The following is a 44,914-nucleotide window of genomic DNA, read 5'->3' as shown; positions in this document are numbered from 1 at the left end:
GCGCTATACCTAGCTTGCAAGTGCTACAAATCCATAGCTGATTTGCGACCTCCTGCAAAACGAAAGCGACTGATAACTTGCCGACCTGCTTGTCGATTTTGCGACAGGCGTTGGCGCTGGCAAGCCGTTTCGCCTAGGGTGCATGACTACGATCCGACGAGGTGCTGCGACAGGCGGCCAAACGTGTTTCAGGGATGACGGCGATGACAGAAAACCTCGTGACCGATCAGGAAGCGTCGAACGCGCGGCGCGGGCGTGGTGCAAGCGGCGGAGCCGCGGCGCGGCGCGCGGCGCGTTCGGGCAGTGGGCCCGGCACCCAGCTCACCTACATCAAGCGCCAGATCAACGTTTATGAGGTCCTCAACGAGGAGGGGCTGGCGATCATCGAGCAAAACGCCGACACCGTGCTCGAGGAGATCGGCATCGAATTTCGCGACGACGCCGAAGCGCTGCAGCTCTGGAGAGATGCCGGTTGCGACGTCAAGGGCGAGCGCGTGCACTTTCCCAAGGGCCTGTGCCGCTCGCTGCTGAAGACGGCACCGTCCACCTACACGCAGCACGCCCGCAATTCAGAGCGTTCGGTTCAGATCGGCGGCAACGCCACTGTGTTCGCCCCGGTCTATGGCCCGCCCTTCGTGCGTGACCTGGACGGTAACCGCCGTTATGCGACGATCGAGGATTTCCGCAATTTCGTGAAGCTCGCCTATATGGCGCCGTCGATCCACCATTCTGGCGGCACGGTGTGCGAGCCTGTCGACGTGCCGGTCAACAAGCGCCACCTCGACATGATCTATTCCCACATCAAATATTCCGACAAGCCGTTCATGGGCTCGGTGACCGCGCCCGAACGCGCGGAAGACACGATCGCCATGGCCAAGATCGTCTTCGGCGACGATTTCGTCGAAAACAACACGGTGCTGACCAGCCTGATCAATGCCAACTCGCCGATGGTCTTCGACGAGACCATGCTGGGCGCGCTCAAGGTCTATGCCCGCCACAACCAGGCCTGCATCGTCACCCCGTTCATCCTTGCCGGTGCGATGAGCCCGGTGACGGTTGCCGGCACGCTGACCCAGGTTCTGGCCGAGGTTCTGGCCGGCGCTTCCTTCACCCAGCTGATCCGCCCGGGCGCGCCGGTGCTGTTTGGCACCTTCGCCTCGTCGATCTCCATGCAGTCAGGCGCACCGACTTTCGGCACGCCGGAGCCATCGCTGGTTTCTTATGGTGCGGCACAACTTGCCCGCCGCCTTGGCCTGCCGTTCCGCACCGGCGGCTCGCTCTGCGCCTCCAAGGTTCCGGACGCCCAGGCGGCCTATGAAAGCGCCAACACGCTCAACTCGACCATTCTCGCCGGCACCAATTTTGTGCTGCATTCGGCCGGCTGGCTCGAAGGCGGTCTCGCCTCCTGCTACGAAAAATTCATGATGGACATCGACCAGCTCGGCATGACGCAGCGGTTTTCCGAGGGCGTCGACCTGTCGGAAAACGGCCAGGCGATGGATGCCATCCGTCAGGTCGGGCCCGGCAGCCACTATCTCGGCTGCGACCACACCCAGGCGAACTTCCAGACGGCGTTCTACCGCTCCAGCATTGCCGACAACAATTCCTACGAGCAGTGGCTGGCCGAGGGCCAAAAGACAGCACCTCAGCGCGCCAACGAACTCGCCCGCCGCTGGCTCGAAAGCTACGAAGCGCCGTATCTCGACCCGGGCATCGACGACGGGCTCAAGGACTTCATTGCCGCGAAGAAGGCGTCGATGCCCGACGCATTCACGTGAAAGGAGCCCGATTCAGGCGGGGCTAAAGTCGCCAACATCATTCACAAGGAAGTCTGGCGGAGCGCGTTCTCCGATCCGGGCAAGAGGTGATGTATTTGTTTTTACGCGCAGTGCCGCCCCTCATCCCCCTGCCGGGACCTTCTCCCCGTGAACGGGGAGAAGGGGGGTGGCCGCGACGCCTGCGCTCCTCCTTCTCCCCGTCACTGTACGGGGAGAAGGTCCCGGCAGGGGGATGAGGGGCGGTGCATGCCTCTCAACAAGATATTGATGAAATCGCGGCCGCCCTGGCCACCCATGGCCTTATCCTGCGCGGCGGCTTCAATTTCGACGCCTTAGAACCAGCCCCGTTTGGTCTCTCAGGTTTCCCCGCCAAGTCAGTCCTGTTGGTGGGCCAGGCAGGGCCTGCACCTTGGTTGCATTTCTTGCGCTGGCGGCAGAGCCAGTCGGAAGGCTTGAAAAACCCACTCGATACCTGGTCGCAAGAGGTCATCGGCAAGGTGGCAGCCGCGTTCGGGGCGCGGGCGGTTTCCCCTTCGGACAGGCCTTATCTGCCGTTTCAGCAATGGGCCATGCGTGCCGAGGGATTGAGCCCGTCGCCGCTCGGTATCCTCATGCATCCGGAATATGGGTTGTGGCATGCCTATCGCGGGGCACTGCTGTTCGATGTCGAGATCTCGATTCAAGTGCCTGAGAAATCGATTCACCTTTGTGATGCATGTGTCGGAAAACCTTGTATGAAAGCGTGTCCGGTCAACGCATATTCCTCCGCCGGTTTCGCCTATCAGGAATGCCTCGGCCATGTGCGTGGGGCAAATGGCGCGCCATGCCGAACCGGCGGCTGCCTGGACCGCAACGCCTGTCCATTCGGCATGGCCTACCGCTACCCGGCAGAGGTGCAGGCCTTTCACATGGCTAGTTTTGCCGGGCTCGGCTGATCGCACCGAACCGGGCACCCACCGCGCGACTGGTACCGTACACGCCGTTTCTCTGTCCTAATTCGATCCATTGACGGCAGACGGTCACGGGCTTATTGCCAAAGTCATCTGATGACTTGATGAATTGGCCAATGCAACCCGCCATCCGAACCAATCTTGCCGATAGTGCCGCCGACAGCCTGCGTGCCGAAATCGTGAGCGGCCGCTGGGCTGTGGCCGAGCGCATTCCCAACGAAGCGTCACTCAGCGACCTGTTGTCGGTGAGCCGTGGCACTGTGCGCGAAGCGGTAAGGATGCTTGTCTCGCAGGGCCTGCTGGACACACGGCAGGGCTCGGGCACCTATGTGCGCTCCGCCGTCGACCCTTCCGCAGCCCTCGACCGGGTCAAGCGAGCCGGCCTGCGCGACCAGTGGGAAGCACGCGCCGCACTCGACGTCGAAGCGGCTCGGCTTGCCGCCCTGCGACGCACGCCCGCCGATCTCGCACACATGGGTGAACTGCTCGCTGCGCGTGGCACGGTCGCGGATGGCGGCAGCGAGGCTTTCATCCGCCGCGACATCGCTTTCCACAAATCGATCGTCGCAGCGTCCGGCAACCGGGCGATGATGGAGATCTACGACTTCTTCACTGCTGCCATCACTGAGACCATCCACGCCACCCTTGGTGGCGATCTTCCCGAACCGTCCCATCAGGCCCATGCGGCCATCGTCGACGCCATCGCCGCCAGCGATCCCGACGGTGCCGTCTCCGCCGTGCGCGCTTTCATGGCGCCGGTGCTTTTCGAACTCGAACGACTGCTTGCTCAATGAACCAGACTTTTCGCCAGCCAGAGGCACTAACCGGTCTTGATGACCAACTCATCGATGCCGAGGCAGATAGCCTGCCCAAGCCCCAGCCACCGGTGCTGCGCAGCCGTGCTGCCCAGATCGTGCTCGGCGCGAGCCTCGTACTTATCGCCTTCAACCTCAGGCCACTGTTTTCCAGCCTGTCGGTGCTGTTGCCCGAGGTGATGCAGCAAACTGGACTTTCAACGATAGGCGCGAGCCTGCTGACGACGCTGCCCGTCTTGTGCCTGGGGCTGTTTGCGCCTTTCGCTCCGAAGCTCGCGCAGCGCTACGGAGCCGAACGCACGCTGCTTGGCGCGCTCGCATTGCTCGCGCTGGGAACAGGCTTGCGCTGGTTCGGCTCGGTTCCGCTGCTTTTCCTCGCAACCTTCCTTGCCGGAGCCGCCATTGCCATCGGCAATGTGCTGCTGCCGGGACTGGTGAAACGCGATTTCGCCGACAAGGCGGCGATGATGACCGGGCTATACACCATGGCCTTGTGCGCTGGCTCGGCAGCGGCCGCTGGTTTCAYGCTGCCGATTGAGCACCTTCTCACCGGCTCGTGGTCGGGCGCGCTTGCTGCCTGGGCGGTGCCCGCGCTGATCGTGCTGATGATCTGGACGCCGCAGGCGCTCGGTAGTCGGCGGCAGGCAAGCCACAGTGGCTTTCGCGTAGTCGGCCTGTGGCGGGATCGGTTGGCCTGGCAGGTGACGTTGTTCATGGGGCTGCAGTCGGCGCTTGCCTATTGCGTCTTCGGCTGGCTGGCTCCGATCCTGCGGGAGCGCGGGTTCGATGCCGCCACCGCAGGCGCTATCGTTTCGGTGTCGGTCATGGCGCAGGTGGTCACCTGCCTTGCTGTGCCGTCCTTTGCCGTGCGACGCAAGGACCAGCGCGGCGTCAATGTAACGCTCGCTGCGGCGGCGGTGATTGCGTTGCTCGGTATTCTGTTTGCACCGACGTCGACTGTGCTGTTCTGGGCGATCCTGCAAGGCATCGGGCAGGGCGGTTTGATCGCAGCTGCAATGACCTTGATCGTGCTGCGGTCGCCAGACTCGCATGTCGCGGCGCATCTGTCGGGCATGGCGCAAGGCGTCGGCTATGTGCTGGCGGCAACCGGGCCCCTTATGGTGGGCCTGATCCGCAGCTGGACCGGCAGCTTTTCGGCCTCCGCCTTCCTGTTCGTGGCGCTCGGCATTGGCGTGGCCGTCATGGGCATGGGCGCGGGACGCGCGCTGCAGGTGGGCGCCAGGACGGTTAGGGTTCAGGACTGATCTCGCAAGGTGAAGTTGCGAGAGCCGGCAAAGCCACTATGTTCTCCGCAACTGCAACGGAGACAGTTCATGACCACTGCAACCAAGCGCGACATCACCATCACGACTGCTGACGGCTTTGCCAAGGCCGGGCTGTTCCGATCCTCCGACAAGGCGCGTTCGGGCGTCATCCTCTACATGGATGCGTTCGGGCCGCGTGCAGCGCTTGATCGGATGGCCGAGCGGCTTGCGAGTGAGGGTTATGCCGTTCTGGTGCCTGATCTGTTCTACCGCAGCGGCGCTTACAGACCATTCGACGCCAAGACCGCTTTCGTCGTGGAAAAGACCCGCGCGGAACTGCGCGCGCTGATTGGCGCAACGACGCAAGAAATGACCATGCGTGACACCGGTGCTTTCCTCGACGCGCTTAAGGTCGAGGGCGTAACCGGCCCCGTCGGCACCGTCGGTTACTGCATGGGCGGCGGCCGTGCGCTCAATGCGGCGGCGGCCCATCCCGGCCGCATCGTTGCGGCGGCAAGCTTTCATGGCGGCAATCTGGCGAGCGACGCGGCCGACAGCCCGCACCGCCAGGCAGCGAAGCTCAAGGCTCGGGTCTATGTCGGTACGGCAGGTGTCGACGGCAGCTTTCCGCCCGAACAGTCGGCACTTCTGGCCGAAAGTCTACGCGCAGCCGGTGTCGACCACATCCTCGAAAACTATGTCGGTATGGGCCATGGCTGGTGCGTTTCCGATCATAGCGTCTACGACGCGGCAGGCGCCGAACGCCACTGGAAGCGGCTGACGACGTTTTTTGCTGAAACGCTGGCGTAACTTCCAACTTTGCCATCCCAACAGGTTCGGTTATCAGGCACGGGAACAGCCTTGACCGACCAACAGGGGGGCGCGCGCCGACAAGGCGCTGGCGATCCAGCGGGAATTATCTGAAATGCAGTCCTTTGATGTCGTGGTGATCGGCGCCGGTGCCGCTGGCATGATGTGCGCGGTCGAAGCCGGAAAACGTGGCCGCTCGGTGCTAATCATCGATCACGCTGCAGCACCTGGCGAAAAGATCCGCATCTCTGGTGGTGGCCGCTGCAACTTCACCAACATCCATGCCAGCCCGAAGAATTTTCTGTCGCAGAACCCGCATTTCTGCATTTCGGCGCTGAGCCGCTATACCCAGCGCAATTTCATAGCGCTCGTCGAGCGTTACGGCATCGCCTACCATGAGAAGACGCTGGGCCAGCTGTTCTGCGATGGTTCGGCGCGCCAGATCATCGACATGATGGTCGAGGAAATGCAGGCTAACGGTGTCGAACTGAGCCTGTCGACCACTGTCGATGACGTCATCAAGACCGCAGATGGGTTTGAGCTGTTTCTCTCCGGTAGCCGGGTTGCGTGCAAGTCGCTGGTGGTGGCGTGCGGCGGCAAGTCGATCCCCAAGATGGGCGCAACCGGCTTCGGCTATGAGCTAGCAACCCAATTCGGTCTGCCGGTGGTCGAGACCCGCCCGGCACTTGTGCCGCTGAGTTTCGACGCCAATACCTTGCAGAAGCTGGCGCCGCTTTCCGGTATCGCGGTCGATGCGGACGTCGCTTGCGGTAAGACCAAATTCTCCGAGGCCTTGCTTTTCACCCACCGTGGCATCAGCGGCCCGTCGATCCTGCAGATTTCGTCCTATTGGCGAGAGGGCGACGAGATCGCGATCTCGATGCTGCCGGGGACCGACGTGGCAGGTCTTTTGCGCGAAGCCAAGCGTGCCAATGGACGGCAGGCAGTGCAAACGGCACTTGCCGCGCATCTGCCGAAGAAACTGGCGCAGGCGATCGCCGAACGCACCGGATTTGACGGCAATCTCGCCGATATGTCCGATGCGCAGCTCAAGACGGTCGACGCGGCGGTCAATGCCTGGCGCATCAAGCCGGCTGGTTCGGAAGGTTATCGCACGGCTGAAGTGACGCTTGGCGGCGTCGATACCAAGGCGCTCGACCAGAAGTCGATGCAGGTGAAATCGGTGCCCGGGCTGTTCTTCATCGGCGAGGTCGTCGACGTCACCGGCTGGCTTGGCGGCTACAATTTCCAGTGGGCCTGGTCGTCGGGTTGGGTTGCCGGGCAGGCCGTCTAGAAAAAACGTCGCACGACCCCAAGGATTGCCAAAAAGCTTTCGTCCAACGGACAAATGATGGCGATGATGCTGGACGAAAGCGAAGCCTCCGATAGCGAATTGATCGGAAAAGCACGCGACGGCGACAGGACAGCTTTCGGCGAACTCGTCGAAAGGCATTATGGATTCGTCCATCGCGTTGCCTGGCGCTGGTGCGGCAACAAGGTGGACGCCGAAGACATCGCGCAAGAAGTTTGCGCACGGCTCGGCCGCGCCATCCGCGACTACCGTGGCGGATCTGCCTTCACGACCTGGCTCTATGCAATGACGCTGAACGCCGCCCGGGATATGCAGCGCAAATCGGCGCGGGAGACGGCAAAGACTGCCGCTTATGGCGTTCATGCACTGGTTTCGAGCGATGGACCGTTGCTGCCAGAAGACCCAGCCGAACGGCTATGGGCTGCCGTGCGTCAATTGACTGACAAGCAGCGTGACGCTGTCCTGCTCATATACGGCGAGGGGCTGAGCCACGCGGCGGCGGCCGATGCGATGGCCATCGCCGAGGCCACAGTGTCCTGGCACATCCATGAAGCGAAGAAACGGCTGAAGCAGCTCATGCGCTCGGCCGGGGAAGAGTGACCATGGTCGACGACAACGAACTCGACATGCTCCGGAACATGCAGGCGCCCGCGCCGAGCACCGACGCCAAGGCCCGCGCCCTGGCTGCGGCGATGGCTGCCTACGATCTCGAAATAAATCCGGCCGCCACCCAAGGATCGGCGAAAGGCCAACGTCTCACAGGGCGAGCACAAAAGCTCTGGAGAGATATCATGCAAAAGAAGCTGATTGCAGCGCCCGCCCTTGCCGGACTCGTTGCCTTGCCGATTGCCGGCTACGCCACATTTTATCTGATGGAGGGGTCGCCGTTCAATTTTGGTGCCGATCAGGAAATCGCGCAGGCGCCTGCTATGCGCTCGAAGCAAGCGCCGGCCACCGCGCTGAAAAAGACCGATGCGGAAATTGCGCCGGCCAAACCATTGGCTGCTATCTCCCAAGCGGCCAAGGCCGAGTCAAAAGTGGCTGCCGAAGAAGCAGTTGTCATGAACGAGGCAGCGTCCGCGATGCCTGCACCGGCGCCGCTGGCGGATGCGGCATCGCAAATGAGCCGCATGGCTGCGCCAACGCTCACGACCCAGCTGCAGGGCGAGTTCGCGCCATCTGATATGCCTGCGCCGCAGGCTGAAAACCGCGACCGCGTCGAGGATTTCAAAACCAATCCGGTGCGTTCGGCACTTGAAGACCCGGTCTCGACCTTCTCGATCGATGTCGACACGGCGTCTTATTCCTTCGTTCGCCGTTCCCTGAAGGAGGGGGGCCTGCCGCAGGCCGACACGGTGCGGGTCGAGGAGATGGTCAACTACTTCCCCTACGACTGGAAGGGGCCTGAAACTGCCGCGACGCCGTTCAACACCACCGTCAGCGTTATGCCGACACCGTGGAACGAACACACCAAGCTGATGCACGTCGCCATCAAGGGTTACGACGTCAAACCGGCGGAGCAGCCAAAGGCCAATCTTGTCTTCCTGATCGACGTGTCGGGCTCGATGGACGAGCCGGACAAGTTGCCGCTGCTGCGCTCTGCATTCCGGCTGCTGGTCAACAAACTGAGCCCCGATGATACCGTGTCCATCGTCACTTATGCTGGCGATGCCGGCACCGTGCTCGAGCCGACGAAGGCGTCTGATCGCGCCAAGATACTGCAGGCGATCGACACGCTGACGCCGGGGGGGTCGACGGCGGGCGAGGCGGGTATCCGCGAGGCCTATCGCCTGGCACAAAAATCCTTCGTCAAGGACGGCGTCAACCGGGTGATGCTGGCGACCGATGGGGATTTCAATATCGGCCAGACCGATGACGACGACCTCAAGCGGCTGATCGAAGACAAGCGCAAATCGGGCGTATTCCTGTCGGTGTTCGGCTTCGGTCGCGGCAACCTCAACGACCAGATGATGCAGACCATCGCCCAGAACGGCAACGGCACGGCCGCCTATATCGACACGCTGGCCGAGGCCGAGAAGGTGCTGGTCGAAGACGCCTCCTCGACGCTGTTCACCATCGCCAAGGATGTGAAGATCCAGGTCGAATTCAATCCGCAAACGGTCTCGGAGTATCGTCTGATCGGCTATGAGACGCGTGCGCTCAACCGCGAGGACTTCAACAACGACCGGGTCGACGCCGGCGAGATCGGCTCGGGGCATTCGGTGACGGCGATCTACGAGATCACGCCCAAGGGCGCACCCCAGCAGATCGACAAGCTGCGCTACGGCGAGGCAACTGCCGGCAATGGCGGAGTGGCGAATGCCGACGAATATGCCTTCGTGAAGATCCGCTACAAGGCGCCCGACGGCGACACGAGCAAGCTGATCACCACGCCTGTGACCAAGGCCAAYGAGGTCGCGAGCTTCGATGTGGCCAGCACTGACCAGCGCTTTTCGGTTGCGGTCGCGGCATTCGGCCAGAAGCTGCGCGGCGAGGACGCGACGGCGAAATTCGGCTTCGACAAGATCAGCGAGATCGCAACTGCTGCACGAGGCAGCGATCCGTTCGGATACCGGGCCGAGTTCCTGTCGCTGGTGCGGCTGGCATCAGCGCTGCAAGGCAGCAAGCAGTAGAAGCAGGAACTCCGTCCTGCTTGCCAGGCAAGGGCCGCGTGGCCGGTCGGCGGAAAGAGGGCTTTCCGCCGACCGTTCTTCTGTGATCTCTAGGCGTCCACCTGAAGTCGCGAGAGAGGGCATCGGAGAAAAGATATGGCCGACGGACAGCTTGACGAATGGGATATCGCGCATGGCGGGCTTCGCTCGCTGTCATCGCGCGAGATCAAGGCGTTCTGGGACGGCTATCTCAACCGCCGCAACGACCCGCGCATCCGTCATGGCAGTCTCTACTCGCGCTGGCGGCACGTCACTGAGGATCTGGTCATTTCGTTGTACCTGACAAACCGCAGCGTCGGGCTGTTTGTCAGGGGACAGCGCGGCGARGGTCACGCCACCACAGCGAACAAGCTTTCAGCTTGGGAACCCGGACTGGGGCTCGCGCTCGGCGCCAGTCTGAACGGCGAATACCACCTCTGTTACCTGACCCGAAATCCGATTGGCATGATCGATCCGGCCAATTGGCCGGAAGCTCGGGAATGGCTTGAGCGCCAGGAAGAGCTCTACAGCCGCGTGCTCGGTGAAATTGGGTCGACGCCAGCGAGATCGGCTCAGGTCACTCGTTGACGGCGATCGGCAAGGCCGAATCGGCGGCACGCCAGGGCTTCAGGTTTGCGAGATGACAGGTAAATGCGCTCGCCATCTGCCTTCGAACCCAAAAACATAATCTTTTGAATGCATTATCGGGTGTTTCGATCAAATGCCGTCTTTGAGGGGAAGAGGTTGGCAACGCTTCGGAGCTAAGGCTGAGACCGGGTGAAATGCGCGAGGGGAAGTGAATGTTGATTGGCAGTCTGGGCGGGGGCCATAGTCAGGTTGTTCGCCTGAATGACAGGCTTGTACCGTCTGCGGAAGGCGGAGTTCAACCGAAGCCGCAACAGACATCTGTCGCCGCTGCTACCCAGCAGGAACCGATCACGCGCAGCAGCTATGTCCATGTGCAGACGAAGCCGTCGCAGTTCTTTGCSATCTCCAGCGTATCGGACGCCGAGGCCAGTGGAGCGCGCAAGGTCGACAAGGATGTCGAAAATGCCCACCGGACTGCCTTGTCGGCGTTCAACAACGAACGGTTTAGCCATGCGCTCGAACTGCTTTCGGACGTTGGTGCGTCGGACGCGGTGATGATGTTGCAGCGGGCGGAAGGTTCGGGCATGGACTTCAGGTCGGCCCGCGCGATCTACGCGGAAAACAGCGAATAAACGGGGATTTGGGCGGCGAGGCCGCCTCAATCAATCACCATCGACATAAGGCCGGCGAGGGAAACCTCGCCGGCCTTTTCGTATACCCGCAGGAGGCCTGATCGAAAATTTCTTACGTTGTATCTTGCAAAAGATATATCTTTGAATAGATATGGCTGCATGAAGCAACAATCCTGGAGAGGTACTCACATGTTCACCCCTCATTTCAACAATCGCTGCGGTGGTGGCTGGGCCATGTCGGGTCAGTCCGACGACAGCAGCAGAGCAGGCGGTCATCATGGCCGGGGCGGACCGTTCGGGCGGCATCGCGGCGGGCCATTCGGCGGGCGTGGGCCGCGCATGTTCGATCCCGGCGCGCTGCGCCTGGTCGTGCTTGGCCTGATCGCCGAGGAACCGCGCCATGGCTACGACATCATCAAGGCGCTGGAAGCCAAATTCCAGGGCGCCTACAGCCCAAGCCCAGGTGCTATCTATCCGATGCTGCAGATGCTGGAAGAAGCCGATCTCGTCGCCTCGGTCGCCAATGGCAACAAGCGTCTCTACTCGATCACCGAGCAGGGCCAGGCCTATCTGGCCGAGCACGCGGAAGAGCTCGAAAAGATCAACGCGCAGATCGACGAGGCTTCGGCGCAAGTTGGCGGCGCGGCCCTCGGCGAAGAGTTCAGGGCCTTGAAGCTCGCTCTGTTTACCCGCTTGCGTGGCGGGTCGCTGAGTGCGGCACAGGCCGAAAAGGCACGCGAAATCCTCAAGAAGGCGCGCCGAGACCTCGAAGACCTGTAATTCCGGCTGATAATGCCTGAAACAAAAAAAGCTCCCACTGGCTCAGCGGGRGCTTTTTTCGTTGGGTTGCCGCGCGAGATGCGCAAAGCCCGTCTATCAGACCCGGCTGCGGCGGCGTTCGCGACGGCCTTCGCTGGTTTCAGCAGTGTTCGGTGCGGCAAGCTTGTTGCGCATCGGGCCGATGCGTTCGACGATCGCCTCGACGGTCGGGCGAGCGTCCTTCTTGTGAGCGTCGAGCGCCTTGCGCATCGCGGCCAGGTGCTCGAACGAGGTGCCGCAGCACCCGCCGATGATCTTTGCACCGCCGTCGACAGCCAGGCGGACATAGTCGGACATCAGTTCAGGCGTGCCGGAATAATGGATCTCGGTGCCACGGAATTCGGGGATGCCGCAATTGCCTTTGATGATGATGGTCGCCTCAGGCTTTGCCTCGCTCATGTCGAGCAGCGAGGCAAGGATATCAGATGCGCCGACGCCGCAATTGGCGCCAACACCCAGCGGCGTCTCAGCAAGGCCGTCGACGACACCGTGGATGTCCTTGGGCAGCAGGCCCATCATGGTACGGCCGGCCGTGTCGAACGAGCCGGTGTAGGTGTAGGGAAGGCCAACGCGGATGGCGGCCTCTGCCGCGGCACGGATCTCGTCTGGCGCGGACATCGTTTCGATCCAGGCGACTTCGGCACCGCCGGCCTTGAGACCTTCGATCTGTTCGGCGAAGGCATCGACCGCCTCGTTATAGGTCATGGCGCCGAGCGGCACCAGAAGCTCGCCGGTCGGGCCGACGGAGCCGGCGACGATGACGCGGCGGCCGGCCTTGTCGGCGACGGCGCGCGCGATCTCGGCGGCGCGCTTGTTGAGTTCGTGCACGCGGTCCTGGGCGTGGTGCAGCTTGAGCCGGTGACGCGTGCCGCCGAACGAGTTGGTGAGAATGATGTCGGCGCCTGCCTCGACGAAATTCTGGTGCAGCGCCGTGATCTTTTCGGGCGCGCTTTCGTTCCACAACTCAGGCGCTTCGCCGGCCTCGAGGCCCATGGCGAACAGATTGGTGCCGGTTGCGCCATCGGCAAGCAGCACACCCTTTTCGGCCAGCAGGGCATCGATCGGATTGGTCGTCATCACAGCGACTTTCATATCTGGAGAATGGATAACGATATAAAGAAGTCTTTATATCCAGTCAATGATTGCGTTCGAGAAACGGCGCTACCGCGCGGTTGTGACCTCGACCTCGATCTCGGTGCAGACGCCGCCATTAGTGGGGTAGTGGTCGACCGAACATGCGGTGACGACAATCAGCAGGTCGCGCTCGGCGCGCAAGGTGACTTAGCCGCCAGGCGGATTGATCGAGGCAAACACGTCGATGCGGCCGTCCGGCTGCGGCAGCGAATTCTGAAACAGGTCGACCGGATCAGGCGTGAAGGGCAAGGTGATGCCTTCGGCGGCCAGCGCCGCATGCAGATTGTCCTGGCAATTGGGATGATCCTGAAACCCTGCGCGCACATAAAGCGCATGGTTGCAGGCTGGGTAGAGCATGTCGTGCGGGCCTGGCGAGGCATCCTCGACCAGCGTCAGCAACGGCTCTCCTGATGTTCCGTAGAAATGTTCGCCGACCGCCGGGAACAGGCGCTCGCCGATATCGCGGGTATTCGACGTGCTCAGCCAGTCCAGCATGTCGGTCGTGAACGCCCAGAGGTCGGCGACTTGCTGACCCTTGGGATCGATAATGCGAACAAGGTCGCCTGGCGAAACGCGGACGGAACGGCCCGACTGGGCAGGCACCACGATATTCTGGTTCTGCATGGTTTTCCTCGGAATGCGGCCGCAAGCTGCCGCATGGACGGACGAAATTCAACCTGGGCGGCGATCAGGCCCAGCCTGCCGGAAACGAAGCGACCGCCAGCCGTCTCGCGAACGCCGCCGTTTCATGAGCGTTGATGTCGGCGGCACGGATCAGATTGTCGAAATGGCGGGTCAGCGTGCGGATCGGCTCGGTGGCGTAGAGAACGAGATACATGTCGCCGACATAGATCGCGGCGCGGGAATGGCCGAAGATCGTGTAGGGCACGGAGTAGCGCATGCGCCCGTCATAGAGAAACAGGCGGAAGGTCGGGTAGAGGTCGTCGAGCAGGTCGGCCATGTGGCGCAGCTGCTGTTTGCGATCTGTGTCAGGGAAACCCGACCATACACCGAGCCCGCGCGCGAAAATTTCCAGCGTGTGGCGCGGCATGCAGACCTCCATGTCGGTCTCGGGCCTGCGGTTGTAGTCGATGCGGTATTGCGTTTCGCCAGCCTGAACCTCGCGGCTTTTGTTGGAAATGTCAGCCTCGTAGTCGATCAACGCCTCGGTACGTAGAAGGTCCGGGATGCCGGCGGGCACGTAGCGAATCTTGGTACCAGCAGCTTCGGCGTGCCATTTGGCGATCAGCGTGCGTTCGAAACCGCCAGAGGCCTCCTCGATCTCGAGGCTTTCGCGGATCTCGCCGGTCACACCTTCGTCCTGGCTGAGGCCGAGCAGCCAATCGAGCGAAACCTTGTGCGCGGTGGCGATCGTCAGCAGCGTTTCGGCGCGCGGCAGTCGGATCGTGGCACCCGACAGCAATTGCGACAGCGCCGAACGGTCGATGCCGACCGATGCGGCAAAGGCCGACTGGTTGAGGCCGGAGCGTGCCACCAGCGCCTTGAGCCGTTCCCTGAAGACATCAGACAGATCGCGCTTGTCCATGGTTGCTCAACGGTTTTGCGAACATCTGGTTCGCGACCCATCCAAACTAAGTTTGTCTTCCCATTTGTTCACTAAACATAACATCTGCAGCTTGAGTAGCGCAATGTAAACAATCTGTGCGCATTGTCTCGTTGTAGAAACGCAAAGCTACTGACAGCATTATGTCAGGAATCATTGAGTTCCAGGCATCAAAGGACAGCAGGCAGAGCATGGCAAAGAGGGGAAACAAACGCGGCACGACCACGGCGGTCGAATGGCCGACGGTGTTTCTCATTTTGGCCTGCTACGGCACCTGGCTCGTCGCCGGCCTACTGGTCTGGCCGGCCTATCCGGTGGTCGCCCTGGCCGCAATGGCGTTGATGGTGGCACTGCAGTCGTCGCTGGTGCATGAGGTGTTGCACGGTCATCCGACCCGCGACGCTCGCATCAACGAGGCGCTGGTGTCGCTGCCGATTGGTCTCGTCTGGCCGTATCGACGGTTCAAGACCATTCATCTGCGCCACCACGCCGACGAGCGCCTGACCGATCCGTTCGACGATCCCGAAAGCTACTATCGCGCGCTTTGGCAGCACAACGACCTGCCGGAAGCGATGAAGCTGTTGCTTCGGATCAACAACACCATGGCAGGTCGCTTCGTGCTGGGGCCGCTGCTTGCTTGCATCGGCTTCTTTATCGACGACGCCAAGGCTGTTATCGGGGGCGACAAGGCGATCCGCAAGGCGTGGCTGCTCCATGGCGCCGGCCTTTTGGTCATCGTGCCGATTGTCCAGTTGGGCTTCGGTATTCCGCTCTGGCTCTACATTCTGGTTCCGGTGTGGCTCGGCCAGTCGCTGATTTCGATCCGAACCTTTGCCGAGCATCAGTGGTCCGAGCACCCTGAAGGGCGCACGGTGATCGTCGAACGCTCGCCTTTGTCCCTGCTGTTCCTCAACAACAATCTGCACTTTGTGCATCACAAGAGCCCGACGGTTGCCTGGTACAAGCTGCCGGCGCTGTTTCGCGCCCGCCGCGAGGAATGGCTCAGGATGAACAAGGGCTATGCCTATCCGAACTATTTTGCGCTGATCAAGGCCTATGCCTTCCGCGCCAAGGAGCCGGTGTGCCATCCCGCCCTGCGCCGCGCGCCGGATGCGGGCAGGGCGTTCGTGCCGCGAGTCAGGGCGCGCAATGTCAACGGGCTTGGCACAGCACCCGTGCCGGCGGAGCCGCCGAAAGAATAGTTCTCCCTCCGCTTGCCAGTTCCCGCATTCAAGCCTGAAATGACATGATGACCGACTTCGTTGCAGCATTGCCGATGTATGACTGGCCAGAAATGCGCGGCGAGGTCGATGCGCAATGGGCCAAGCTGCGAACAGCGATCCGAAAATCGGGCATTGATGCGCCTGAAACCCTGGCTCGACGCAACGACGATTTGCCGCCGGTTCCTGGAGGTGTTCGCGACGCATCAGGCATGGTCATCGCACCCGATCCAGCGACTCTGCCACCTGACGAGTTCGATCTGCCGACGTTGTGGCGACACCCCAAGCTGTTGTTCGGCCAGACCTGCTGGGGCCCGATGGAAACAACTGGCCTTGCTACTCATGTCAGGGTGATCGGCCAACCAAACTATGACGGCATCGAAGGTGGGCGAGGCGAGTTCTATTCAAGCGCCATTGTCATCCGGCGCGGCGCCGTCACCGCGGACCACGCGCACTCGCCTGATGGCGATGCGCCACTCATCCCCCTCGATCTGATCCGCGACAAGCGCTTTGCCTTCAATAGTCACGATTCGATGTCGGGGTTTTTGGGGATTTCGCGCGATCTTGCGGCTCTGAGCGAGGGATTGCGGCTCTTTTCCGAACGAATCGAAAGCGGCGGCCACCGCGCGTCGATTATCGCAATCGCGGAAGGCCGTGCAGATGTCGCGGCCATCGATTGTCACAGCTGGGCTTTGGCGCGGCGCTTCGAGCCGGCGGCAAAAGATGTCGTGGTGGTCGGCTGGACGGGCAAGCGCAAGGGATTGCCCTATGTCACGGCACTTTCCTCGCCGCTGACGGGCATGCTCGAATAGGCCTGCGACGCCGCCGACTGGGCTTTGCATCGCCGTACAAATCATTGATTTCATGACGTTGCGTCATCGCAAAAAGGTCGAAACGGGCGGTTTTGGGTTGCCAATTCGCTCATTTGGCGGGACAAGCGCGCAACTTTCTGTCGCGCTGCCGACGAGAGTCCTCCCCAGTAAGAATCCTCCCAAGGACCTGTCGTGAAAACCATTGCTGCATTCTCCAATTTCATCGGCCGCAGTTTCGCCATCTGGGTGATCGTGTTTGCCATTCTCGGTTTCGTGCTGCCGTCGACCTTCAGCATCTTCGCACCTTGGATCGTCGTCCTGCTCGGCATCATCATGTTCGGCATGGGCCTGACGATATCGGCCAAGGACTTWGCCGAAGTCGCCCGCCGTCCGTTCGACGTCGCCATTGGCGTGCTCGGCCAGTTCCTGATCATGCCGCTGCTAGCCGTGCTGCTGACGACGATCATCCCGATGCCGCCTGAAGTCGCCGCTGGCGTGATCCTCGTCGGCTGCTGCCCGGGGGGTACCGCCAGCAACGTCATGACCTATCTCGGCAAGGGTGATGTGGCGCTCAGTGTCGCTTGCACCAGCGTGACCACGCTGCTCGCGCCCATCGTCACGCCGTTCCTGGTGTGGATGTTCGCCAGCCAGTACCTGCCGGTCGACGCCATGAGCATGTTCCTGTCGATCGTGAAGGTCATCCTGGTGCCGCTGGCGCTGGGCTTTGTCCTGCAGAAGGTTGCACCCGCGCTGGTGAAGTCGGCCGAGCCGATGCTGCCGCTGGTCAGCGTCGCCGGCATCGTGCTGATCGTGTCGGCGGTGGTCGCCGTCAACAAGGCCAACATCGCCCAGTCGGGACTGATGATCTTCGCAGTCGTCGTGCTGCATAACGGCTTTGGCCTGCTGCTTGGCTACTTCGCCGCGCGTGCTGCCGGCCTGTCACTAGCCAAGCGCAAAGCCATCGCCATCGAAGTCGGCATGCAAAACAGCGGCCTCGGCGCGGCACTTGCCAACGCGCATTTCTCACCTCTGGCGGCTGTGCCGAGTGCGGTGTTCAGCGTCTGGCACAACATCTCTGGTGCGCTTGTGGCCAATTATTTCTCGCGGATGGAAGATCCTGAGCTGAAGGCCAAAACCGTCACGCAGAAGGCGTAAGCCAACTCCAACAAGAAAACGCCGGGTTCGCCCCGGCGTTCTCCTTGAAAGCTGGTTTCGGTTTCGCTTGCTCCAAGGCTACCCCCGCATCTTCTCGCCTGAGGGATCGAATGGCGGTTCGACATTGATGCGGGCAGGGAGCCGGCGGCCAAGAATTTCGATCTCGAACAGGCCTTCCGTCTCGTTCTCGGCGAGTGCCGCCGGCACATAACCCTGGGCCATCGATTTCTCGACATAGTGGGCGTAGCCGCCGGACGTTACCCAACCAACGACGCGCCATTCGCCATCGACGATGCCGCGCACCGCCGATGCGCCATCGGCAGCTGTCGAGCCGCGAACCTCCTTGCCTGTCCCGTCAAAACGCGGTGCGCCATAACCATGCGGCTTTTCGATCGTGCCGAAATCCTCGGCGCCGACTTTTGCCCAGATTGGCTCGTCGCCCATCACGTCGGCATCGTGTGCATCGACATAGAAGGAGACACGGCGCAGTTTTGGCCCTTCCGCATGTTCCTTGGCGGCAGCCTCGCGGCCGATGAAATCGTTCTTCTCGAGCTTGATGAAGCGGTCCATCGCCCCTTCGAACGGGCCATAGATCGGCCGCAACTCGCGGAACCAAGTCGGGAAGTTCTTCTCCAGGCGCATGGAAAGCAGCGCGCGCATACCGAAATCGACGATGCCGAACTCTTCGCCGGCTTCCTTGATCGCCTTGTAGACGAGGCGCTGATAGGCCGGTGCCATCCAGATCTCGTAGCCGAGATCGCCGGTATAGGTGATGCGGTCGACCATGCAGGGCGCGCCGCCGACAGCCATCTCGCGGAAATCCATGAAGCGGAAGGCCTTGCTCGACACGTCTTCGTCGACAAGCTTGGCCAGCAGCGCCTGGGACTTCGGACCAGCTATCGACAGGCCGACGAGCGTCTGGTCGAAGCGGTGGATGCGAACCGACCCATCCCCGGGCAGGTGCTTTTCGAACCAGCGCATGTGGTACTTCTGTGCCGCCGACGAGCCCCAGATCATGAACTTGTCGTCGCCGGTCTTGGCAATGGTGAAGTCGCCGATCAGGCGGCCGAACTCATTGAGCATCGGGGTCAGCACGATGCGGCCCTTCTTCGGCATGCGATTGGTCATCAGCCGGTTGAGGAAATCCTCTGCCGCCGGTCCTGAAACCTCATATTTGGCGAAGTTGGCGATTTCGGTGACGCCGACGCGCTCGCGGGTGGCGCGGACCTCGTTGCCGATATGCTCGAAATCGTTGGAGCGGTGGAACGAGACGATGTCCTTGGGGTCGGTACCTTTTGGCGCGAACCATAGCGGTGTCTCCAGGCCCCAGCTGTCGCCCATGACGGCGTTGTTGGCCACCATCGTGTCATAAAGCGGCGTGGTCTGCGCCGGGCGCGCTGCCGGTAGCTCCTCATTGGGGAAGCGGATCGAGAAGCGGCGCGAATAGTTCTCGCGCACCTTGGCATTGGTGTAGCGCAGGCTCGCCCATTCGCCCCAGCGCGCGACATCCATGCCCCAGACGTCGAAGCCAGGGTCGCCATGGACCATCCAGTTGGAGAGCGCGAGCCCGACGCCGCCGCCCTGGCTGAAGCCGGCCATGACAGCGCAAGCGCACCAGAAATTGGTCAGGCCCTGGACCGGGCCGACCAGAGGGTTGCCGTCGGGCGCGAAGGTGAAGGGGCCATTGATCACCTGCTTGATGCCGGCGTTGGCAATGCCGGGGAAATGCTGGAAGCCAACCTCAAGCGAGGGTGCGATGCGGTCGAGGTCTGGCGCGAGCAGCTCATGACCGAAATCCCACGGCGTGTTGACCGGGGACCACGGCTTGCAGGCCTTCTCATAGGTGCCGAGCAGGATGCCGTTGCGCTCCTGGCGCGTGTAGATCTCGCCCTTGAAGTCGAGCACGCCGATCATCTCGCGGCCCGTTTCCTTGTTGAAGGCCTCGACCTCGGGCATCGGCTCGGTCAGCAGGTACATGTGTTCCATGGCGAGCACCGGCAACTCGACGCCGACCATTCGGCCGATCTCGCGCGCCCACAGGCCGCCGCAATTGACGACGTGCTCGGCTCTGACCGTTCCCTGCTCAGTGACGACGTTCCAGGTGCCGTCGGGGTCCTGCGTCAATTCCTTGACCGGATTGCGCAGCACGATCTCAGCACCCAGCTTCTTCGCCGCCTTGGCGTAGGCGTGCGTGGTGCCGGAAGGATCGAGATGGCCTTCGACCGGGTCCCACATGGCGCCGACGAAGTGCTTTTCGTCCATCAGCGGGAACATCTTCTTGGCCTCGGACGGTGTGATCAGCTCGGTGTCCATGCCGAGATAGCGGCCCTTGGCGTGCGCCAGGCGCAAGAAATCCATGCGCTCCGGGCTATCGGCGAGCATCACTCCGCCGGTCAGGTGCAGCGAGCAGGATTGGCCCGAAATCTCTTCGATCTCCTTGTAGAGCTGCACCGTGTAGGCCTGCAGCTTGGCAACATTGGGGTCGCCGTTCAGCGTGTGGAAACCGCCGGCGGCATGCCAGGACGAGCCGGAAGTGAGTTCCGAGCGCTCGATCAACATGACGTCGGTCCAGCCGGCGCGGGCGAGGTGGAACAACACCGAGCAGCCAACCACGCCGCCGCCGATAACAACCGCTTTCACATGGGATTTCATGGAGTTATGTCCAGTTGCGCGTAAAATGACTCAAGTGAGGTGATTTGGCGGATCAGGCGCTTGCCACGCCTTCGATTTCCAGAAGCCAAGCCTCGTCGAAGATGCCAGCGATGATCACCGACATCGCAATCTTGCGGTCGCCGAGCACTTCGGCGCGGATGCGGCGATTGTCGAGCGCGTAAGCGCGGCTGGAAAGGAAGATCGTCACCTTAGCCAGATTGTCGAGGTTCATGCCGGCTGCGTGCAGCTGCGCTTCGACATTGCGCCATGCGAGCCAGCACTGGCTGTCGAAATCGTCAGGAACCGAGCCGTCTTTGGCGACCGGAATCTGGCCGCTGATGTAAAGCGTGCGCGAATTGTTGGTGACCTCGATCGCCTGGGCGTAGCCACCGGCGGGCATGGGGGCATCTGGCGAGTTGATCTCTCGTTTGTGCATGGAAATCCTCCTCAAAAATCGGTTGGGGCGCCGCCTTCGGCCTTGCGCTTGTCGACAAAGGCGATGAGCTCCTCGCGAATGGCCGGATCCATCCATGGTTCCTCATAGGAGGCGAGGCGCTCTTTCCAGACACGGTTTGCTTTTTCCACCGCAGTTGGACTGCCCGCCTCGGCCCAGGTCTCGAAATTACGCCAGTCTGAGATAACAGGTGCATAAAACGCGTTTTTGTAGCGGTCCTGCGTGTGCTGGGTGCCGAAGAAGTGCCCGCCAGGTCCGACATCGCGGATGGCGTCGATGGCGAGCGCCTCTTCCGACATGTCGAGCGGCGTCAGGAATTCGGCCACCATCTGCAGCAGGTCGATGTCGAGGATCATCTTCTCGTATGAGCAGCGCAGGCCGCCTTCGAGCCAGCCGGCACCGTGGAGAATGAAATTGGCGCCACCCTGGATTGCGCCCCACAGCGAAAACACACTTTCGTAAGCCGCCTGCGCGTCGACCGCGTTGGCGGCGCAGACGTTCGAGGTGCGGTAGGGGATGTTGTAGCGCCGGGCGAGTTGGCCGCCGATCAGCTGGGCCTTCATGTATTCAGGGGTGCCGAAGGCCGGCGCGCCCGACTTCATGTCGACATTGGAGGTGAAGCCGCCATAACCGACAGGCGCACCCTTGCGCACCATCTGGGTGAAGGCGAGGCCTGACAGTGCCTCGGCGTTCTGCTGAACCAGCGCGCCGGCAATGGTAACCGGGGCCATCGCACCCGACAGCGTGAACGGCGTGACGATCACCACCTGGCCCATCGACGACATCTGGATGATGCCCTCCATCATCGGCACGTCGAGCTTGAGCGGCGAGTTGGTGTTGATGATGGTGTAGACCGACGGCTGCTCCAGCATCTGCTCACGCGAGATACCGCGGGCGATGCGGGCGATCTCGATGCCATCGACGTTGCGCTCCTTGCCCAGCGAATAGATGTGGAACACCTTGTCGGTAAGGGTGGCGAGGTCGCGGATGCATTCGAGATGGCGCACCGAAGGGTGGATGTCGACGGGCTCGACCGGATAGCCACCAGTCGTTTGCAGGATGTTGTGCATCTGGGCGAGCTTGAGGAAATTGCGGTAGTCGGCCTGGTTGCCCGGACGCCGGCCACGGTCAAGGTCGGAGCAATTGGGCGCCGACGCCATCTGCGAAATGACCAGATTGTTGCCGCCGAAACGCACATTGTGCGCAGGGTTGCGGGCATGCAGGGTAAATTCCGCCGGCGCATGCGAGATCAACTCGAGGATCATGTCGGCATCGAAGCGCACGCGTTCCGAGCCCTCGCGCACGTCGGCACCGTGCGCCTTCATGATACGCCGCGCCTCGTCGTGCAGCACGTCGACGCCGATTTCCTTCAGCACGCGAAGCGACGCCATGTGAATGGACTCGAGCTGGTCGTCGGAGATCAGCTTGGTTGGCGCAAACGGTATCTTGAGCTGGCGGAATGGCGGCTGCTCGAAGGCCGAGGAAGTGCCGGCGCGCTTGCCGGCACGGCCCCCGCGGCGGGCGCGGTCGGCGGCGGGAGCCGGTTCGGCAGAGGGCAGGGCCACGGTCATGGGAATCCTCACGGCAAGGCGAATGTCGTGGGCATAATGGACCGGGCGAAAAGCCCTCATTGCGGAGGCGGCGACCAATAGCGCGAGGGAAGCGACATAAGGCGATGGGCCTGGACTGATGCTCTCAGGCGTGGTGAGGCATCCCGAGCGTAGTGGTCCGGCGATAGGATTGCTTCGACAGATTCGTTTTGGTGGCTGCGATGACATCTGCAATCTCGACCGCTGAGCCACCATTGAGATGGGCAGCACTTGGTGGCGTGACCGCTGCGCTGGCGATGTTCGGCGCAGCGCAAGGGCTGAGCTACCCGCTGTTTTCGCTGCTAATGCAGAAGCAGGGCATGTCTCCGGCGATGATCGGACTGTCGGCTGCGATGATGCCGTTGGGCCTTATCGTTTCAGCGCCCTTCGTGCCCTATGCCGTGAGACTGGTAGGTGCCCGTCCCCTGGCGGTCGGCTGTTCGCTCGCTGGCGCGCTCTGTTTTTTTGCCATCGGCTATCTGCAGGACTGGGTGGCCTGGTTCTTGATCCGCTTCCTCGTGGGCGTGGTCATCAACCCGCTCTATATTCTCGGCGAGGTGTGGGCGCTGTCGCTTGCGACGCCGTCGCGGCGCGGGCGGGTTATGGGCGTGTTCAACACGCTTATGGGCGTGGGATACGCTTCAGGGCCACTGGTGCTCACCATTGTCGGCACATCGGGCTGGACGCCGTTTGTGGTGGCAATCGCCGGTTTCGTTGCGTGTGCTGTGATGCTGCGCTTGTTGTCGGCCGGTCTCGCCGGGTTCGAGGACGACGGCCAGTCGGTCGGTGGGGTCGTCGGTTTCGCCGCACTTGCGCCGGCGTTATTGTTCGCTGTTCTCGTCTCTGCCGCCAACCAGCAAAGCACCTATTCGCTGCTGCCGGTCTTTGGCGCCGGATACGGCCTGCCGGAAGCGGTCTTGGCGGCAATGCTTACGGCACTTTCCCTAGGGAATATCCTGTTGCAGATACCGCTGGGCCTTTTGGCGGAGCGCTTCGGCGGCCGGGCCATGATCGTGTTCTGCGCGGCCACTACCGCGGTGTGCGCCCTGTTGCTGCCAATGCTGGTCGCAACCCCATTGATTTGGCCTGTGTTGGTCGTGCTTGGGGCTGTGGGCTACGGCGTCTACACCATGGCGCTCGTCGAACTGGGAAACCGCTTTGGCGGCAGCGCACTTGTGGCCGGAAATGCCGCCTTTGCGCTGATGTGGGGCGTCGGCGGTATCGTCGGGCCACCGAGTTCCGGTGTGGCAATGCAGATGTTGGGAACGCAGGGCCTGCCCACTGTCATGGTCAGCCTCAACGTGATGCTGGTCGCCTTCGCGCTTTACCGCGCGGCCAGGCGCAGTTTTTCGTGAGCACAGGACGTTATTGCAAGCTGTGGGTGCCCCACAGCTTGCGGGGATGTACGGCGGCCAATCACGGCCGTTGAGCGAGATCGGTCGTCACATCGCCTTGGCGGCGTGCCACATGCCGCCTTTGCCATCGCCAGTCATGTCGCCAGCCTTCTTGTCGCCGGCATATGTATAGAGCGGCTTGCCTTCATAAGCCCACATATGCGAGCCGTCAGCGCTCTTGACGAGGGTCCATTCCCCTTCGGCCTTGGCGCTGGCAGCGGCCTTGAAGGGCGGCCAGTTTTTCATGCAGGCCGCGTCGCAATTGGATTTGTCCTTGGCATCCTTGTCAAAGGTGTAGAGCGTCATGCCCTTGGCATCGGTGTAGATCTTGCCACCCGCGCCTTCCCCGATCTTGGCGGGTTCGGCGGCATAGGAGGCCACTGTGCTCACAAGCAGGACGGCAAGTGCTGAGAATATCGTTTTCATGATGATCGCTCCCTGGGCTTGGCCGTAAAAAACGCCGGCCACACACGCAATCAACGCTTCAAAGCGTCGCTTTATTCCAAGGCGGCGCGCGAGGTGCAATTTTTCCGACGCTTGTGGATTCGTAAAACGCCGGGTTAGAGTGTCGCCATGTGCGCATTTGTTGCCCATATCCCGTTGCCCAGCGCGGTTTCGACGCCGTCCCCACGGACGCGGCATACCGAGCTTATGCGGCTGTGCGCACGCATCGGCTATTCGCCCCCTGCCTGATCTCGAATCCGCCCCGGCACTTGCCGGATTGATTCAAGAGAAAGGCACAACCCAATGACTTATCAGAATTATTCGCTGAAGCAGCTTCAGCAGATCGACGCCGCGCACCATCTCCACCCCTTCACCGACCACAAGGAGCTGCGCGAAATCGGCTCGCGCATGATCACCCGCGCGGAAGGTCCCTTCATCTACGATTCAGAAGGTGGCGAGCTGCTCGACGGAATGGCCGGGCTGTGGTGCGTCAACATCGGCTATGGCCGCACCGAGCTTGCCGAGGCGGCTTACGCCCAAATGAAGGAGTTGCCCTACTACAATTCCTTCTTCAAATGCTCGACGCCGACGCCTGTGCTGCTGTCGAAGAAGCTCGCCGAACTGGCACCCAAGAACATCAACCAGGTGTTCTACGGTTCGTCGGGTTCGGAATCGAACGATACGGCACTTCGGCTGGTTCGCCACTACTGGGCGCTCGAAGGCAAGCCGCAGAAGAACCGCATCATCTCGCGCCACATGGCCTATCACGGCTCGACGGTCGCCGGCACATCGCTCGGTGGCATGGATGGCATGCATCACCAGCTAGGCGGTGCGGTTCCGAACATCGTTCATGTGATGATGCCATATGCCTATGAACTGGCGCTGCCTGGTGAAAGCGACCACGATTTCGGCCTGCGCRCCGCCAAGGCCGTCGAGGACGCGATCCTTGAGGCAGGCGCGGAAAACGTCGCAGCCTTCATCGGCGAGCCTATCATGGGCGCCGGCGGCGTGAAGATCCCACCTGTGAGCTACTGGCCCGAGGTGCAKCGCATCTGCCGCAAATACGACGTGCTGTTGATGCTCGACGAGGTCATCACCGGATATGGCCGCACAGGCGAATGGTTCGCGGCTCAGACTTTTGGCATCGAAGCCGACACGATAACCACCGCCAAGGCGCTGACATCAGGCTACCAGCCGCTGTCGGCACTGCTGGTCGGCGATCGGATCGCCAATACGCTTGTCGAAAAGGGCGGCGAGTTCTACCACGGCTACACCTATTCGGGGCATCCCGTGGCCTGCGCAGTAGCGCTCAAGAACCTTGAGATCATTGAACGCGAGGGCCTTGTCGAGCGGGTGAAAACCGATACGGGGCCGTATTTCGCCAAGATGCTGAAGGAGCGCATTGCCGGCCACGATCTGGTCGGCGAGGTGCGCTCGGTCGGCCTGATGGGGGCGATCGAGATCGTCAAGGACAAGGCGACCAAGGAACGTTTCTCGCCTGGAGGCAGTGCGGCGGTCGTTGTTCGCGACCACGCCATCGCCAACGGCATGATGATGCGGGCGACCGGCGACTCGATGATCCTGTCGCCGCCGCTGATCTGGACCCGCGCCACCATCGACATGGCTTTCGATCGCATCGTCAAGGCGCTCGATCTCGCCGAAGCCGACCTCCGGAAAGCCTGAACAAAAACCAGCCGGGCAGGGCATGTTCCTGCCCGGTATGTTCGCCGGACGCGGGCGGATGAACGGCACGTCGATCGTGCATTTGATCGAATAGGTGGATGTGCCGAACCGGTGCGCCGACACGACTGATCAAGAAATTCGTCGGATCAGCGTTCGGTCATCGCTGCTCCAGCTTTCGGCGCCCGGTGAAGTAACTTCATCGTGCATTCATATTAGCTCGAATATGTATTCTTACCCGGTTCAATTGGGGGCTGGTTATGGGTTGCAACCCAAGGTGATATTTTGATGAAGCATATTTCTGTTCTGTTGTCCGCAGGTGCCATTTTCGCCACCACCCTCGGCACCGCAAGCGCGCAGACAACCGGCGATTGGGTTCTCGGAAACTACAAGGGCTCTGGCTATTGGTTTGCTGGGGTCATCGAAAAGGTGCAAGGCGACAAGATCACCGTTCGATACGACGACAATGAGCGTGAAACGACCAGCCTCAGCAAGGTTCGCCCCTACGATTGGAAGATCGGCACGAAAGTCGAGTGCAATTTCAAGGGCGCCGGTGAGTGGTACAAGGGGACGATCGCTTCGTTGGCCGGCGAGAAAATTGGCATAGCCTATGATGACGGCGACAAGGAAACGACCAAGACGGGCCGCTGCCGGACAAAATGAGTAAGTTGGGCAGGCTTGCAGCCTGCCCATTTCACATGGCACTTGTCATGGCTTGGGCAACGCGTGACATGTCGTTCGGATCGTAGGCCGAACGACTGAGCCGTTTCAGCTTGTTCATGACAGACCAGAGGCGTATTGTGCATTGCACAATAATCAAGGCTGTTGTCAGAGACAGCCTTCGCCGGTCTGGCAGGGCCCGCTGGAGCAAGCCAAATGAAGAACCGTCGTCTGATGCGCGCTTCGCGCCAATCCACCGCTGTTGCCGGTAATCTGATGCTGGCGCCAATGGTCATGGCGATGCGTTTGCCGATGATGGCCACTGAAGCAAGCAAGGGTGGCATGCTGCGTGGCGAAACCTTGGCTGCCGTCACCGAAAAGACGGCGGCGATGGCCGAAGGCGTCGTTGCCGCGCAGATGTCGTATTTCCAATCGGCCATGCAGTTCTGGCCCGAAGTGCTCTCAGGCCGCACGCCCTCGGTGCTGAACGGTGTTGCGGCGCAGAAGTCGGTCGCCGCAGCAATGCGTCCGGCAAGCAAGCGCGTGAAGGCCAATTTTCGCCGGCTGGCGACAAAATCCGGCACATAAAACAAGTGCTGAACGCAAAAACCGCGCCCCGAAACGGGAACGCGGCTTTGCCATTTGAACGCATGGCCCTTCGCGACGCTTGACCAGCGAAGGTTACTGCTCCGGTACGCAAGACCTGATCCGGAGCCCGGGGCGGCTGCGAAGACCGCCCTTGCAAACCGTTTTAGCTGGACATCGTTACCGCGTGGTTAGCGAGAGCTTAATCAAACCTAAATTTCGAACTTTTTTGCAATGATCAGGCTGGTTCGCCGCGCAGGAACTTGATGATGCCGGAGAAATCGGTGCCGCCATGGCCGAGCGCCGAGTAGAGCGCATAGAGCTGGGTCGCCTCGGCACCGAGCGGGGTGACGGCCCCTGCCTGCTGCGCTGCTTCCTGCGACAGCTTCAAATCCTTGAGCATCAGGGCCGCGGCGAAGCCTGGCTGGTAGTCGCGGTTTGCCGGTGAATTGGGCACTGGTCCCGGCACCGGGCAATAGGACGTCAGCGACCAGCACTGGCCCGATGAGGTCGAGGCCACGTCGAATAGCGCTTGGTGCGACAGGCCGAGCTTTTCAGCGAGCACGAAGGCTTCGGCAACGCCGATCATCGAGATGCCGAGGATCATGTTGTTGCAGATCTTGGCCGCCTGGCCGGCACCGGCGTCGCCGCAATGGACGATGCGTCCCGCCATCGGCTGGAGCACCGGTTCGGCCTTGTCGAAGGCTGCCTGCGCGCCGCCCGCCATGAAGGTCAGCGTGCCGGCCGCCGCACCACCGGTTCCACCCGACACCGGTGCGTCCACCGACAACAGGCCATGCTTGGCTGCAATGGCATGTGCCTTTCGCGCCGAATCGACGTCGATGGTCGAGCAATCGATCAGCAGCGCGCCCTTTTTCACCTTCGGCGCAATGTCCTCATAGACCGAAAGCACATGCTTGCCAGCCGGCAGCATGGTGATCACCACGTCGGCGTCCTTGGCTGCGGCAACGGCGTTGGCCATGACGGTGACGCCATTGCCGCGCGCGGTTTCGAGGTGCTCCGGCATCAGGTCGAAGCCATGCACCGTGTGGCCGGCCTTGACGAGGTTGGCGGCCATGGGGTTGCCCATGTTGCCCAGACCAATGAAGGCGACTGTGGTCATGATTGATGTTCCTCCGGTGGGTGGATCGGGTGTTAGGGGATTAGGGCAATAAGGGAGTAGGGCGGTAGGGCAGTAGGGCAGTGGGCTGGGAGGTGTCTGCAAGTGCGCCCTGTATGCGGCTTGTTGTAATTTTACTGCCCTACTGCCTCAATCCTCACTGCCTTCCAATCATGTGCCGCGCGATGATGACGCGCATGATCTCGTTGGTGCCTTCGAGAATCTGGTGGACACGCAAATCGCGCACCAGCTTCTCGATGCCGTAGTCATGCAGGTAACCGTAGCCGCCGAGCAGTTGCAGCGCCTCGTTGGCGACGTTGAAGCCGGTGTCGGTGACAAGGCGCTTGGCCATGGCCGACCATTTGGAGGCGTCATGCGCCTTGTGGTCGAGTTTCGAAGCTGCCGCATAGAGGAACAGGCGTGAGGCCTGCAGCTCGGTTTCCATGTCGGCGAGGCGGAACTGCAACGCCTGGAAACGGTCGATGGTCTGGCCGAATGCCTTGCGTTCGGCGGTGTAGGCGAGGGCCTTGTCGAGCGCCGCTTGCGCACCGCCAAGCGAGCAGGCGGCGATGTTGAGGCGGCCGCCGTCGAGACCCGCCATGGCTATGCCGAAGCCGGCACCTTCGTCGGAAAGGCGGTTTTCGACCGGTACACGGCAATCGGTGAAAATCACCTGCCGCGTCGACTGCATGTGCCAGCCCATCTTGTGTTCGTTGGCGCCGAAAGACAGGCCTGGCGTGTCCTTGGGCACGACCAGCGTCGAGATGCCCTTGGGGCCGTCCGCGCCGGTACGCACCATGACGGCATAGATGTCGCTGTCGCCGGCCCCTGAAATGAACTGCTTGGCGCCGTTGATGACATAGTGGTCGCCGTCAAGCACCGCGCGGGTGCGCAGCGCTGCCGCATCCGAGCCGGAGCCAGGCTCGGTCAGGCAATAGCTGGCCAGCCATTCCATCGAGGTGAGCTTGGGCAGGAAGCGCTGGCGTTGCTGGGCGTTGCCGAAGCGGTCGATCATCGATGCCACCATGTTGTGGATCGAAATGAACGACGAAAAGCCCGGGCAGGCCTGCGACAGCTGCTCGAAGACCAAAACGGCATCGAGGCGGGTGAGGGCGGAGCCGCCGACGTCCTCATTGACGTACAGACCGCCGAAGCCGAGCGGGCCGGTTTCGCGGATCACATCATCGGGAAAGTGCTTGTCCTTGTCCCATTCGAGCGCATGAGGTGCCACGCGTTCAGCGGCGAAACTGCCCGCCATTTCGCGAATGGCCAGCTGGTCTTCGTTGAGTTCGAATTGACCGGCAGTCGCATCGATTGCGGCGTCCATGTCGGCCTCCCTGTCGTTTTTTTGGCTATGCGCAGCGATCAATCTAGACCAATGATGCAGCCGCGCAACCCGACCTTCAACAGAGCGGCTGTGCGTAAATGCATGGGCGAGAAGCGACGTGGCGACAAAATTTGATGAGCTGCTGGAGGCCTTCCGGAGCTATCTCCAGATGGCCGGTTCGGTCTCACCTGTAGGTGAATTTCTCGGTGATATCGACTGGGCGATGCCCGCGCGGACACTGGAGCCAAACGTTGTCAAATGTTCGCGTCTTCTCGATCGTACCATTGAGCTAGCGCCTGTCGAGCTTCGTCCGCTGGCGAGGAGGCTTGCGGAACGACGCGACGAACTCAGTTGGGGCCAGACTTACGCTGTCGCCGATTTTGGTCAGCATTTCCTCGACAATTACGGTTGGGTGGAGCTGTTCGGCACGCGCGGGCACTACATGAACGACAAAGTAGCTGCCGGTTTTCTCGTTCTCGGCCCCGGCATCGAATATCCCGACCATCACCATGTCGCTGAAGAGGTCTACATCTCGCTGACCGGCGGCACTGAATGGCGCATGGGCGACGCGCCTTTTCGCGAAAGGCGGGGCGGCGAGGTGATCCACCACGCTTCCAACGTCAACCACGCAATGCGTACCGGCAGCGATCCGCTGCTTGCACTCTATCTCTGGCGCGGCGGGCCGTTGGCTGCCAAGTCGACCGTGACCGGAACTGTTGCCGGCGGAAGGGGCTGAGGCATGGCCAAGGCGATCATGCTTCAGGGTACCGGATCGGATGTCGGAAAGACTGTTCTGGTGGCGGGGCTGTGCCGCGCGGCGCGCAATCGCGGCCTCAGCGTGCGGCCATTCAAGCCGCAGAACATGTCGAACAATGCCGCCGTTGCCGACATTCCGGGCGAGGCGGGCGGCGGCGAGATCGGTCGCGCGCAATGGTTGCAGGCGATCGCCTGCGGGGTAAAGCCGTCGATCCACATGAACCCGGTGCTGCTCAAGCCGCAAAGCGACATCGGCAGCCAGGTGGTGGTTCAGGGCAAGGTCTTTGGCCACGCCAAGGCGCGCGACTACCAGGATCTGAAGCCGAAACTGATGGGTGCCGTGCTCGATTCGTGGGCCAAGCTTGGCGAAGGCGCCGATCTCATCATCGTCGAGGGCGCGGGCTCGCCGGCCGAGATCAATCTGCGCCCGCGCGACATCGCCAACATGGGCTTTGCCACCCGTGCCGACGTGCCGGTAATTCTCGTCGGCGACATCGATCGCGGCGGGGTGATCGCATCGGTAGCCGGCACGCACTTGATCCTGCCGGAAGAAGACCGGCGCATGATCGTCGGCTATCTCATCAATAAGTTTCGCGGCGATGCCAGCCTGTTCGATGAAGGTATCACCGCGATCGAGCGCTTCACCGGCTGGCGCTGCTTTGGTGTCGTGCCGTGGCTCAAGGAGGCAGCACTTCTACCGTCGGAAGATTCGGTCATCCTCGAACGGTTGGCCGGAGGCGAGAAGCGGGCGCTCAAGGTGGCAGTGCCGATGCTCGGGCGGATCGCCAATTTCGACGATCTCGACCCGCTGCGCGCCGAACCGCAGGTCGAAGTGGTGTTCGTGCCTCCCGGGCTGCGGTTGCCCGACGATGCCGGGCTGGTGGTCATTCCCGGCTCGAAGTCGACAATCGGCGACTTGGCTCTGTTCCGTGAAAACGGCTGGCACCGCGATCTCGACGAACATCGCCGGCGCGGAGGCCATATCGTCGGCATCTGCGGCGGCTACCAGATGCTCGGTCGCGTCGTGCACGACCCGCTGGGTATCGAAGGCAGCGTCACGGAGGCGGAGGGCCTTGGTCTGCTCGATGTCGAGACGGTGATGGAGCCGGAAAAGACCGTGCGCAATGTCGAGGCGCATTCAGTTCGCTATGGCGAGCCTCTGTCTGGCTATGAAATCCACCTGGGGCGGACGACGGGGGCCGACTGCACACGGCCGACCGCCGTCATCAACGGAGTCGATGACGGCGCGACCTCAGCCGACGGCAAAGTTTTCGGGACCTATATGCACGGCCTCTTCAGCGCCAACGGCTTTCGTGGACGGTTCCTCGAAAGCCTTGGCATCAGGGGCGGCGGCATCGACTATCGCRCCGAAGTCGAGCGCGCCCTGGACGAGATCGCCGATCATCTCGAACGCCATCTCGACTGCGACGCGATTTTCGCCGCCGCGCGCTAACGCTCAGGCAGCCGGTTCGCCAGCCTTTGGCCAGTAGGTGCCGAAGCACCAGACATTGCCCTCGGGGTCTCGGCAGACAAACTCGCGGCTGCCATAGTCGCGGTCGGTGAGTTGCTGGACGATGGTAGCGCCGGCATTTTGGGCGCGAGCATGGACCGCATCGATGTCATCGACTGCGACATAGATCGACTTGCCGCCGTTCTGGCCTGGTTCGCCGACGATGGCGCCATAATCGTCGGCACGCGACGAGCCGATCATGATCATCGAAGAGCCGAGGGTGAGTTCGGCATGGCCGACATCAGCGCCGTTCATATATTTGGCATGGACGGCAAAGCCGAAGGCTTCGCACAGCCAATCGATCATGTTGGCGGCATTCTTGTAGCGCAATGTGGGAAATATGCGTGGAGCTTCGGGAGCGGGCATCTGGCACCTCCTTGGGGCGGTTGAACGATAACCCACTGTGGCCGAGTGCCGCTTGGCCGTATTGAACAATTGTTACCTGGTCAACTGAGGCCAAACTCCGTCGGTGTAGTGCCCGCAAGCTCGCGAAACTCGCGCACGAGATGAGCCTGATCGGCATAGCCGCACGCGGCGGCGATATCGGCCCAACCTGCGCGATTGGCATGTTGCGACAGGCTTGCGGCGCGATTGAACCTGACGATGCGTGCGGCCGCCTTGGGACCCAGGCCGGTCTGGTCAGCAAAACGGGCTGCGAGATGCTTGCGGCTCCAGCCGATCTCCGTGGCCATGGTCGCAATGCGGACGCGACCGCCGCTCGCCACAATTCTTTCAAGTGCCCAGCCGATTTCGGCCGATGAGGTATCCGCCTTGATCAGACGCTCGGCGATGAAGTTTTCGGCGATATCCAGGCGTACATGCCAATCGGCTTGCTCGCCGAGCCTTTCGCGTAATCGGTGGCCYGAGGCCCCAAGCAGCTCGTCGAACGGCACCATGCGATCGGCCAGCTCGCTCATAGGCATGCCGAAGAAGCGGCGAGCGCCAAGCGGGGTAAAATTGACCTGGACGCAGCAGGATTTGCCGAAGGAATCGATGGTCACCGGCCCGGCGTGAAGGCCGGCAGCGAAGCTTGCGAAACGGTCATTGTCGCCGGGCGCGCGGCTCAGGCCGATGGCGAACGGCTCGCCAAAGCTGATGACCAGAGGGACCGTCAGCGAAGCGGCTTCAGTCTGACGGCTGTAGACAGGAACAAGTTCGCGAAAGCCGATGAGATCGGTAACTGCACCAGCAAGCAGCGCGGACGGAGCGCGCCGCACCATCTCGAACTGCGCCGCGAGATCAGCCGATGTTTCCGCCGAAAGTTGGCCGCTTGCCATTGTCCTGGCTCCGCTGAGGCAACCGGACGTTACCAGCGTAGCGAATGGCGGTCAAAACCGGCTCAGAACCCCATCATTACCCGCAGCGGGTTGGTCGGGTCGATGAGCAGACGGATGGCAAGTGCGACGCAGGTACAGACCAGGAGTGGCTTGATCAGCTTGGCGCCGTTGCGCATCGCCATATGGGCACCGAGCCGAGCGCCGAGAAACTGGGCGATGCCCATCACGATGCCGATCTTCCAGGCCATGGCACCGATCAACGCGAAGACGCCAAACGCACCGATGTTGGAGGCAAAGTTCAGCAGCTTGGTGTGCGCTGTGGCTTTGAGTACGCCATATCCGGCCAAAGTGACCAAGGCGAGCATGAAGAACGAGCCGGTGCCGGGGCCAAACACGCCGTCATAAAAGCCGATCAGCGGCACCACCGTCATCCCGATAAGGAAAGGTGACAGCCGTTCAGTGCGGTTGACGTCGTCCATGTTCGGCTTGAAGGCGAAATAGAATGCGATCGCGATCAGCAGGAAAGGCAGGAACGTGCGCAGGATTTCGATCGGCAGGACAGTTGCCAACAACGCGCCGAACACCGAGCCGATGCAGGACATGGCAGCCGAGGGCAGTTGCTTCTTCAGGTCGACATGACCCTTGGCGGCGTAGCTGATTGTAGCCGAGCCCGAGCCAAACAGCGATTGCAGCTTGTTGGTTCCGAGCGCTTCCACTGGCGGTAGACCGGCTAGCAGCAGCGCAGGAATGGTGATCAGCCCGCCACCACCTGCTATGGAATCGATGAAGCCGGCGATGAACGCCGCGGCAATCAAGAAGAGCAGGGTCTCTGTGGCAATGTCGAACATCGGTGCCAAGCTTCACACAGGAGGGATCGGCCGCCTTCGACCACAGCGAGCCAGCTTGCGCAATAGCACCGCCACGCAAGGAGATGCTTAGCCGTTGGGCCAAGTGTTTTTCGCCCAACTTTGTTCTATATCGGAAACAGCAGGTAGCTCGATGGAAGGGATTCGCATGGCGACAGGATTGCTGGCCCAGATTCGTAATATGTTCGAGGGCGACCCCGGTGTGCGCAAGGTCGCCGACGATCCGGTCCTGTCGGCGGAGCTTTTGCTGCTGTTTCGCATGATCCTGGCTGATGGCGTTGCGAGCGAGAGCGAGATGGCTGTCTTTCGCCGGATCTGCACCGAAGCATTCGGTATCGCCGAGGGCAGTGTCGATGCCGTTGTCGAATACCTCAATGAGTTCGGTTACGAAACCAACGGCTCGCAGGCGGTTGCGATGTTTCACGACCTTGATATTGAGCGGCGCAAGCAACTCGCGCGCCACATGGCCGATATCGCCAAGGCCGACGCCCATCTGGCGGAAAACGAAGTGAAGCTCCTGCGCCGAACGCTCGACTTGCTTGGCATCAGCCCGGTCGATGTGGTGAAGCCGACGACGTAATTCTGGCAAACCGGCTGCTCACCCCTGTTCCTGCATCCGCCGGGCAATCGCCCGGTGCAGGTCGGGTGCTGCCGACACCAGCGCTTGCGCGGCTTCTGACGACGGCTGGTCGAGCACCTGAGCTGTCTTGCCGCGTTCGACAATCCGGCCCTCATGCATGACCAGCACGTCATCGGTGATGGCGCGGGCGACGGTCAGATCATGGGTGATGAACAGATAAGCGACGCCAAGCTTGTGGTTGAGTTCGGCGAACAGGTCGAGGATCTGGGCGCGGATCGACACGTCCAGGGCTGAGACCGGCTCGTCTGCGACGACGAGTTTGGGGCGGGTGATGATCGCGCGGGCGATGGACAGGCGCTGGCGTTGGCCGCCGGAGAATTCGTGCGGGTATTTCTCCATGTCGGAACGGCTGAGGCCGACCTCATGGAGCGCGCGGGCCACCATGTTGCGGCGTTCCTTGGCATCGGGGCGCCTTTCCAGCAGATGCAGCGGCTCGGCGACCAGCCGCTCTACCGTATGTCGCGGATCAAACGAGCCATAGGGATCCTGGAACACCACCTGCATGTTGCGGCGGGCGGGCTTGAGGTCGGCCTCGCTGCGTCCCGTGATGTTCATGCCGCGAAACTTGATGGCGCCCGAAGTCGGCGTGTCGAGCGCCAGGATCATACGGGCGAGGGTGGATTTTCCGCAGCCGGAGCGCCCGACGAGTGCCACCGACGCGCCAGGTTTCATCGCCAGCGAGACATTGTCCACCGCCCGGACCGGTTCTGGCTTGGAGAACAGCGACCTGCGCCGGCCCGGATAGTCACGCGTGATGTTGGACACTTCGAGCAGATTTTCAGCATCCGCATCCTCGACATGCGGCTTCACCCGCGCTGGCACATGGGTGGACGCAAGTGCTAGCTGGCGCGTGTAGGGGTGAGTGGCTTCCGACAGCGTGCGTGCGGTGTCGCCGGTCGCTATGACCGCGCCCTGGCGCAGGATGGTGATCCTGTCGGCCATCTCGGTCACCACGGCGAGATCGTGCGAGATGAACAGCAGGCTCATCTTGTTTTCGCTGACCAATTCCTTCAGCAGGTCGAGAATCTGGGCCTGCAGCACGACGTCGAGCGCTGTGGTCGGCTCATCGGCGATCAACAGCTTGGGCTTCAGCGCGCAGGCAATGGCGATTGCCACGCGCTGGCGCTGGCCGCCTGACAGTTCGTGCGGATAACGCGACAGCGCGAATTTCTGCTCGGGCAGGCCAACCCGGTCGAGGATTTTCCTGGCGCGTTCCTCCGCCTCGGCGCGGCTGGCCCTGGTGTGCCAGCGGATGCCTTCGGCAACCTGCTCGCCGATGGTCTTGACCGGGTTCAGCGCAGTCATCGGCTCCTGGAAGATAATGCCTATGTCGTCGCCGCGCAGTGCGCACATCTGCCGTTCGGATGCGCCGAGGATATCGATGCCATCGAAGGTGATACGGCCCTTCGCCCGTGCGGAGGCGGGCGCAAGCTGCATGATGGCCAGTGCCGTCATCGACTTGCCGGAGCCGGATTCGCCAACCAGCCCCATCACTTCGCCCGAAGCAATCGACAGGTCGATATCCCTGAGGATCGGCAGGCTGCCGATCTTGAGCGACAGTTTTTCGATCGCAAGCAGGCTCATGTCCGGCGCCTCGCGCGCGGATCGAAGATGTCGGAGATGCCGTCGCCAAGCAGGTTGAGGCCTAAGACAGTGAGCAGGATGGCGCAGCCGGGGAAGAGAGCGAGCCAGGGGGCGACCATCATCAGCGTCTGTGCATCGAACAGCATGCGCCCCCAACTCGGCATCGGCGGCTGCGTACCAAGCCCGACATAAGACRGGGCAGCTTCGGCAAGGATGCCGAGCGCGAACTGGATGGTGCCTTGCACCACCAGCAGGTTGGCGATGTTGGGAAGGATGTGTTCGATGGTGATGCGTGTCTTGTTCTTGCCCGCAGCTCGGGCAGCCAAAATGTATTCGCGTGGCCAGATCGACAATGCGCCGGCGCGGGCGACACGCGCAAAGACCGGAATATTGAAGATGCCGATTGCGATGATGGCGTTGATCGCGCTGGGGCCGAAGACCGCCGTGATCATGATCGCAGACAGCAGGGCGGGAAAAGCAAAGACGAGGTCGTTGAAGCGCATCAGCGCCTCGTCGACCCACCCACCACGCGCAGCAGCCCAGCAGCCGAGCGGCACACCGATGCCCATGCCGATGACGACCGCGACCAAAGCCACGGCAATCGAGTTGCGCGCGCCGAGCATGATCATCGACATCACATCGCGGCCGAAATGGTCGGTGCCGAACCAGTGCGCGGCGGATGGTGGTTGCATCCGGTCGGCGACGATCAGCCTAGTGACGTCAAAGGGTGTCCAGAAGAATGACACCAGCGCCATGGTGGCAACGACCAAGGTGAAAAGCAGTCCGATGACGAAGGAGCGGTTGGTCAGCGCTCGGCCGACGAAGGTCTCTTCGCTGTGCGGGGCAGTACCGCTCATAACCGCGTCCTCAGGCGCGGATCGACAACCGCATAGGAAAGATCGACGATCAGGTTGACCACGACCACGGCTGCCACGAGCAGCATGACCACGCTTTCAACCACGATCAGGTCGCGTTGGGTGATCGCCTGGAAAACCAGGCGGCCGAGGCCGGGCAGGTAGAAGACGTTTTCGATGATGATGGTGCCTGCGAGCAGAAAGGCAAATTGCAGGCCCATGATGGTGAGCACCGGGATCATGGCGTTGCGCAGCGCGTGTCGCCACAGCACCGCGCGCATCGGCATGCCCTTGGCGCGGGCCGTGCGGATATAGTCTTCGCTCAAGACCTCGATCAGCGCGGCACGCGTGACGCGCGCGAGAATGGCCGCCTGCGGCAGGGCAAGGGCCAAAGCAGGCAGGATCAGCGCCTTGAGTGCGGGCCAGATACCGTTGCTCCACCCAGGAAAGCCGCCGGCTGGCACCAGCCTGAGCCAGACGGCGAAGACGTAGACGAGCAGCAGCGCGAACCAGAAGTTGGGCATCGCCACGCCGACCTGTGCCACGGCCATGGCGGCGGTGTCTGCGGCCTTGCCGCGACGCGCCGCGGAAAACAGCCCGACGGGAATGGCGATCAGCGTGGACAGGGTGAGGGCAATGATGGCGAGCGGAAAGGAGACGACCAAGCGCTCCTTGATCAGGTCGATCACCGGCACGGAGTAGGTGTAGGACTTTCCGAAATCGAGCGACAGCAAGCCACCGGCCCAGTTGATATAGCGTAGGATCAATGGCTGGTTGAGCCCCATCTGGTCGCGCAGCAGTTCGACCTGGGCGTCACTGGCATTCATGCCCAGCATCAGCCGCGCCGGATCGCCGGGGACAACGTCGAGCATCAAAAACACCACGACCGAAGCGACCACGAGGGTCGCCATTCCGATCAGCAGGCGTTTAAGCAAATAGGCCGTCATCGAACGCAAACTGCCCGAGAAAATGCCGCTCCGAAAGCTCGTAGGAGTTGCGGAGCGGCGCAGTTCACAGAACTGTTGCATGTTCTCGTAAATCGGAGCCGATTTGCGGAACGGAACATGCAAAATTCTCGGATACTATTGCGTTAGTCCGCCCATTTTACCTTGGTCAGGTCGTTGGCCTGGATGGGCGAATTTTCCCATAGGCCCTCGACCTTGGCGTCCCATATGCCGACCTTCGGCAGCTCAAACAGGAAGCCGTTGACGGCATCGTCGGCAAGGATCTTCTGCGCCTGCTTGTAAAGCTCGGCACGCTTGGCCTCGTCCGAGGTCAGGTTGAGCTCGTCGATCAGCTTGTTGAAGGCCGGGTTGTCGTAATTGAAATAGTAGTCCTTGCGGGCATAGATATCGATGTCGTTGGGCTCCGTGTGCGAGACGATCGACAGGTCGTAGTCCTTGTCGGTGAATACCTGCTTCAGCCAATCGGCCCATTCGACCGGAATGATCTGCAAGTCGATGCCGATCTCGCGCAACTGCGAAGCAATGATCTCGCCACCCTGGCGAGCATAGCCGACCGGCGGAAGCTTCAGTGTCGCCTTGAAGCCGTCGGGAAGGCCCGCCTCCTTGAGCAGCTCCTTGGCCTTGGCGATATCATGCGGATATGTGCCGGTCAGATCGACATAGGCCGGATTGTGGGGCGCAAAATGCGAACCGATGGGCGTCCCGAGGCCACCTGTCGCTCCATCGATGAGCGCCTTGCGGTCGATAGCGTGCGCGATCGCCTGACGCACCTTGAGATTGTCGAAGGGTGGGCGCTTGTTGTTGGTCGCAAGAACGGTCTCGCCTTCGGTCGTGCCGATGACGACCTTGAAGCGCGCATCGGCCTTGACCTGGGCGAGCGCGTCGCCGAGCGCGAAATTGGGCAGCGCCTGGACGTCGCCGGATAGCAAAGCAGGGATCGCTGCGGCCGCATCGGGGATGATGCGGAACTCGGCCTTGTCGAGCGCAATAGGATCGCCCCAGTAACCATCGGCCTTGACCAGCGTGATCGACGAGCCCTTGGCCCAGTTCTGGAACTTGAACGGGCCCGTGCCGATGGGGCTTGCCTTGTTGGTGTCGGCGGTCTCTGGCGCCACCATCACCGCGTCGCCCCAGCCGAGATTGTAGAGGAACGAGCCGAGCGGGTTTTTGAGAGTCACCTTGACGGTGGTCGGGTCGACGACTTCCACGGTGTCGATTGCCGCAAACAGGCCCTTTTGCGCATTGACCGAGTTTTCGCCGCGCGCGCGGTTGAGCGAGAATTGCACGTCCGAAGCGTCGAAGTCGGTCCCGTCGTGGAACTTCACGCCGGTGTGTAGCTTGAACGTATAGGTCTTGCCGTCGTCGGAAATGGTCCAACTCTGGGCGAGGTCGGGCAGTACTTCGCCACGTGAGCCGATCCGGGTCAGGCCCTCGAAGACATTGGCATAAAGGATTTCGTCGATGGCGGCTGCGGCACCCGCTGTCGGGTCGAGATGAGGCGGTTCCAACGGCATGCCAAGCACCAGATCAGTGCGGGCGGCCATAGCGGCGGTGCTCGACGCCAAGGCAAACGCTGCGGCTGCCAGGATGGTTTTCCACTGCTTCATGCTCAAATCTCCCCGCTCAACTTCGACCGGCCGGATAGAAGCGCGATTTTCCGGCCGAGTAAATCAAGTTTGTTGCAATTGCAGCGGCGCTGCTGAAATGAATTTCCTGGTCGAACGAGCAAGCTTTGCTTGCCCATTCAGCCGTTGAACTGGCCCCGTAGCAATATGTCGAGGCCGATGGCCATGACCTTTGCCGATTGCACCATGTCGTCGATGCCCACCCACTCGTCGGGCCTGTGGGCGAGGTCGAGAATACCGGGGCCGTAGGCAATGCAATCGTACAAATGGCCGATACGGGCGACATGTTTCTGGTCGTAGGTGCCGGGCGAGATGACATATTCCGGCTCCTTGTCGAAAATTTCGCGGATGCCCCTGGCAATGGCCGACGCAACAGGTGCGTCGCGCTCGGTCATCAGCGGCTGCACCTCCATGATGTCACGGATTTCGTAGTCGAATTTTTTACGTTCGCGTTTCAGGCGCTCGAGAATGCTGGTGACCTCGCCCTTCACGTCAAGAATGTTTTCTTCAAGCAGGAAGCGGCGATCGATGGTCAGCCGGCACGAATCGGGCACGTTGGGCGAGGGCAGGCCGGGGCGGAAGTCGTCGGTCTGGCCGCCATGGATCGAATTGATGTTCATCGTCGATCGCCGCGCGCCTTCGGGCACCACCGGCATGCGTGTCGTCTTGCGGTCGAGCGCGGGAAACAGCTCTTGCTCGAAGGCTTCCAGCACCGCGCCCATGTGGCGGACCGCACAATCGCCGAGGAAGGGCATCGAGCCGTGCGCGATCTCGCCCTTGGTCTCAATCTCGGCCCACCAGACGCCGCGATGGCCCAGGCAGATGCGATCCTTGTTCAGCGGTTCGGGGATGATGACGTGGTCGACCTTGGGTTTTGAGAAATAGCCCTTGCCGGCGAGATAAGCGACGCCGCCGAAACCGCCGGATTCCTCGTCGACGGTGCCTGAAATCTCGATGGCACCGGGAAAGTCCGGGTTTACGTCCATGAAGGCTTCGGCCGCGATGATCGAGGCGGCGAGCCCGCCCTTCATGTCGCAGGCGCCACGCCCATAGACGCGGCCGTCGCGGATGACGCCGGCGAATGGATCGACGGACCAGCCTTCGCCGGCTTCGACGACATCGATATGGGAGTTGAAATGCACCGTCTGGCCGCGAGACCTGCCGTCGAATCGGGCGACGACATTGATACGCGGATATCGCTCCGTGTCGCCAGGCGTGCCCTCGGCGCGGATGTATTCGACCCCAAAACCGCGCTTGGCCAAGCGGTCGCCAAGGAACTCGGCGCAGGGGCGATATGCATCCCCCGGCGGATTGATTGTCGGGAAGCGGATCAGCTGTGCCGTTAATTCGGCCAGTTCTTCACGCCGGTCGTCTATGGTCTTGAAAAGCTTGTCATACATGCGGTCGACACGTTTCACTTCTGTCCCGGATCCTCGGCAGTCTTGCGCATCCGTCCAGCCGTGTCGAGCGCGCAGGCCGCCCGATGCCGAGCAGCCTGCGAAAACCGTTTCGTTCAGGGTCGAACGGCGGTGACTTCGATTTCGACAAGCCAGCCTGGAGCGGCAAGGCCGGCAACCTGCATCACCGAACGCGACGGCAGGTTTGGCTGCTCCTTGGTGCCGAAGAACTGCGTGTAGCCCTCCATGAAGCCGCCGAAATCCATCTTGCCGCCCTTTTCGGGATCGCCAACGAGGAAGACCTGCATCTTGATCACGTCGCCCATCTTGAGGCCGAGACCCTCGAGCGTCTTTTCGATCGACTTGAACACCGTTTCCGTCTGGGCCTTGGTGTTGCCATAGGCCGCAAGGCTGCCCTTTTCGGCTTTTTCATCGACGACCGAAGGCACTGCGCCGCTGACATAGATCGTCGTCTTGCCAGCCGGCACTTCAACGGCCTGGGCGATCGGGAAATCGGAATTCGGGATCTTGTGGCGCACGACGTCTTGGGCCATCGCGCTGCCAGTGAGGAAAAGGCCGGCCACAAGCGTGGCGGCGCCAACCCGCATCTTTGTCATTTCTTGCTCCTTCATTGCCGCGTGGAATTGGAGCAGCCGGCAAAGTGTGCCGGCTGCTCCGGTTGCTAGAGCAATCGCTCCAACCTGTTGGATTCGCACATCATCGCCATCCAACTTCGGCGAGGATGTGTCAGCGTGCGCCCGCGACCTCTTCAGCCGTGACCGCATCCTTGTAGTCGTTGCCGAAATTGGTCCTGACATAATTGACCACCGCGGCGACCTGGTCGTCGCTCATCATGCTGCCGACGGGCGGCATGCCTTTTTGGCCATGCACGATGACGTAGATGGGATAACCGCCGGATTCCAGGTTCGCGTTCTTGGCCAGTGCCGGATATTTGCCAGCACCAACTGCGCCTTGCCCTTTGTCCATGTGACAGGCCTGGCAGACGTTGGCATAGAGCTCCTGGCCAGTCTTTTCAGTGAAGTTGTCGCCGGAGCTGAAGGTGACACCCGCCGAATCGGCGAGGGCGCTCGCTGCGGTGAAGGCAGTGAAGAAGGCGGTGGCGGCCAGAAGGCCGAGTGAGCGCCTGGATTGCTGGGTCATGTCGACATCCTTGCGAAAACGAAGGTTGAGGGATGAACGGACATCGCCATCATCCCGCCACGACGCGTTGATGCAGCCTGGTGATCGCATCGAGCGACGACAGGATCGCGCCCTCCATCCACGCCGGGATGTAGGAGGCGTGCTCGCCGGCAAGCACGATGCGACCATCGATCTGGCAGAGATTGTCGTAATGCTCCTTGCGCGCCTCATCGGTCCAGTCGCCGGCGCATCCGAGCGTGAAGGGCGAGCGGTGCCAGGCCATGGAGATGCCGTTTTCGAACTCGTCCTTGTATTGCGGATGGATCTGCGAGCCATACTCGACGGCACGCTTGACGCGTTCTTCCGGCGCCATCGAGGTGAATTCGTAGGAGTGCGGTCCGTTCCAGGTGTAGGCGCCGAGCAGCACGCCCTTGCCGTCGGTGTTGAAGCTGGTGCTCGGATACGAAATCTGGGCAATCGGCAGGTCGGTATAGCTGACGCCGCCGAAGATTAGTTCGTCCTGTTCMCAGAAACGGCGCTTGAACTGAAGGCCGACCTTGACCGACGAGGCGTAGGGCACCGCTTCGATCGCCGCCTGCATCGGGGCGCCGACATTGATCTCGATCTGGCTGAGAATGGTCAGTGGAATGGTGCAGACGCACCAGTCGGCTTTTTCTTCCTTCATCGCGCCGGGGTTGGTCACGTCCTCGTAAGTGACGGTGACGCCCTTTTCGTCCTGATGGATCTTGGAGACCTTGGAGTTGTAGGTGATGAGGTCGCCGACTTCCTTGGTGAATGCCTTGCCGATCATGTCGATGCCGCCGACCGGCTGGAACATGGTCGTCTGGAACTCGTAGAGAGCAAAGTTAGCGAGACTGCCCCATAGGCGCGAGTTCAATATGTCTGTCAGGGCAATAGGATCGCTCGGAATTGGCGCCGCGCCCAGTCCGCCGCCGGGATCCTTGGCAAAGCCGCGGAATTCGGAGGTCGCTATGCTCTTTGTGTAAGCATAGTCCTTGTCGAGCGCGCCCCAGGAGCGCAGTGCTTCGACCAGCATCTCCTGGTCTTCCTTGGTCACGCCGCCTTCGAGCTTGCCGGTATGAGCGACCTTGGCGAGCAGTTCAGAGATATGGCCCTGGAAATCGATCTTGATGTCGCGGACACGCTGCGGCTTGCCGCCGAACGCCTTGGACGAATGTAGGAAGGCATTGTGATTGAGCTGCTGGAATGGCTCCAGTTTGACCCCAAGACGCTTGCAATAAGCCAGAAGCCCGTTGTGATGGTAGGGGATGCGCCACGGTCCCGGATTGATGTAGAGGCCTTCGTCGAACTCGCATTTCTGCGTCGCGCCACCAAGCTCGGTATAGGTGTCGCCGCCGCGCAGCGTCCAGTTTCGTCCGCCGGATCGCTTGTTGTATTCGAGGATCTTTACCTTGTATCCGACTTGGCGAAGCTCAAGTGCCGCAGTCATGCCGGCCAGGCCCGCACCCAAAATCAACACGGTGGCGCCCTTCGGATCGCCCTCCAGTTTGACCGGTCCCTTGTATCCGGACTCAACCGCGAGGCCGAGACTGGTCATCGCCTGATACATCGCCGCTGTACCGGCAGTCAGGCCGATCAACGACAGCAGGTTTCGCCTGCTCATTCCGCTAAAATGTTGGGATTGTTGCATTTTTCAGATCCTCCGGGCAACGGTCCGCTGTGGCCGCACGTTATCCGACTGGAGCACCATGGAACCTGACTCCAGCTGCACGGGCGAGCCTATGCCCAATACCGGTCGTGTCAACTGGGCCACAGTGGGCGATGCGGGAGGCTGGTTTGGGCCACCTAAAAGGTGGCGAAGGGTGTCGTTTCCATCCTGGGTAGTGCCCCCTGCTGCGGTTCGGCTTACACGTTCAATTTACTGGCGGTACAGCTTTTTCAGGGTCCCATCTCGGCTTGAGCGGCATAAAATGCCGGATCGCGGAGTGTAGGGAAAATGTCCAAAGCGCTCTTCGTCGCTGCCACCTTGGCCTTGGCTGCACTTGCCGAACCGGCATTCGCCGACGTTCTTGTCGCCAAGGTCAATATCTCGACCCAGACAATGACCGTCAGCATGGATGGGCGGGTACTCCACCAGTGGTCCGTGTCGACGGCGCGCAAGGGCTATGTCACCCCGCGCGGCAGTTGGCGACCCAAACGCCTGAATCTCATGTGGTACTCAAGCAAGTATGAAAACTCGCCGATGCCCTATTCGGTTTTCTACAATGGCGGCTACGCCATCCACGGCACAGCTTTCGTAAGGCAACTTGGCCGCCCGGCATCGCATGGCTGCGTACGGCTTCAGATCGCGAACGCCGCCGAATTCTACGCGCTGGTCAGGGAAGTTGGGCCGAGCAAGACGCGAATCGTGGTCACCAACGAGGCGAGCGGCTTTTGAGCTGCATGAGCGCCGGTCGCATTTTTACATCGGGTTTAGGTGACGTTGCGGCAATTCTGTTGCGCAATTGTCTCACCTGCGCCGTGAAACGCGCTTCGTAAACCGCAATCGGAGGTGCAAATCATACCCCGCAACGAAAGCGGCTGCTAATATGCAGACGCTTGTCGAAGGGAATTTCATGACATTGGTTTTGGTCGCCGCATATGCTGCTGCCAGCTGGATTTAAGTCGGGGTGACGGGCATCGGAAAGACCGGGGAGTGGGGATTCCCCGGTCTTTCTATTTTAGGCGGCACCTTAGCCCTCCGAACCAAGTTCTTTTCCCTGCATAGATAAATTTTGCCGTAGACTGCCATTTCAAGGCATTTCCTTTCAGTCGGTGCCTCGGTAGGACTCATCCTCAGGGAGTTCGCCGAATGAAGTCAGAACCACACGTAGYGCTTTCGGAACCCGTTTCCGACGAGGTTCGCAAG

At 61.5% G+C, this 44,914-nt stretch carries 42 protein-coding genes; 22 read left to right on the top strand and 20 right to left on the bottom strand.

Annotated features, from left to right (window positions below):
* Positions 1–203: 203 nt before the first annotated feature.
* The 11 genes from AC1DWF_RS08805 to AC1DWF_RS08755 all read left to right on the top strand — a co-directional run bounded on the left by AC1DWF_RS08805 (position 204) and on the right by AC1DWF_RS08755 (position 11,581).
* The gene (locus tag AC1DWF_RS08805) at positions 204–1,778 is read left to right on the top strand and encodes a trimethylamine methyltransferase family protein (protein ID WP_476786157.1); all 1,575 of its coding nucleotides are present in this window, start codon (positions 204–206) and stop codon (positions 1,776–1,778) included.
* A gap of 242 nt (positions 1,779–2,020) precedes the next feature.
* Positions 2,021–2,713, top strand: a complete 693-nt coding sequence (locus AC1DWF_RS08800) for a hypothetical protein (RefSeq protein WP_476785603.1) — start codon at positions 2,021–2,023, stop codon at positions 2,711–2,713.
* Positions 2,714–2,844: 131 nt separating this feature from the next.
* Complete coding sequence (locus tag AC1DWF_RS08795; protein ID WP_476785602.1) at positions 2,845–3,522, top strand: FadR/GntR family transcriptional regulator; 678 nt, start codon at positions 2,845–2,847, stop codon at positions 3,520–3,522.
* Positions 3,519–4,808 (top strand): CynX/NimT family MFS transporter, encoded by a 1,290-nt coding sequence (locus AC1DWF_RS08790; protein WP_476841607.1) that lies wholly within the window; start codon positions 3,519–3,521, stop codon positions 4,806–4,808. Before AC1DWF_RS08795 ends, AC1DWF_RS08790 begins: the two co-directional genes overlap by 4 nt.
* A gap of 69 nt (positions 4,809–4,877) precedes the next feature.
* Positions 4,878–5,618 (top strand): dienelactone hydrolase family protein, encoded by a 741-nt coding sequence (locus AC1DWF_RS08785; protein ID WP_476788298.1) that lies wholly within the window; start codon positions 4,878–4,880, stop codon positions 5,616–5,618.
* Between the two features lie 115 nt (positions 5,619–5,733).
* Positions 5,734–6,912, top strand: coding sequence for a BaiN/RdsA family NAD(P)/FAD-dependent oxidoreductase (locus tag AC1DWF_RS08780; protein ID WP_476785599.1), 1,179 nt, complete (start codon positions 5,734–5,736; stop codon positions 6,910–6,912).
* Between the two features lie 57 nt (positions 6,913–6,969).
* Entirely contained in the window at positions 6,970–7,530 is a 561-nt protein-coding gene (locus AC1DWF_RS08775) for an RNA polymerase sigma factor (protein ID WP_476788297.1), read from the top strand.
* 2 nt (positions 7,531–7,532) lie between these two features.
* Positions 7,533–9,563 carry a vWA domain-containing protein gene (locus tag AC1DWF_RS08770; RefSeq protein ID WP_476788296.1) on the top strand — a complete coding sequence of 677 codons (2,031 nt, stop codon included), beginning with the start codon at positions 7,533–7,535 and terminating at the stop codon, positions 9,561–9,563.
* Between the two features lie 135 nt (positions 9,564–9,698).
* Complete coding sequence (locus AC1DWF_RS08765) at positions 9,699–10,169, top strand: hypothetical protein (RefSeq protein ID WP_476783909.1); 471 nt, start codon at positions 9,699–9,701, stop codon at positions 10,167–10,169.
* 212 nt (positions 10,170–10,381) lie between these two features.
* Positions 10,382–10,801 (top strand): hypothetical protein, encoded by a 420-nt coding sequence (locus AC1DWF_RS08760; protein WP_476783910.1) that lies wholly within the window; start codon positions 10,382–10,384, stop codon positions 10,799–10,801.
* Between the two features lie 189 nt (positions 10,802–10,990).
* A complete protein-coding gene (locus AC1DWF_RS08755; RefSeq protein WP_476783911.1) occupies positions 10,991–11,581 on the top strand; it encodes a PadR family transcriptional regulator in 591 nt (196 codons plus the stop codon).
* Positions 11,582–11,677: 96 nt separating this feature from the next.
* Here the strand turns inward: AC1DWF_RS08755 and bmt are convergent, their stop codons facing one another.
* The 3 genes from bmt to AC1DWF_RS08740 all read right to left on the bottom strand — a co-directional run bounded on the left by bmt (position 11,678) and on the right by AC1DWF_RS08740 (position 14,300).
* Positions 11,678–12,697 carry a betaine--homocysteine S-methyltransferase gene (bmt, locus tag AC1DWF_RS08750; protein ID WP_476783912.1) on the bottom strand — a complete coding sequence of 340 codons (1,020 nt, stop codon included), beginning with the start codon at positions 12,695–12,697 and terminating at the stop codon, positions 11,678–11,680.
* Between the two features lie 204 nt (positions 12,698–12,901).
* A complete protein-coding gene (locus AC1DWF_RS08745; RefSeq protein ID WP_476783913.1) occupies positions 12,902–13,378 on the bottom strand; it encodes a DUF1989 domain-containing protein in 477 nt (158 codons plus the stop codon).
* A gap of 64 nt (positions 13,379–13,442) precedes the next feature.
* Positions 13,443–14,300: a helix-turn-helix domain-containing protein gene (locus AC1DWF_RS08740; RefSeq protein ID WP_476783914.1), complete on the bottom strand. Its 858-nt coding sequence runs from the start codon at positions 14,298–14,300 to the stop codon at positions 13,443–13,445.
* Positions 14,301–14,509: 209 nt separating this feature from the next.
* Here AC1DWF_RS08740 and AC1DWF_RS08735 point away from each other — a divergent pair, with 209 nt between their 5' ends.
* The 3 genes from AC1DWF_RS08735 to AC1DWF_RS08725 all read left to right on the top strand — a co-directional run bounded on the left by AC1DWF_RS08735 (position 14,510) and on the right by AC1DWF_RS08725 (position 17,505).
* Entirely contained in the window at positions 14,510–15,520 is a 1,011-nt protein-coding gene (locus AC1DWF_RS08735) for a fatty acid desaturase (RefSeq protein ID WP_476783915.1), read from the top strand.
* Between the two features lie 47 nt (positions 15,521–15,567).
* Positions 15,568–16,350: a phosphate/phosphite/phosphonate ABC transporter substrate-binding protein gene (locus AC1DWF_RS08730; protein ID WP_476783917.1), complete on the top strand. Its 783-nt coding sequence runs from the start codon at positions 15,568–15,570 to the stop codon at positions 16,348–16,350.
* A 192-nt stretch (positions 16,351–16,542) separates the two neighbouring features.
* Positions 16,543–17,505 (top strand): bile acid:sodium symporter family protein, encoded by a 963-nt coding sequence (locus AC1DWF_RS08725; protein ID WP_476841606.1) that lies wholly within the window; start codon positions 16,543–16,545, stop codon positions 17,503–17,505.
* Positions 17,506–17,583: 78 nt separating this feature from the next.
* Here AC1DWF_RS08725 and AC1DWF_RS08720 read toward each other — a convergent pair whose 3' ends face one another.
* Genes AC1DWF_RS08720 through AC1DWF_RS08710 form a run of 3 tightly spaced genes read right to left on the bottom strand, consistent with a single transcriptional unit; the run spans position 17,584 to position 22,182 of the window.
* On the bottom strand, positions 17,584–20,157 hold the full coding sequence (locus AC1DWF_RS08720; RefSeq protein WP_476788295.1) for a GcvT family protein: 2,574 nt from the start codon (positions 20,155–20,157) through the stop codon (positions 17,584–17,586).
* 52 nt (positions 20,158–20,209) lie between these two features.
* A complete protein-coding gene (locus AC1DWF_RS08715; protein ID WP_476788294.1) occupies positions 20,210–20,593 on the bottom strand; it encodes a RidA family protein in 384 nt (127 codons plus the stop codon).
* A gap of 11 nt (positions 20,594–20,604) precedes the next feature.
* Positions 20,605–22,182 carry a trimethylamine methyltransferase family protein gene (locus tag AC1DWF_RS08710; protein ID WP_476785318.1) on the bottom strand — a complete coding sequence of 526 codons (1,578 nt, stop codon included), beginning with the start codon at positions 22,180–22,182 and terminating at the stop codon, positions 20,605–20,607.
* A 200-nt stretch (positions 22,183–22,382) separates the two neighbouring features.
* Here AC1DWF_RS08710 and AC1DWF_RS08705 point away from each other — a divergent pair, with 200 nt between their 5' ends.
* Entirely contained in the window at positions 22,383–23,555 is a 1,173-nt protein-coding gene (locus AC1DWF_RS08705; protein ID WP_476785317.1) for an MFS transporter, read from the top strand.
* Between the two features lie 87 nt (positions 23,556–23,642).
* On the opposite strand, the gene AC1DWF_RS08700 is transcribed toward AC1DWF_RS08705, so the two are convergent.
* A complete protein-coding gene (locus tag AC1DWF_RS08700; protein ID WP_476785316.1) occupies positions 23,643–24,020 on the bottom strand; it encodes a COG4315 family predicted lipoprotein in 378 nt (125 codons plus the stop codon).
* A gap of 321 nt (positions 24,021–24,341) precedes the next feature.
* On the opposite strand from AC1DWF_RS08700, the gene AC1DWF_RS08695 reads away from it, so the two are divergent.
* The 3 genes from AC1DWF_RS08695 (at position 24,342) to AC1DWF_RS08685 (ending at position 26,966) form a co-directional block, all read left to right on the top strand.
* Positions 24,342–25,721: an aspartate aminotransferase family protein gene (locus AC1DWF_RS08695; RefSeq protein ID WP_476841605.1), complete on the top strand. Its 1,380-nt coding sequence runs from the start codon at positions 24,342–24,344 to the stop codon at positions 25,719–25,721.
* A gap of 285 nt (positions 25,722–26,006) precedes the next feature.
* Positions 26,007–26,381, top strand: a complete 375-nt coding sequence (locus tag AC1DWF_RS08690) for a tudor domain-containing protein (protein ID WP_476785314.1) — start codon at positions 26,007–26,009, stop codon at positions 26,379–26,381.
* A gap of 213 nt (positions 26,382–26,594) precedes the next feature.
* A complete protein-coding gene (locus tag AC1DWF_RS08685; RefSeq protein WP_476788293.1) occupies positions 26,595–26,966 on the top strand; it encodes a hypothetical protein in 372 nt (123 codons plus the stop codon).
* Positions 26,967–27,201: 235 nt separating this feature from the next.
* Here the strand turns inward: AC1DWF_RS08685 and mmsB are convergent, their stop codons facing one another.
* Together mmsB and AC1DWF_RS08675 are read right to left on the bottom strand one after the other, a co-directional pair.
* Positions 27,202–28,086, bottom strand: coding sequence for a 3-hydroxyisobutyrate dehydrogenase (gene mmsB, locus AC1DWF_RS08680; protein ID WP_476788292.1), 885 nt, complete (start codon positions 28,084–28,086; stop codon positions 27,202–27,204).
* 154 nt (positions 28,087–28,240) lie between these two features.
* Positions 28,241–29,410, bottom strand: a complete 1,170-nt coding sequence (locus AC1DWF_RS08675; RefSeq protein WP_476784166.1) for an isobutyryl-CoA dehydrogenase — start codon at positions 29,408–29,410, stop codon at positions 28,241–28,243.
* Positions 29,411–29,528: 118 nt separating this feature from the next.
* Between AC1DWF_RS08675 and AC1DWF_RS08670 the strand changes: the two genes are divergently transcribed.
* Both AC1DWF_RS08670 and AC1DWF_RS08665 read left to right on the top strand, forming a co-directional pair.
* Complete coding sequence (locus AC1DWF_RS08670; RefSeq protein WP_476784165.1) at positions 29,529–30,146, top strand: dimethylsulfonioproprionate lyase family protein; 618 nt, start codon at positions 29,529–29,531, stop codon at positions 30,144–30,146.
* A 3-nt stretch (positions 30,147–30,149) separates the two neighbouring features.
* Complete coding sequence (locus AC1DWF_RS08665; protein ID WP_476841604.1) at positions 30,150–31,619, top strand: cobyric acid synthase; 1,470 nt, start codon at positions 30,150–30,152, stop codon at positions 31,617–31,619.
* Between the two features lie 3 nt (positions 31,620–31,622).
* Here the strand turns inward: AC1DWF_RS08665 and AC1DWF_RS08660 are convergent, their stop codons facing one another.
* The 3 genes from AC1DWF_RS08660 to AC1DWF_RS08650 form a co-directional block, all read right to left on the bottom strand.
* Positions 31,623–32,042 carry a VOC family protein gene (locus tag AC1DWF_RS08660; RefSeq protein ID WP_476784163.1) on the bottom strand — a complete coding sequence of 140 codons (420 nt, stop codon included), beginning with the start codon at positions 32,040–32,042 and terminating at the stop codon, positions 31,623–31,625.
* Between the two features lie 80 nt (positions 32,043–32,122).
* Positions 32,123–32,953 (bottom strand): helix-turn-helix domain-containing protein, encoded by an 831-nt coding sequence (locus tag AC1DWF_RS08655; protein WP_476788290.1) that lies wholly within the window; start codon positions 32,951–32,953, stop codon positions 32,123–32,125.
* A gap of 62 nt (positions 32,954–33,015) precedes the next feature.
* Complete coding sequence (locus AC1DWF_RS08650) at positions 33,016–33,801, bottom strand: TSUP family transporter (protein ID WP_476788289.1); 786 nt, start codon at positions 33,799–33,801, stop codon at positions 33,016–33,018.
* 166 nt (positions 33,802–33,967) lie between these two features.
* Between AC1DWF_RS08650 and AC1DWF_RS08645 the strand changes: the two genes are divergently transcribed.
* Positions 33,968–34,399 carry a tellurite resistance TerB family protein gene (locus AC1DWF_RS08645; RefSeq protein WP_476784160.1) on the top strand — a complete coding sequence of 144 codons (432 nt, stop codon included), beginning with the start codon at positions 33,968–33,970 and terminating at the stop codon, positions 34,397–34,399.
* A gap of 18 nt (positions 34,400–34,417) precedes the next feature.
* Here AC1DWF_RS08645 and AC1DWF_RS08640 read toward each other — a convergent pair whose 3' ends face one another.
* The 8 genes from AC1DWF_RS08640 to AC1DWF_RS08605 form a co-directional block, all read right to left on the bottom strand.
* The gene (locus AC1DWF_RS08640; RefSeq protein WP_476788288.1) at positions 34,418–36,043 is read right to left on the bottom strand and encodes an ABC transporter ATP-binding protein; all 1,626 of its coding nucleotides are present in this window, start codon (positions 36,041–36,043) and stop codon (positions 34,418–34,420) included.
* A complete protein-coding gene (locus AC1DWF_RS08635; protein ID WP_476841603.1) occupies positions 36,040–36,900 on the bottom strand; it encodes an ABC transporter permease in 861 nt (286 codons plus the stop codon). Before AC1DWF_RS08635 ends, AC1DWF_RS08640 begins: the two co-directional genes overlap by 4 nt.
* Positions 36,897–37,844 carry an ABC transporter permease gene (locus tag AC1DWF_RS08630; protein WP_476788286.1) on the bottom strand — a complete coding sequence of 316 codons (948 nt, stop codon included), beginning with the start codon at positions 37,842–37,844 and terminating at the stop codon, positions 36,897–36,899. The genes AC1DWF_RS08635 and AC1DWF_RS08630 overlap by 4 nt, the downstream gene beginning before the upstream one ends.
* A gap of 143 nt (positions 37,845–37,987) precedes the next feature.
* A complete protein-coding gene (locus AC1DWF_RS08625; RefSeq protein ID WP_476785806.1) occupies positions 37,988–39,469 on the bottom strand; it encodes an ABC transporter substrate-binding protein in 1,482 nt (493 codons plus the stop codon).
* A 137-nt stretch (positions 39,470–39,606) separates the two neighbouring features.
* Positions 39,607–40,887, bottom strand: coding sequence for an acetylornithine deacetylase/succinyl-diaminopimelate desuccinylase family protein (locus AC1DWF_RS08620; protein WP_476785808.1), 1,281 nt, complete (start codon positions 40,885–40,887; stop codon positions 39,607–39,609).
* Between the two features lie 113 nt (positions 40,888–41,000).
* On the bottom strand, positions 41,001–41,501 hold the full coding sequence (locus AC1DWF_RS08615) for a RidA family protein (protein WP_476785805.1): 501 nt from the start codon (positions 41,499–41,501) through the stop codon (positions 41,001–41,003).
* A gap of 130 nt (positions 41,502–41,631) precedes the next feature.
* The gene (locus AC1DWF_RS08610; protein WP_476788285.1) at positions 41,632–42,045 is read right to left on the bottom strand and encodes a c-type cytochrome; all 414 of its coding nucleotides are present in this window, start codon (positions 42,043–42,045) and stop codon (positions 41,632–41,634) included.
* Between the two features lie 49 nt (positions 42,046–42,094).
* Complete coding sequence (locus tag AC1DWF_RS08605) at positions 42,095–43,669, bottom strand: flavin monoamine oxidase family protein (RefSeq protein WP_476841602.1); 1,575 nt, start codon at positions 43,667–43,669, stop codon at positions 42,095–42,097.
* A gap of 333 nt (positions 43,670–44,002) precedes the next feature.
* Here AC1DWF_RS08605 and AC1DWF_RS08600 point away from each other — a divergent pair, with 333 nt between their 5' ends.
* Positions 44,003–44,443 carry a L,D-transpeptidase gene (locus tag AC1DWF_RS08600; RefSeq protein WP_476788283.1) on the top strand — a complete coding sequence of 147 codons (441 nt, stop codon included), beginning with the start codon at positions 44,003–44,005 and terminating at the stop codon, positions 44,441–44,443.
* The last annotated feature ends 471 nt before the right edge of the window (positions 44,444–44,914 follow it).

The organism is Aminobacter sp. P4_D5 (assembly GCF_056401815.1).
The sequence above is the reverse complement of the archived record's forward strand: the minus strand, read 5'-3'. Positions and strand labels throughout refer to the sequence as shown.

Excerpts from the sequence above, each read along its gene's own strand:
- AC1DWF_RS08805 (WP_476786157.1), top strand. The coding sequence starts at position 204 with ATGACAGAAAACCTCGTGACCGATCAGGAAGCGTCGAACGCGCGGCGC.
- mmsB (WP_476788292.1), bottom strand. The coding sequence starts at position 28,086 with ATGACCACAGTCGCCTTCATTGGTCTGGGCAACATGGGCAACCCCATG.
- AC1DWF_RS08730 (WP_476783917.1), top strand. The coding sequence starts at position 15,568 with ATGACCGACTTCGTTGCAGCATTGCCGATGTATGACTGGCCAGAAATG.
- AC1DWF_RS08610 (WP_476788285.1), bottom strand. The coding sequence starts at position 42,045 with ATGACCCAGCAATCCAGGCGCTCACTCGGCCTTCTGGCCGCCACCGCC.
- AC1DWF_RS08675 (WP_476784166.1), bottom strand. The coding sequence starts at position 29,410 with ATGGACGCCGCAATCGATGCGACTGCCGGTCAATTCGAACTCAACGAA.
- AC1DWF_RS08615 (WP_476785805.1), bottom strand. The coding sequence starts at position 41,501 with ATGACAAAGATGCGGGTTGGCGCCGCCACGCTTGTGGCCGGCCTTTTC.
- AC1DWF_RS08620 (WP_476785808.1), bottom strand. The coding sequence starts at position 40,887 with ATGTATGACAAGCTTTTCAAGACCATAGACGACCGGCGTGAAGAACTG.
- AC1DWF_RS08690 (WP_476785314.1), top strand. The coding sequence starts at position 26,007 with ATGAAGCATATTTCTGTTCTGTTGTCCGCAGGTGCCATTTTCGCCACC.
- AC1DWF_RS08720 (WP_476788295.1), bottom strand. The coding sequence starts at position 20,157 with ATGAAATCCCATGTGAAAGCGGTTGTTATCGGCGGCGGCGTGGTTGGC.
- AC1DWF_RS08780 (WP_476785599.1), top strand. The coding sequence starts at position 5,734 with ATGCAGTCCTTTGATGTCGTGGTGATCGGCGCCGGTGCCGCTGGCATG.
- AC1DWF_RS08660 (WP_476784163.1), bottom strand. The coding sequence starts at position 32,042 with ATGCCCGCTCCCGAAGCTCCACGCATATTTCCCACATTGCGCTACAAG.
- AC1DWF_RS08645 (WP_476784160.1), top strand. The coding sequence starts at position 33,968 with ATGGCGACAGGATTGCTGGCCCAGATTCGTAATATGTTCGAGGGCGAC.
- AC1DWF_RS08755 (WP_476783911.1), top strand. The coding sequence starts at position 10,991 with ATGTTCACCCCTCATTTCAACAATCGCTGCGGTGGTGGCTGGGCCATG.
- AC1DWF_RS08625 (WP_476785806.1), bottom strand. The coding sequence starts at position 39,469 with ATGAAGCAGTGGAAAACCATCCTGGCAGCCGCAGCGTTTGCCTTGGCG.
- AC1DWF_RS08745 (WP_476783913.1), bottom strand. The coding sequence starts at position 13,378 with ATGCAGAACCAGAATATCGTGGTGCCTGCCCAGTCGGGCCGTTCCGTC.
- AC1DWF_RS08795 (WP_476785602.1), top strand. The coding sequence starts at position 2,845 with ATGCAACCCGCCATCCGAACCAATCTTGCCGATAGTGCCGCCGACAGC.
- AC1DWF_RS08735 (WP_476783915.1), top strand. The coding sequence starts at position 14,510 with ATGGCAAAGAGGGGAAACAAACGCGGCACGACCACGGCGGTCGAATGG.
- AC1DWF_RS08775 (WP_476788297.1), top strand. The coding sequence starts at position 6,970 with ATGGCGATGATGCTGGACGAAAGCGAAGCCTCCGATAGCGAATTGATC.
- AC1DWF_RS08640 (WP_476788288.1), bottom strand. The coding sequence starts at position 36,043 with ATGAGCCTGCTTGCGATCGAAAAACTGTCGCTCAAGATCGGCAGCCTG.
- AC1DWF_RS08740 (WP_476783914.1), bottom strand. The coding sequence starts at position 14,300 with ATGGACAAGCGCGATCTGTCTGATGTCTTCAGGGAACGGCTCAAGGCG.
- bmt (WP_476783912.1), bottom strand. The coding sequence starts at position 12,697 with ATGACGACCAATCCGATCGATGCCCTGCTGGCCGAAAAGGGTGTGCTG.
- AC1DWF_RS08630 (WP_476788286.1), bottom strand. The coding sequence starts at position 37,844 with ATGACGGCCTATTTGCTTAAACGCCTGCTGATCGGAATGGCGACCCTC.
- AC1DWF_RS08600 (WP_476788283.1), top strand. The coding sequence starts at position 44,003 with ATGTCCAAAGCGCTCTTCGTCGCTGCCACCTTGGCCTTGGCTGCACTT.
- AC1DWF_RS08705 (WP_476785317.1), top strand. The coding sequence starts at position 22,383 with ATGACATCTGCAATCTCGACCGCTGAGCCACCATTGAGATGGGCAGCA.
- AC1DWF_RS08650 (WP_476788289.1), bottom strand. The coding sequence starts at position 33,801 with ATGTTCGACATTGCCACAGAGACCCTGCTCTTCTTGATTGCCGCGGCG.
- AC1DWF_RS08710 (WP_476785318.1), bottom strand. The coding sequence starts at position 22,182 with ATGACCGTGGCCCTGCCCTCTGCCGAACCGGCTCCCGCCGCCGACCGC.
- AC1DWF_RS08785 (WP_476788298.1), top strand. The coding sequence starts at position 4,878 with ATGACCACTGCAACCAAGCGCGACATCACCATCACGACTGCTGACGGC.
- AC1DWF_RS08715 (WP_476788294.1), bottom strand. The coding sequence starts at position 20,593 with ATGCACAAACGAGAGATCAACTCGCCAGATGCCCCCATGCCCGCCGGT.
- AC1DWF_RS08685 (WP_476788293.1), top strand. The coding sequence starts at position 26,595 with ATGAAGAACCGTCGTCTGATGCGCGCTTCGCGCCAATCCACCGCTGTT.
- AC1DWF_RS08700 (WP_476785316.1), bottom strand. The coding sequence starts at position 24,020 with ATGAAAACGATATTCTCAGCACTTGCCGTCCTGCTTGTGAGCACAGTG.